Raw genomic sequence first — 57671 nt, forward strand, 5'->3', positions numbered from 1 at the left:
ATGGCCTCGCTCCCGCTAATCAGAGGCCCTGGCAAGGGCCTTCGAAGCGCCGTTCGCACCTATCCCGCGAACCGTTTCGTGTCTGTACCGCCCACAAGGTGTGTTTGACGAGGTTGCCGACTGGAACGAAGTTGTCCCGAGGGACGGAAGCGTATTTAGGTAACCCGGCTTCACGCTGCAGACCGTATAAAGGCCCACGACGCCGGAATGCGCCCGCACCGCGCCACTACCTGCTCACTTCCCCTCGAGCCCATCGTTCATCCCGTCGCCTACCCCGCCGAATTCGACTTGACCACCTAAGCTTCTGGTCAGCGAGCGCAGGAATTTTCCACCGCAGAACAACTTTTCATAAAAGACGCGACGAGGTTTATCTCCATGGCACTGACACGCGAACAGCAAATTGCAGCCCTCGAAAAAGACTGGGCCGAGAACCCGCGCTGGAAAGGCGTGACTCGCACTTACTCCGCTGCTGACGTGGTCCGCCTGCGTGGCTCGGTTCAGCCTGAGCACACCTTCGCGAAGATGGGCGCCGAGAAGCTGTGGAACCTGGTCACCCAGGGTGCCAAGCCGTCCTTCCGTCCAGAGAAAGATTTCGTCAACTGCATGGGCGCCCTGACCGGCGGCCAGGCTGTTCAGCAGGTCAAGGCCGGTATCCAGGCGATCTACCTGTCCGGCTGGCAGGTGGCTGCGGACAACAACTCCGCCGAATCGATGTACCCGGATCAGTCGCTGTACCCGGTTGACTCGGTACCGACCGTGGTCAAGCGCATCAACAACTCGTTCCGTCGTGCTGACCAGATCCAGTGGAAAGCCGGCAAGAACCCGGGCGATGACGGCTACATCGACTACTTCGCGCCAATCGTGGCCGACGCTGAAGCAGGCTTCGGCGGCGTACTCAACGCCTACGAGCTGATGAAGAGCATGATCGAAGCAGGCGCCGCCGGCGTTCACTTCGAAGACCAACTGGCTTCGGTGAAGAAATGCGGCCACATGGGCGGCAAGGTTCTGGTGCCAACCCAGGAAGCCGTACAGAAGCTGACCGCTGCCCGTCTGGCAGCTGACGTTGCCGGCACGCCGACCATCATTCTGGCCCGCACCGACGCCAACGCGGCTGACCTGCTGACTTCCGACTGCGACCCGTACGATCAGCCATTCGTGACCGGCGAGCGTACTCAGGAAGGTTTCTACAAGGTACGTGCCGGCCTGGATCAAGCGATCGCCCGTGGCCTGGCTTACGCACCGTACGCCGACCTGATCTGGTGCGAAACCGCCAAGCCGGATCTGGAAGAAGCCCGTCGCTTCGCTGAAGCGATCAAAAAGGAATACCCGGACCAGCTGCTGTCGTACAACTGCTCGCCTTCCTTCAACTGGAAGAAGAACCTGGACGACGCGACCATCGCCAAGTTCCAGCGCGAACTGTCCGCCATGGGCTACAAGCACCAGTTCATCACCCTGGCCGGCATTCACAACATGTGGCACAGCATGTTCAACCTGGCGCACGACTACGCCCGCAACGACATGACCGCCTACGTGAAGCTGCAAGAGCAGGAATTCGCTGACGCCGCCAAGGGTTACACCTTCGTTGCGCACCAGCAGGAAGTGGGCACTGGCTACTTCGACGACATGACCACCGTGATCCAGGGCGGCTCGTCCTCGGTGACCGCGCTGACCGGTTCGACCGAAGAAGAACAGTTCCACTGATTCGGCTTCACCTGAGCAAACGGCCTTTGCGGATCGAATAAAAAGCTAACCGCAGAGCCGCAAGACTGACGCCCCGACTGGATCGGGGCGTTTTTTTGCCTGTTGGAATCTCAAAGACACTACAAATCCCCTGTGGGAGCGAGCCTGCTCGCGAAGGCGATAAGTCAGCTTGCACATCTGGAGGCTGATCCACCGCTTTCGCGAGCAGGCTCGCTCCCACAGGGCTACCGTCAGCCGCGAGACGAAACATTGATCTGAACCGGTACAAGCGTCAGAAATTTCCGCTAAAACGGTAGGCTTCGCTACTTGCAGTAACGCGCAAGTAAGACAACTTCCCAGCCACTCACTCGTTAAACAGTTACAAAACCACGCCAAACGATATCAATTATCATTTAGCAGCAACTATGTTCGTTACAAAGCCTACAAAACATAATTGACGGAAACCCGGCTAATGCCCGCAACGCATGGGCCGCAGCGCCTTCAGGAGACGCTATGTCCTTAATCCGGTAAATAATTTCGCCTTTGGAATTTTACTTGCCGGGTGTTTAGCCATAAAATCAGCCCGATTGATTGCTGCGACATATCGTCACTGCCTTATTTCTTATCAAGCTCAGAGACCTTTGCTCTCTGTTAAGGATTACCAGCATGCCCGAAGCGACAGGACTCATGGCCCACAACTGGGGCTTTGCCATTTTCCTTCTGGGTGTCGTCGGCCTGTGTGCCTTCATGCTTGGCGTCTCCAGCCTCCTCGGGTCAAAAGCCTGGGGTCGCAGCAAAAACGAACCGTTCGAGTCGGGCATGCTACCTACCGGTGGCGCCCGCTTGCGGCTCTCAGCCAAATTCTATCTGGTCGCGATGCTGTTCGTGATCTTCGATATCGAAGCCCTCTTTCTCTTTGCATGGTCTGTGTCCGTCCGCGAAAGCGGCTGGACCGGATTCGTCGAAGCTCTCGTTTTCATAGCAATTCTGTTGGCAGGTCTTGTCTACCTGTTCCGAGTGGGCGCCCTTGACTGGGCTCCGGAAGCTCGTCGCAAGCGGCAGGCGAAGCTGAAACAATGAGGCTTTGGCAATGCAATACAATCTCACCAGGATCGACCCCGATGCTCCTAACGAGCAGTATCCGATTGGCCAGCGGGAAACCGTTGCCGATCCGTTAGAAGATCAAGTCCACAAAAACATTTTCATGGGCAAGCTGGAAGACGTGCTGAGTGGCGCGGTCAACTGGGGACGTAAGAACTCCCTGTGGCCGTACAACTTCGGCCTGTCGTGCTGCTACGTGGAAATGACCACCGCCTTCACGGCGCCCCACGACATCGCGCGCTTTGGCGCCGAAGTCATCCGGGCCTCGCCGCGTCAGGCCGACTTCATGGTTATCGCCGGTACCTGCTTCATCAAGATGGCGCCGATCATTCAGCGTCTCTACGAGCAAATGCTCGAACCGAAATGGGTTATCTCCATGGGTTCGTGCGCCAACTCCGGCGGCATGTACGACATCTACTCCGTGGTTCAAGGGGTGGACAAGTTCTTGCCCGTGGACGTCTACGTACCTGGCTGCCCGCCCCGTCCGGAAGCATTTCTGCAAGGCTTGATGCTGTTGCAGGAATCGATTGGACAGGAGCGTCGTCCGCTTTCCTGGGTCGTTGGTGATCAAGGCGTGTATCGCGCCGACATGCCATCGCAGAAGGAACAGCGCCGCGAACAGCGAATCGCAGTCACCAATCTGCGCAGCCCTGACGAAGTCTGATCCAGTTCTGTTCCAAGTAACGAGAAGCTGGCTTCATTCTTTACGTTGACCGAAAGCGAAAAAATAACCATGACTACAGGCAGTGCTCTGTACATCCCGCCTTACAAGGCAGACGACCAGGATGTGGTCGTCGAACTGAACAACCGTTTTGGCGCCGAAGCGTTCACCGCGCAGGCAACCCGCACCGGCATGCCGGTGCTGTGGGTGGCCCGTGCCAGACTGGTTGAAGTCCTGACTTTCCTGCGCAACCTGCCCAAGCCGTACGTCATGCTCTATGACCTGCACGGCGTGGACGAGCGTCTGCGCACCAAGCGTCAAGGGCTGCCAACCGGCGCCGATTTCACCGTGTTCTATCACCTCATGTCGCTGGAGCGTAATAGTGACGTGATGATCAAGGTGGCCTTGTCCGAAGGCGACCTCAGCATGCCTTCCGTCACCAGCATCTGGCCCAACGCCAACTGGTACGAGCGCGAAGTCTGGGACATGTTCGGCATCGACTTCAAAGGCCACCCGCACCTGTCGCGCATCATGATGCCGCCGACCTGGGAAGGTCACCCGCTGCGCAAGGACTTCCCGGCGCGCGCCACCGAATTCGATCCGTTCAGCCTCAACCTCGCCAAGCAGCAGCTTGAGGAAGAAGCCGCGCGTTTCCGTCCGGAAGACTGGGGCATGAAGCGTTCCGGAGCCAACGAGGACTACATGTTCCTCAACCTCGGCCCGAACCACCCTTCGGCGCACGGTGCGTTCCGCATCATCCTGCAGCTGGACGGTGAAGAGATCGTCGACTGCGTCCCGGACATCGGATACCACCACCGTGGCGCCGAGAAGATGGGCGAGCGTCAGTCCTGGCACAGCTACATTCCGTACACCGACCGTATCGACTACCTCGGCGGCGTGATGAACAACCTGCCGTACGTGCTTTCGGTCGAGAAGCTCGCCGGCATCAAAGTGCCGCAGAAGGTCGATGTCATCCGCATCATGATGGCCGAATTCTTCCGGATCACCAGCCACCTGCTGTTCCTCGGTACCTACATCCAGGACGTCGGCGCCATGACCCCGGTGTTCTTCACTTTCACCGACCGCCAGAAGGCGTACACGGTGATCGAGGCGATCACCGGTTTCCGTCTGCACCCGGCCTGGTACCGCATCGGTGGCGTCGCCCACGACCTGCCGCGCGGCTGGGAAAAACTGGTCAAGGATTTCGTCGAGTGGATGCCCAAGCGTCTGGACGAATACACCAAGGCCGCCCTGCAGAACAGCATCCTCAAGGGGCGTACTGTCGGCGTCGCTGCCTACAACACCAAAGAGGCCCTGGAATGGGGCGTCACCGGTGCCGGCCTGCGTTCGACCGGTTGCGATTTCGACCTGCGCAAAGCGCGTCCGTACTCGGGCTACGAGAACTTCGAATTCGAAGTGCCACTGGCCGTCAACGGCGATGCCTATGACCGCTGCATGGTCCGCGTCGAAGAGATGCGCCAGAGCATCAAGATCATCGATCAATGCATGCGCAACATGCCGGAAGGCCCGTACAAGGCGGATCACCCGCTGACCACGCCGCCGCCGAAAGAGCGCACGCTGCAGCACATCGAAACCCTGATCACGCACTTCCTGCAGGTTTCGTGGGGCCCGGTCATGCCGGCCAACGAATCCTTCCAGATGATCGAAGCGACCAAGGGCATCAACAGTTATTACCTGACGAGCGACGGCGGCACCATGAGCTACCGTACCCGGATCCGTACTCCGAGCTTCCCGCACCTGCAACAGATCCCTTCGGTGATCAAAGGCAGCATGGTCGCGGACTTGATTGCGTACCTGGGTAGTATCGACTTCGTTATGGCCGACGTGGACCGCTAAGCATGAACAGCACGCTTATCCAGACAGACCGTTTCACCTTGAGTGAAACCGAGCGCTCGGCCATCGAGCACGAGCTGCATCACTACGAAGACCCGCGCGCGGCGTCGATCGAAGCCCTGAAGATCGTCCAGAAAGAACGCGGCTGGGTGCCGGATGGCGCCCTCTACGCGATCGGCGAGATCCTCGGCATCCCGGCCAGCGACGTTGAAGGCGTGGCGACGTTCTACAGCCAGATCTTCCGTCAGCCGGTCGGCCGTCACATCATTCGCGTCTGCGACAGCATGGTCTGCTACATCGGCGGCCACGAGTCGGTGGTCAGCGAAATCCAGAACAATCTGGGCATCGGCCTGGGTCAGACCACCGCCGACGGTCGTTTCACCCTGCTGCCTGTCTGCTGCCTCGGCAACTGCGACAAGGCACCGGCGCTGATGATCGACGACGACACCTTTGGCGACGTGCAGCCTGCTGGCGTGGCCAAACTGCTCGAGGGCTACGTATGACCCTGACATCTTTTGGTCCAGCCAACCGCATCCAGCGCTCGGCCGAGACTCACCCGCTGACCTGGCGTCTGCGCGATGACGGCGAAGCCGTGTGGCTCGACGAGTACCAGGCCAAGAACGGTTACGCCGCTGCACGCAAAGCCTTCGCCGAGATGGATCAGGACGCCATCGTCCAGACCGTCAAAGACGCTGGCCTCAAGGGTCGCGGCGGCGCCGGCTTCCCCACTGGCGTGAAGTGGGGCCTGATGCCCAAGGACGAATCCATCAACATCCGCTACCTGCTGTGCAACGCGGATGAAATGGAGCCGAACACCTGGAAAGACCGCATGCTGATGGAGCAACTGCCCCATCTGCTGATCGAAGGCATGCTGATCAGTGCCCGCGCGCTGAAAACCTACCGTGGCTACATCTTCCTGCGCGGCGAATACACTACCGCCGCCAAGCACCTCAACCGTGCCGTGGAAGAAGCCAAGGCGGCCGGCCTGCTGGGCAAGAACATTCTCGGTTCGGGTTTCGATTTCGAGCTGTTCGTCCACACCGGCGCCGGGCGTTACATCTGCGGTGAAGAAACCGCGCTGATCAACTCCCTCGAAGGCCGCCGCGCCAACCCGCGCTCCAAGCCGCCCTTCCCTGCCGCCGTCGGCGTGTGGGGCAAGCCGACCTGTGTGAACAACGTCGAAACCCTGTGCAACGTGCCGGCGATCATTGCCGACGGCGTTGACTGGTACAAATCGTTGGCCCGCGAAGGTTCCGAAGACATGGGCACCAAGCTCATGGGCTTCTCCGGCAAGGTCAAGAACCCGGGCCTGTGGGAACTGCCATTCGGCGTCACCGGTCGTGAACTGTTCGAAGACTACGCCGGCGGCATGCGCGACGGCTTCAAGCTCAAGGCCTGGCAGCCAGGCGGCGCCGGTACCGGTTTCCTCCTGCCGGAGCACCTCGACGCACAAATGTATGCCGGCGGTATCGCCAAGGTCGGCACCCGGATGGGTACCGGTCTGGCGATGGCGGTGGATGACAGCGTCAACATGGTCTCGCTGCTGCGCAACATGGAGCAGTTCTTCGCTCGCGAATCCTGCGGTTTCTGCACCCCGTGCCGCGATGGTCTGCCATGGAGCGTCAAGCTCCTGATGGCCATCGAACAGGGCAAGGGCCAGCCGGGCGACATCGAGACCCTGCTGGGTCTGGTCGGTTTCCTCGGCCCGGGCAAGACCTTCTGTGCTCACGCACCGGGAGCCGTGGAGCCGCTGGGCAGCGCGATCAAATACTTCCGTCCAGAGTTCGAAGCCGGTATCGCGCCTGTCAGCGCCGCCGTCCCGCCTCTGGCAAGGCCGATCGTAGTCGGCGCTTAAACGCTTAAAAAGGCGAAGGGTCCGTGCCCTTCGCCTTTCGTCCGATGACGCCCTCCGGGGCTGTTTGGATTCGGACGCATAACAAGATTCCATTAGCCACGCCCGCTGACACCGGGCCAACGAAGACCTTTGAACCATGGCCACTATCCACGTAGACGGCAAAGCGCTCGAAGTCGACGGGGCAGACAACCTGTTACAGGCATGTCTGTCGCTGGGCCTCGACATTCCATATTTCTGCTGGCATCCCGCGCTTGGTAGCGTCGGGGCCTGCCGCCAGTGCGCGGTCAAGCAGTACACCGACGAGAACGACACCCGTGGTCGCATCGTCATGTCCTGCATGACGCCCGCCACCGACAACACCTGGATCTCCATCGACGATGAAGAATCCAAGGCGTTCCGCGCCAGCGTTGTCGAATGGCTGATGACCAACCACCCGCACGACTGCCCGGTGTGCGAGGAAGGCGGTCACTGCCACCTGCAAGACATGACAGTGATGACCGGCCACAACGAGCGCCGTTATCGCTTCAGCAAACGCACCCACCAGAACCAGCAACTCGGCCCGTTCATTTCCCACGAAATGAACCGCTGCATCGCCTGCTACCGCTGCGTGCGTTTCTACAAGGACTACGCCGGCGGTACCGACCTCGGTGTATTCGGCGCCCACGACAACGTGTACTTCGGTCGCGTTGAAGACGGCACCCTCGAAAGTGAGTTCTCCGGCAACCTCACCGAGGTCTGCCCGACCGGCGTGTTCACCGACAAGACTCACTCCGAGCGCTACAACCGCAAGTGGGACATGCAGTTCGCCCCGAGCATCTGCCATGGCTGCTCGAGCGGTTGCAACATTTCCCCGGGCGAGCGTTACGGTGAACTGCGTCGCATCGAAAACCGTTTCAACGGTTCGGTGAACCAGTATTTCCTCTGCGACCGTGGCCGTTTCGGTTATGGCTACGTGAACCGCACTGACCGTCCACGTCAGCCGCTGCTGGCCGATGGCACCAAGCTCAGCCTAGACGCTGCGCTGGACAAAGCCGCCGACCTGCTGCGCGGACGCAACATCGTCGGCATCGGTTCGCCACGCGCCAGCCTCGAGAGCAACTACGCGTTGCGCGAACTGGTAGGCGCCGAGCACTTCTATTCGGGTATCGAAGCCTCCGAGCTGGAGCGCATTCGTCTGGTCCTTCAGGTGCTGAACGACAGCCCGCTGCCAGTGCCGAACATGCGCGATATCGAAGACCACGACGCGATTTTCGTCCTCGGTGAAGACCTGACCCAGACCGCTGCGCGCATGGCGCTGGCTCTGCGTCAGTCGGTCAAGGGCAAGGCTGAAGACATGGCCGAAGCCATGCGCGTCCAGCCTTGGCTCGACGCGGCGGTGAAGAACATCGGTCAGCACGCGCTGAACCCGCTGTTTATCGCCAGCCTCGCCGAAACCAAGCTCGACGACGTTGCCGAAGAATGCGTACACGCAGCTCCCGACGACCTGGCACGCATCGGTTTCGCCGTGGCTCACGCGCTGGATGCCAGCGCGCCGGCCGTTGAAGGTCTGGACACCGAAGCCCTGGAACTGGCGCAGCGTATCGCCGATGCCCTGCTCGCCGCCAAGCGTCCGCTGATCATCGCCGGTACTTCGCTGGGCTCCAAAGCCTTGATCGAAGCCGCCGCGAACATCGCCAAAGCCCTGAAGCTGCGCGAGAAGAACGGTTCGATCAGCCTGATCGTGCCGGAGGCCAACAGCCTCGGTCTGGCCATGCTCGGTGGCGAGTCGGTCGACGACGCGCTGCAAGCGGTCATCGATGGCAAGGCCGACGCGATCGTCGTGCTGGAAAACGATCTGTACACCCGCACTGCCAACGCCAAGGTCGATGCCGCATTGAACGCCGCGAAAGTGGTGATCGTCGCCGACCATCAGAAAACCGCCACCACCGATCGCGCGCACCTGGTTCTGCCAGCGGCGAGCTTCGCCGAGGGCGACGGTACGCTGGTCAGCCAGGAAGGTCGCGCCCAGCGTTTCTTCCAGGTTTTCGATCCGCAATACCTGGACGCGAGCATCCTGGTTCACGAAGGCTGGCGCTGGCTGCACGCCCTGCGCGCGACCCTGCTGAACCAGCCGATCGACTGGACGCAACTCGACCACGTCACCGCTGCCGTTGCCTCGAGCACCGCGCAACTGGCACGTATCGTCGATGCTGCACCTTCCGCTGCGTTCCGCATCAAGGGTCTGAAACTGGCCCGTGAGCCGCTGCGTTACTCCGGTCGCACCGCGATGCGCGCCGACATCAGCGTTCACGAACCACGCACCCCGCAAGACCAGGACACCGCGTTCGCCTTCTCCATGGAAGGTTACTCGGGCTCCGCCGAACCGCGTCAACAAGTGCCATTCGCATGGTCGCCGGGCTGGAACTCGCCACAAGCCTGGAACAAGTTCCAGGACGAAGTCGGTGGTCATCTGCGCGCTGGCGATCCGGGCACGCGCCTGATCGAAAGCACTGGCGACTCGCTGAACTGGTTCGCTGCTGCTCCGCGCGCATTCAATCCGGCGCCGGGCACTTGGCAGGCCGTGCCGTTCTACCACCTGTTCGGCAGCGAAGAAAATTCTTCGAAAGCCGCGCCGGTGCAAGAGCGCATTCCGGCTCCGTACGTGGCTCTGGCGAAATCCGAAGCGGATCGCCTCGGCGTCAACGACGGTGCTCTGCTGAGCCTGAACGTTGCCGGCCAGACCCTGCGTCTGCCGCTGCGCATCAATGAAGAACTGGGCGCCGGTCTGGTGGCATTGCCTGCGGGCATCGCCGGCATTCCACCGGCATTCGCCGGCGTATCCGTCGACGGTCTGCAGGAGGCAGCGCAATGACCTGGTTCACCCCTGAAGTGATCGATGTGATCCTGACGGTCATCAAAGCCATCGTGATCCTGCTGGCCGTGGTGGTCGCGGGCGCCTTGCTCAGCTTTGTCGAACGTCGCCTGCTGGGCTGGTGGCAGGACCGTTACGGTCCGAACCGCGTTGGCCCGTTCGGCATGTTCCAGATCGCCGCCGACATGCTGAAGATGTTCTTCAAGGAAGACTGGACCCCGCCGTTTGCCGACAAGGTGATCTTCACTTTGGCGCCGGTGGTGGCCATGTCCGCCCTGCTGATCGCCTTCGCGATCATCCCGATCACCCCGACCTGGGGCGTGGCGGATCTGAACATCGGCCTGCTGTTCTTCTTCGCCATGGCCGGTCTGTCGGTGTACGCGGTGCTGTTCGCCGGCTGGTCGAGCAACAACAAGTTCGCCCTGCTCGGCAGCTTGCGTGCCTCGGCGCAGACCGTGTCCTACGAAGTGTTCATGGGCCTGGCCCTGATGGGCATCGTGGTGCAGGTCGGCTCGTTCAACATGCGCGACATCGTCGAGTACCAGGCGCAGAACCTGTGGTTCATCATTCCGCAGTTCTTCGGCTTCTGTACCTTCTTCATCGCTGGCGTCGCCGTGACTCACCGTCACCCGTTCGACCAGCCGGAAGCGGAACAGGAACTGGCCGACGGTTACCACATTGAATACGCCGGTATGAAATGGGGCATGTTCTTCGTCGGTGAATACATCGGCATCATCCTGATCTCGGCGCTGCTGGTCACCCTGTTCTTCGGTGGCTGGCACGGTCCGTTCGGCATCCTGCCGCAACTGTCCTTCGTCTGGTTCGCACTGAAGACCGCGTTCTTCATCATGCTGTTCATCCTGCTGCGCGCTTCCATCCCGCGTCCGCGTTATGACCAGGTGATGGATTTCAGCTGGAAATTCTGCCTGCCACTGACCCTGATCAATTTGCTGGTGACCGCTGCGGTTGTGTTGTTGAACACGCCTGCGGTTGCGGTTCAGTGAGGATTTGACCCATGTTCAAATATATTGGCGACATCGTTAAGGGTACCGGTACCCAGTTGCGCAGCCTGGTCATGGTCTTCGGCCATGGCTTTCGCAAACGCGACACCCTGCAATACCCCGAAGAGCAGGTCTATCTGCCGCCGCGCTACCGTGGCCGCATCGTCCTGACCCGCGACCCCGATGGCGAAGAACGCTGCGTAGCCTGCAACCTGTGCGCCGTGGCCTGCCCGGTGGGTTGCATCTCGCTGCAGAAAGCTGAAACCGAAGACGGTCGCTGGTACCCGGACTTCTTCCGGATCAACTTCTCGCGCTGCATTTTCTGCGGTCTCTGCGAGGAAGCCTGCCCGACCACCGCGATCCAGCTGACCCCGGATTTCGAGATGGCCGAGTTCAAACGTCAGGACCTGGTGTACGAGAAAGAAGATTTGCTGATCTCCGGCCCCGGCAAAAACCCTGATTACAACTTCTATCGTGTTGCAGGTATGGCAATCGCTGGCAAGCCGAAAGGCGCTGCGCAGAACGAAGCCGAACCGATCAACGTGAAGAGCTTGCTGCCTTAAGGAAGAACGATGGAATTCGCTTTCTATTTCGCATCGGGTATTGCTGTGGTGTCCACGCTGCGTGTGGTCACCAACACCAACCCTGTGCACGCCCTGCTCTACCTGATCATCTCGTTGATTGCCGTGGCCATGACCTTCTTCGCCCTCGGCGCGCCGTTCGCCGGTGTGCTGGAAGTGATCGCCTACGCCGGTGCCATCATGGTGCTGTTCGTGTTCGTGGTGATGATGCTCAACCTCGGTCCCGCCTCGGTGCAGCAGGAACGCACCTGGCTCAAGCCCGGCATCTGGGCAGGACCGGTGATCCTCGCCGCGCTGCTGCTGGCCGAACTGCTGTATGTGCTGTTCGCTCACCAGAGCGGCCAGGCCATCGGCCACACCACCGTAGACGCGAAAGCCGTGGGCATCAGCCTGTTCGGCCCGTACCTGCTGGTGGTCGAACTCGCCTCGATGCTGCTGCTCGCCGCAGCCGTCACGGCGTTCCATTTGGGCCGTAACGAGGCGAAGGAGTAAGACATGCCTGCTATCCCTCTCGAACATGGTTTAGCCGTTGCCGGCATCCTGTTCTGCCTTGGTCTGGTCGGCCTGATGGTCCGCCGCAACATTTTGTTCGTGTTGATGAGTCTGGAAGTGATGATGAACGCCTCTGCCCTGGCCTTCATCGTTGCGGGCGCCCGCTGGGCGCAGCCGGATGGACAGATCATGTTCATCCTGGTGATCAGCCTTGCCGCAGCCGAGGCCAGTATTGGCCTGGCGATCCTGCTGCAACTGTATCGCCGCTTCCACACGCTCGATATCGACGCTGCCAGTGAGATGCGCGGATGAACCTACTCTTTCTGACTTTCGTATTCCCTCTGATCGGGTTCCTGTTGCTGTCGTTCTCGCGCGGCCGCTTCTCGGAAAACCTCTCGGCGCTGATCGGTGTCGGTTCGATCGGCCTGTCGGCCATCGTCACCGCTTACGTGATCTGGCAATTCAACGTCGCGCCGCCGGAAGGTGGCGTGTACACCCAGGTGCTGTGGCGCTGGATGTCGGTGGAAGGTTTCCAGCCGAACTTCGCGCTGTACCTGGATGGCCTGTCGGTGACCATGCTCGGCGTGGTCGTCGGCGTCGGCTTCCTGATCCACCTGTTCGCGTCCTGGTACATGCGTGGTGAAGACGGTTACTCGCGCTTCTTCTCGTACACCAACCTGTTCATCGCCAGCATGCTGTTCCTGATCCTCGGCGATAACCTGCTGTTCATCTACTTCGGCTGGGAAGGCGTGGGCCTGTGCTCGTACCTGTTGATCGGTTTCTACTACAGCAACCGCAACAACGGTAACGCGGCACTCAAGGCATTCATCGTCACCCGCATCGGCGACGTGTTCATGGCCATCGGCCTGTTCATCCTGTTCCAGCAACTGGGCACGTTGAACGTCCAGGAACTGCTGGTGCGTGCGCCTGAGCACTTCAAGGTCGGCGATTTCTGGATCGTTCTGGCAACCCTGATGCTGCTCGGCGGTGCTGTCGGCAAATCGGCGCAACTGCCGCTGCAAACCTGGCTCGCGGATGCGATGGCCGGCCCAACCCCGGTTTCGGCACTGATCCACGCCGCGACCATGGTCACCGCCGGTGTCTACCTGATTGCCCGTACCCACGGTCTGTTTGCGCTGGCGCCGGACATCCTGCACCTCGTCGGCATCGTCGGTGGCGTGACCCTGGTACTGGCCGGTTTCGCCGCGCTGGTGCAGACCGACATCAAACGTATCCTCGCCTACTCGACCATGAGCCAGATCGGCTACATGTTCCTGGCGCTGGGCGTTGGTGCCTGGGAAGGCGCGATCTTCCACCTGATGACTCACGCCTTCTTCAAGGCCCTGCTGTTCCTTGCTTCCGGTGCGGTGATCGTTGCCTGCCACCACGAGCAGAACATCTTCAAGATGGGCGGTCTGTGGAAGAAACTGCCACTGGCCTACGCCAGCTTCATCGTCGGTGGTGCCGCGCTGGCCGCTCTGCCACTGGTTACCGCAGGCTTCTACTCCAAGGACGAAATCCTCTGGGAAGCGTTCGCCAGCGGTAACCAGGGTCTGCTTTACGCAGGTCTGGTCGGTGCGTTCATGACGTCGCTGTATACCTTCCGCCTGATCTTCATCGCGTTCCACGGTGAAGCCAAGACCGAAGCCCACGCCGGCCACGGCATTGCCCACTGGCTGCCATTGTCGGTGCTGATCGTGCTGTCGACTTTCGTCGGCGCGATGATCGTGCCACCGCTGCACGGCGTACTGCCGCAAAGCGTTGGCCATGCCGGTGGCGAAGCCAAGCACAGTCTGGAAATCGCCTCGGGCGCCATCGCCCTGGCCGGTATCCTGCTGGCAGCGCTGCTGTTCCTCGGCAAGCGTCGCTTCGTCACGGCAATTGCCAACAGCGGCATCGGCCGTTTCCTTTCGGCCTGGTGGTTCGCTGCCTGGGGCTTCGACTGGATCTACGACAAACTGTTCGTCAAGCCGTACCTTGCGATCAGCCATGTACTGCGCAAAGACCCGCTCGACCAGACCATCGGTCTGATCCCGCGTATGGCCAAGGGTGGTCACACTGCCCTGAGCCGCACCGAGACCGGTCAACTGCGTTGGTACGCCGCCTCGATGGCTGCTGGTGCCGTGCTGGTGATCGGCGCCATCGTGCTGGTAGCGGTCTGATATGAACCTTGCGAATTTGCGAAAGGAAACGAGCCCGTCATGATTCTGCCTTGGCTAATCCTGATCCCCTTCATCGGCGGCCTGCTGTGCTGGATGGGTGAGCGCTTCGGCGCCACCCTCCCGCGCTGGATTGCGCTGTTGACCATGACCCTGGAACTCGCGCTCGGCCTCTGGCTGTGGGCCCACGGTGACTATTCATTCGCACCGGCGCCGGGCGCCGATCCGACCTGGGCGCTTGAGTTCAAGCATGTCTGGATCCAGCGTTTCGGCATCAACGTGCACCTGGCCCTCGACGGCCTGTCGCTGTTGATGATCCTGCTGACCGGTCTGCTGGGTATCCTCTCCGTACTCTGCTCGTGGAAAGAGATTCAACGTCACGTTGGCTTCTTCCACCTGAACCTGATGTGGATCCTGGGCGGTGTGGTCGGCGTGTTCCTCGCCCTCGACCTGTTCATGTTCTTCTTCTTCTGGGAAATGATGCTGGTGCCGATGTACTTCCTCATCGCGCTCTGGGGTCACAGTTCTTCGGACGGCAAGAAAACCCGTATCTACGCAGCGACCAAGTTCTTCATCTTCACTCAGGCGTCCGGCCTGATCATGCTGGTGGCGATCCTCGGTCTGGTGCTGGTCAACTTCAACAATACCGGCGTGATTACCTTCAACTACGCCGACCTGTTGAAAACCAAGATGTCGATGACCACCGAGTACATTCTGATGCTCGGCTTCTTCATCGCTTTCGCGGTCAAGCTGCCCGTCGTACCGTTCCACTCCTGGCTGCCTGATGCTCACGCCCAGGCACCGACAGCCGGTTCCGTCGACCTCGCCGGTATCCTGCTGAAAACTGCGGCCTACGGTCTGCTGCGTTTCGCCCTGCCGCTGTTCCCGAACGCTTCGGCGGAGTTCGCGCCGATCGCCATGACCCTCGGTCTGATCGGGATCTTCTACGGCGCGTTCCTCGCGTTCGCACAAACCGACATCAAGCGTCTGATTGCCTTCTCTTCCGTTTCCCACATGGGCTTCGTGTTGATCGGTATCTACTCCGGCAGCCAACTGGCGCTGCAAGGCGCAGTGATCCAGATGCTGGCGCACGGTCTGTCGGCAGCTGCGCTGTTTATCCTCAGCGGTCAGTTGTACGAGCGTCTGCATACGCGTGACATGCGTGAGATGGGCGGTCTGTGGTCGCGTATCGCTTACCTGCCGGCGATCAGCCTGTTCTTCGCGGCGGCGTCGCTGGGCTTGCCGGGCACCGGTAACTTTGTCGGCGAGTTCCTGATCCTGATCGGCTCCTTCGCCAGCGCTCCATGGGTCACGGCGATTGCCACTTCCGGTCTGGTGTTCGGTTCGGTCTACTCGCTGATCATGATTCACCGTGCCTACTTCGGCCCGTCGAAATCCGACGCGGTGCTGCACGGCATGGACGCGCGCGAACTGATCATGGTGCTCGGTCTGGCGGTGTTGCTGATTTACCTCGGCGTCTACCCGCAACCGTTCCTCGACACCTCTGCCGCCACCATGCATGGCGTGCAGCAGTGGCTCGGCACCGCCTTCTCTCAACTCGCTTCGGCCCGGTAAGAGCGCTATGGAATTCACGATTCAACACTTTATTGCGCTTGCGCCACTGTTGATCACCAGCCTCACCATTATCGTGGTGATGCTGGCAATCGCCTGGCGCCGCAACCACTCGCAGACCTTCCTGATTTCGGTGGCGGGTCTGAACCTGGCCCTGCTGTCGATCCTGCCTGCGTTGAAAGTCGCGCCTCTGGCCGTGACCCCGTTGCTGCAGATCGACGCGTTTGCCTGTCTGTACATGGCGATGATCCTGGTCGCCACGCTCGCCTGCGTCACCCTCGCCCACGCTTATCTGGGTGATGGCGGTTCGGGCTACCCGGGCAACCGCGAAGAACTGTACCTGCTGATCCTGATGGCCGCCGCCGGTGGTCTGGTTTTGGTCAGCGCGCAGCACCTGGCCGGGTTGTTCATCGGTCTGGAACTGCTCTCGGTACCGGTCTACGGTCTGGTGGCTTACGCCTTCTTCAACAAGCGTTCGCTGGAAGCCGGCATCAAGTACATGGTGCTGTCGGCCGCCGGTTCCGCGTTCCTGCTGTTCGGTATGGCGCTGCTCTACGCAGACGCTGGTTCGCTGAGCTTCGTCGGCATCGGTCAGGCCCTGGCTGCAACCGGCCTGCCAAGCCCGCTGGCGCAACTGGGCCTGGGCATGATGCTGATCGGTCTGGCGTTCAAGCTGTCGCTGGTACCGTTCCACCTGTGGACGCCCGACGTCTACGAAGGTGCTCCGGCACCGGTGGCGGCGTTCCTCGCCACCGCTTCGAAGGTCGCGGTGTTTGCGGTGATGGTGCGTCTGTTCCAGCTCTCCCCTGCTGCCAGCAGTGGTGTGCTGAGCGATGTGCTCAGCGTTATCGCGGTCGCCTCGATCCTGTTCGGTAACCTGCTGGCCCTGACCCAGAGCAACCTCAAGCGTCTGCTCGGTTACTCGTCGATTGCGCACTTCGGCTATCTGCTGATCGCGCTGGTGGCGAGCAAGGGTCTGGCGGTGGAAGCCATCGGCGTCTATCTGGTGACTTATGTCATCACCAGCCTCGGCGCGTTCGGCGTGATCACCCTGATGTCCTCGCCGTACAACGGCCGCGACGCCGACGCGCTGTACGAGTACCGCGGCCTGTTCTGGCGCCGTCCGTACCTGACCGCCGTGCTGACCGTGATGATGCTGTCCCTGGCCGGCATCCCGCTGACCGCCGGCTTCATCGGCAAGTTCTACATCATCGCCAGCGGCGTCGAAACGCGTCAGTGGTGGCTGGTCGGCGCACTGGTACTGGGCAGCGCCATCGGCGTGTTCTACTACCTGCGCGTGATGGTCACCCTGTACCTGATCGAGCCAAACCTGCGTCGCCACGACGCCCAGCTGCACTGGGAACAGAAAGCAGGCGGCGTGATGCTGCTGGCCATCGCCCTGGTCGCATTCTTCCTGGGTGTGTACCCGCAGCCGTTGCTGGTGCTGGTACAACAGGCGGGTCTGGCGGGCTGATTGCTCGGCTGATCTGGCTATACATGAAAACGGCACCTTTGCAGGTGCCGTTTTTTTTGCTCCGGGATTTGTTGCGCAGCAAGCTATCCTCGACGAGTGGCGCGTCTCACTCCTCTTGCCGACGCTTGCTCAGCCATTACTTTCCATAGCGGTTACGAATGGTCAGTCTTGCAGACTCTCCGTCGTAGTAGCTGATAAATATCCAGCCATCGCGAGCAGTAACATTTTCCATGGTTGGCTTGCCAGTCACCGCGACGGTCACCGGCACTCCCCCCGCCGGCAGCCCCGTGAAAGTGGAAACCGCGCGAATGCCATATCTCCAGAACGAGGCCGAACCTCCCATTTGCTGAGGGCCGAATCTTTCAGATACCTCAGCACTGTTATGCGCCAGCGACATGGGCAACTCCAGCGAACTGAATTCCAGCGCCGGCACCTTCAACCAGACTGCGAAATCGCCGGCACTGGTACTGTCGACGCAGTTCAGCAACCAGCTCAACCCGTCCTCGCCGAGCGTTTGCGGGATGCTCGGACTCAAGGTCACGCCTAGATCGGCCGCTTGCGCACTCAACTCCAGAACCACGTCCTGGCCGAGCAAAAAACTGCTGTCCTGGGGTCGCAAAGTCAATGTATGCGTGGCCCCAAGGCAGGGGTACGCCGGGGCACCACCGAACACCTGGGGGAACCCATCCAGATCAAACCTCACGGCGTCAGCCAAATCCCCCGCTTCCACTCGCCCGGGCAGCTCCCAGTCGGGCAGTATCGAACTGGCCAGACTCAAACCATAAAAACCACTGTTCGCCTCTTCGGTAGAAATATACCAATGGATTGACGATCCTTTGTTTATTGTCAGCGGCGTGCCCAGATCAGGGTTGAAAGTCAGGCCTCGTTCCTTCGCGCCCCAGAAGTTCTGCAAAGTGACGGTAGAGCCAATCAAAACACTGTCGTCGGCAATCTTCAGCTCCAGCTTATAGGGCAGGTTTTTTCTCAACAGCACGAGTTCGCTTGCAGCGTCGACGCGCTCACCGTCCAGATAAAGCTCTGCTGCCTGCGCCCAGACATCGTCCAGTACGGCATTCACTTCATAGAGTTCGGTCAAAATCACACCGGCGTTATCCTGAGTGACGTCCGCCAGAATGTCATGCTTGCCGACTGTCTCAGGTGTATAGCGATAACTGGTCCAGCCGTTGACATCGGTCTGCGTTGTCGCCAGCAATTCCTCCTCGCCATTGACGCGCCACTTCACCTCCACGCCAGCCGCTACCTCCCCGCTGACACCGGAGATGACCTGGATTCGCAACAGCACGCTCTGCTCGGTGCCCACCACCGGTGTACCGATGGCGGGTGTAGCGTCGCCAATGGCATACCGCGATTCGCTGACCTTGAAGGAGCGAGCCTCAGTCCAGTCGGACCAGTCGCCGTCGAATGTCTGCCGGGCCTGCACGGCGTAGTCTCCGAGGGGCCACGCTTTTTCTGCGGTCCAATTCCACCGGGTTGAACCGTCGACGATGGCAAACTCTTCCTTGGGATCAAGCGCATGACGCAGGACAATCTCACCTCCCGTTGCTCCTGTGCCTCGAATCCTCGGATAGCGTGATGTTTCGGAGTTCGCCCGTGGCGCTTCGATCGATGGAGTTGACGGGGCAGCCTTGACCGTAAACCGATGCGGCGCGCTCCAATCCGAATCAGTCCCACCGCTGGCCTGTTTAGCCTCAAGGACAATGGTGCCTGGATCCAACGGTTCCACCACTGTGAATGTCAGGATCCCGTCTGCACCCGCTGTCTCTTCGTGCAACGTCGCGCCGTTCTCAAAACGAACGGTTTGCAGCGCGCCTGGCACGCCGGCGATCTTGAGGGAGGGATACCGTGAGGTTAAGCCCCCCGCCTGCGGTTGCTGGAATTGAGGGGCGTCGGGCCGGTCCTCCACCTCCACGGTGAAAGTGCACAAGTCACTGGGGTCAGAGTCCACGCCGTTTACTGTCTGGATGACGTAGACGGTGTTTTCGCCGGACGACCAATCCGCCGCCGGTGTGAAGTGGCGGTTGGCCCCACTGATGGTGAATTTGCCAGCCACCGGTCTGTTGGCCTCAGTGAGCATTTGCAAGCTGACGGCGCCTGACGCTACACCGGTGATTTTCAGAGATTGCTTCAGCGCGACCGGGTGGCTTGGCGGCTCGATAGCAGGCGTCGCCGGCTTGATGTAAAACTCAAGGACATCGGTTGCCTCAGACGTTGCTCCATTTACGCTCTGCCGCACCTTCATATCGTTGAAACCGGGCCGCCAAAGGTACTCGAAAAACCATGTGGTTCCACTGTAGGTCAGGTTGCCTTGCAGAAAGTTGCCAGCGGCATCTTGCACGGCGATCGTCGCTCCAGCCACGCAGGTGCCTTGCACCCTGAGATCGGCATGATGACTGGTGTGGGGTAAAGGCTGAGTGATTACGGGTGTGGGAGGCTTCTCTATTACCGAAACAGTGACCGGATCGCTTGGATGGGAAAGTACATCATCTACGATCTGTACCACATTGACTTTGGTGGTTCCTGTCCAGTCAATGGCCGGCGTGAAGGTGCGGAATTCGCCATCGCCGTTGAAATAACCCGGCACCGTTTCGCCGTCCTCGTAGAACATGTGCAGGGTCACGTCACCGGCATACACGCTGGAAATGCTCAGTTGGTGCTTCGAAGTGACAGGGTTGTATGGTGGTTGGATGAAGGGCTTTCGGGGAAGGATCTCTAATAAAACAGGATCGCTAAACTCGGAACCCACGCCGTTTATGTCCTGTTTTGTCATGACCTCGGTCCTCCCCGGTGGCCACCCGTATCTTGGCGTGAAGGTGGCGGGAGTACCGTAGCTGAATTCGCCATCCAGCCTGATGCCCGCTGCCGTGTACATTCGCAGGATGACGGGGCCGTATGAACGTCCCCTGTTGATGTTCAGCACTTGATCCAATGTTGCCGGGATGGGTGGTTGTTCTATTTCGGGCTTCGGGGGAGGCGCGTAAACAGTGACAACAATACTTGGCTGCGACGTGCCACCGTCGACAGTCTGCACGACCACGATTTTGCGCGTGCCTGCCCAGTCCTCAGCGGGTGTGAAGATACGAGACGTGTCGACTCCCGTGAAATCACCTTCAATCGCCGCCCCGTCCTCGGTAAGCATTTGCAAGGTAACGGCGCCGGGGTCGACCCCGATAATGTTCAGTCGCTGTCTCGGCAAGGCAGGTTTTGGTGGCGGCTCGATTTCCGGCTTGGCGGGTATGACCAAAAACCTGACAACGTTGCTTGGTGCGGATGGCACTCCGTCGACGAACTGCACGGCCATGACCGCATTGTAGCCCGCTGGCCACCGCGGCGAGGGTTTGAACTTGCGTGGGGTTCCAGTGGTGAATTCGCCCGTCACCGGTGCGCCTGCTTCGGTAAGCATCTGCAACACACTGCCCGACGAAGATGGAGGGGCCGACAAAAGCGTCAGTTGTAGGTCCGAGCTCACGGAGCCTGGCGGATTGGCAAGCGACAGTTCAGAGGGTTGTACCGCAAGGGTAACCAGATTGCTCCAATTGACGACGCCACCCACGACCTGGTGAACGCTGACCGTGGTTTTTCCCTGCTTCCACTCCTCCTTCGGGGTGAAGTACCGGACGGAGCCGCTTTCCAGGAAGGTGCCTTCAACCAATCCGCCGCCCTGTATGTACATTCGCAAGTGGTCATCGCTGGCCAGGAAAAAACTGATGGCCAGCTTTTCTTTCGCGGCTGCCGGATCAGATGGCGGAGCAATGAAGAGTTTCACCACTATAGGCACCAGCGCGCTTGGATTGGAGCGGACACCGCCTACGGTCTGTACGATTTTGACCTGGCTGGATACAGACCAGTCCTGCGCCGGGGTGAAGGTACGGGACGTACCACTACCGGTAAATTCACCCGCCACGCTTTCGCCAACTTCGTTGAACATTTCCAGCAAGGTAGCATCGGGTGAAACGAATTTGATACTCAGCGTCTGCCGGGCTGCAATCGGGACGGCGGGAGGCTCGATGACCGGTCTCGAGGGTCGAATCTTGACGGATACCGCACTGCTCGGGTCGGATGTCGCTCCGTCCACTGTCTGCACCGCCCTGAGGCTTGTGGTGCCTACCGCCCACTGTCCCGACGGTGTAAAAGTGCATGTGAAGCGGTCGAAAGTGCCAACGACAATTTCGTCTTTGTTAGTGAATATTTGCACGGATGCCCTTTCGGGCCAGACATTCATAATCTTCAGCGCCTGTTTTACCGAGCTGTATGCGGGTGGAACTTCAATCCGTGGAGTTGGCGGTTTTACGTTGACGACGTAGGTATCTGACCAGTAAGAGCTCTGTCCGCTGACCGATGCCACCTGTTTTGCAGTGAGCAGATGCTTGCCAGGAAGCCACGCTTCAACACTGAGCGCCAACCAGGTGCCGTCCTGCCAGACAGTCGTGGCTAACTGAATTCCCTTGCTCTTGTCTTCAAGCCAGAGCTCAAGTTTCGCGCCCGCCAAGCCACCGCCGCCGTGGACGCTGAGTTTACGTTCCGGAGTAACAGTTGTGCCAAGAATGTGGGGCGCAAAAAGAACCGCAAAAGAGGAATGGACTGCCCAGCGAGAGGGTACATTCTCATAGAGCTGCAAGGCTGTTATCGAAAAGCTCTCGGTCATGGACAAAGGCTTTGTCAGGGGAGTCGTCCATCTGCCATGGTTGTCTACAATTGCAGCTCCGATCACCAACTCAAGTTGATCAACCTCATACAGTTTAACCAAGGCGCCTGGATAGCCTGTTCCACTTATTTGCGGCAGCGGCGAATGTACAACATGAGGATGCACGAAAATGGGAGGACGAAAGTCAACTTCAAAACTCATGGTTACCGAGGTATCTTTCGACTTGTCAGCACTAAGCTCATGATCAAACACAAACTTGAAATTGATCTCGGCCGAATGTTTGTTACCTGTTACGGAACCTCCACCACTGATAGCATGCCATCGACCATCCTGAATCGCATCATCGTTCGTCAGTTCCGTCTCAGGCCACCTCCCTGACGAGCTGAAACTCAAGTAGACATTGCCCTTTCGCCTGCCATTATTGGTGGCCGCGTACTGCTTCGCGTGACAAGTAAACAAAGTACCTGAAGGATTCCAAAAACATTCAACTGTAAGAAATGCCTCCCACGGAAGGAATAAATCCGGATATTTCACATGCATTGTAATTGTTGAAATAAGCCTGACATATCTTCCTTCGGCAGCCTCTCTCTGAGTAATTGAACTGTCTTCTTTCTTAGTGACGTCATTTTCCATTATGGCTTCTCGGATGAATAGGTTCATATCAGACAAACGCACAACGCCAGACAACAATCAAAACAGAGCGAAGCGTGCCTTTATATGGAATGGAAACTTCAGTTCACAGTAATTCACTACAGAGCTCATTCACACTGTCATTCCTGACAGGCTTTTATAATAAATAGCGATTACCAGAACAAAACAAAATGACTTCTCATTATAAAAACAGAGATATCAAAGACAAAACGGACGAAACCGAAAACCAAGACAACCGAAGCCGCCAGCACATAAAGCCCTTAAATTATTCCGTCTTATTCGAATTAGTTCTAATCAATGCGGCAATACCTGTCAGGTCTGACAGGTTACGTCCCTGTTGTTTACCGTTAGTTTGCTCTAACCGCGCATTGCCTCAATGCCACTCTTGAAAGTAGGAGAATCACAGTCATGGCTGACAACAACTCGTTGCTGCAGAGACTGGTAAAGCCACACGTTTCGGTACAGAAAGACCGCAGCGACTTCCCCACCGCCATGCAGCAAATGGGCTTCACGTCAGTTTTCGACATCGTCCGTTTATCCAAAGCAGCGTTCGCTCGCCAGCTCGCCCTTCACAGCGACGCCAACGCCGATGTGGCTTATGACAATGCGATGAAGTATGCGGCGCTCATTTCGCGCCTGTATCGGGAATACCAGACCTCTTCCGGCACGTTGCAGCAAATGGCTCAACGCAGTGGTGTGAGCTCGCTGGTTTCGCTGGGCGCTACCTATCAACGCATGTTCAATGAAAACTGGGACGAGTTCACCAAGGTCGGAGCCATTGCCGCCAACGATAGTCCGGTGGCCTACCTGACTGAACTGCGGAGATTCTCCCTTCAACTGGAAGCCACCAGTGAGGATCCCAAGCGGCTGTTGATGGATCAACGCCGTCCTGACCTCAAGGACCTGTTGATCAGCCAGGAGAGCACCTTCACACCGAGGCCAATGCTGGAAATTGTCACGCAGGTATTGGAAAGTCATCTGCGCACCTATCTGGATGGCAATCTTCCCGACAAAAGCAAATCCACCTATCAGGTACTGGCCGAACGGAGCTACCCCTTCGAACTGCCCTACAACTTCTATCATCACCAATGCCAACTTGGGCTCGCTGATAATAAGCCGCGTCTGGGCGAGTTGAATTACCGGGCCAGTCTGTTGCTACCGATCAAACAGGTGGCAGTCAATGACTATGGGCAATTGCAGCAACCGGCGCTACAGGCACAACGGTTGCTGTGCGGGTTGAGCCCACAACAACAGCAATTGCTGCTCGCCCCCCCGGTGTTCAGCCATTTTTATCTGACCCGCAGCAATCTCATCAACGGCTGGCAAAACCCTCTCACTGCCTACCTGCGGCCACATACCACACCAAGCAGATGTTACTTGCTCCTGTCCGGGCAGCCCGACGACGTGGTCGCGACTCCGTTGGCGGACGCACCAACGAATCAAGGCGGCTCCAAAACCGTTGTCTCACTGACCTTTCGTAAAGACGACAAGACCGTGCCTGCCAGTATCGATCTGAGCTCTAACGTGCCGGACCTCACAGGGACTGGCTGGCTGATAAATCGTCTGCACGCTGCGATAGATAAACCCATCGTTGTGCATTTCCAGGCTGCCACCCTTCCCACGCCGACCGAGCAGGAATACACAGCCAGATTCGATCTGATCACCGCCACCGGGACGGTGGAGCAACCGGTCCGTCTGGCCAGACAGCGCTTCGCCTTTACGCTGGATGAGCAGTACCGCCTGACGACGACAGAAAAGAACTTTTTCAAAGGCGCCTACGGTGTCGAAGTCACCAGCGATGCGCCTGTGCAGCAATTGACCCTGTTGACCGACTTCATGCAGCACACTGGCCTCACCGCTGAACAGGTCGAGCAACTTGTGGCCCGCCGCAGCTTTGCAGTGCGATTGTCGCCCAATTGTCCATACCTGCAGCCGACCCCGAACAGGATTGACCTGCTGACCGGGTCTTTTCCAAATCACTACGGTGCCTGCTACGTCAATGGCATCGGTCCCGGTGCTGAACTGTCCGACAACGCGCCGGAAACGGCCCCGGAAACAGACCTGAGCGATGAGTCAGACCACGCCATAGGACTGGAGCGGATAGCGTCGGGTGACAACACACAATGGCGTCTGACCAAAACCTCACTTGATCGTCTCGATCGTCTTCAGCGGATGATCCGCCTGCAACGCTGGAGCGGCATTCCTTTCGCCGGGCTCGACACGTTGATCTGCAGTGCCATGCGCGCCGAGGGCGAATCAAACCTGGGCATGGAACTCAACGCAAACACCCTGCGTGCGCTGGGCGTCTATCGCTACCTGAACCAGCGCTACAGCATCGAACCTGAAGAGTTCGCGGCGCTGCTGCACGACCTCAGCCCCAATGCCAGCGGCAAGGACGCGGTGCCGTTGTTCGATCAAGTGTTCAACCATGTGCAACTGTTCGACACACCGCTGATTCTTGATCAAACACCCATCGATTTGACCACCCTCGATGCCGCGACGCAGAAAACCCTGCTGCAACTCTGTGCCGGGCTCGGTGTGCAACCCACCGAAGACTCTTTGCTGTTAATTGCCCGTCAGACCGAAAAGCACGTGGGCGCGCTCAAGCGTGACTTGCCTACCGTTTCCTCGTTGTACCGCCAGGCGCGGATAGCCCGGTTGTTCGGTCACTCGGTCGAAGAACTGCTGGCGTTGGCGGGACTTCTCGGAGGCTCGTCTTACAAAACCGCACTGGCCAGCGGCCGCTTGAGTGCAACGACTGCGGATGCGAATCCGGACATCCTCGATGTGCTGATGCAACTGGATTGGGCCTTCGCCTGGCTCAAAGACAGTCAGCAGACCGTGACGCAGGTATTGCAACGCCTGGGCATCGATGCCCCGCCAAATCCCGAAGAGCAGGAAAATGATCAGCAGATCAGATTGGCCGAGCAAGCTCCCCTGCCCGATGAGTTGCGGGCGCGTCTGACCACGCTGCAGAGCGATACGCGCCGCAGCCTGGCGACCGAGGCGCAAGTCAATGCGCTGGGTCTGCCACTGCAAGAGGATGGCAAACGCAAGCGAGGAGAAATCAACTGGTTTCAGTTGCTGATCGAACACCATCTGATCACTGCTGACGGCCTGCTGTCTGGCCTTGATCGCACACTGACCCTGACAGATGAACCCGTTGCCTGGTTACAGGCCGATGTCGCGCAAGCGCTCAAAGGTCTAGGGCTGGCCCAACCTGTCAAAGATGCTTGCGCAGACAGACTCGTCAAGTTCCTGCTCGATGTGCATGACCGTCAGGCCCAGTTGCTCGAAGGGCTTTTCCAGGAAACCGCGAAACTCGCGCCGGATTGCTGCCGGGCGGTCATTCACTGGGCGTGGGCCACGCCCTATAGCATTTTGCAGCAAGCACTCAAGACCCCGCTGCCCCAAGCGTTGATCGAGGATTATCAACGGGTGGCTCGCCACGCCGAGATCGTCAGAGAGCTGCGTTTGAGCAATAGCGCTCTGCGCCTGTTTGCAATCAATCCGACGTGGCTGGGTGGCGCGGCATACGAGGAAGGCAGTAACAGCATGCCTTCGCTTTCCGATCTCTATCTGCTTGAACGCTTCAGTCATTGGTTCCACAGCCAGAGCCAGTCCGAAGACCATGTCCTGAGTTATTTCAGCTGCGCCAATCCAGCCAAGGCCCAATTGAAAAACAAGGCCCTGCGCCAGCTCGCCAGCGAAACGGCCGATGCTGCCCTTGCTCGTTTGCTGAACTGGCCGCAGGCGCAAGTTGCCGAGCTGACCAGCTCGCTCCCCGATAAACGCGCCACCTCGATGGCTCAAGTCGACTGGGTCCGTCGTTGCCAGGCCGCTTGTCAGGCCAGCGGCTTGGCCGCCAAAACCCTATTGCAAGCCACCGCGCTGGGCGAACAAAGCGATCTGCTGGCCTGGAAAGCCGTCGGTGAGGGAGTCATGGCCGCCCACTCTAACGCCGCCCCATCACGTGACAATGGTTGAGGAACGATCATGACGACTGCCTTCGATGCGCCGCTTAACGAAGCACTGCGTGACGCGATGCTCGCCCTTTATCTGCACGAAGCCATACCCAGCGATCCCTACCTGATCGAGCAAGGGCTGGCTCAAACGATCAAGACCGCCAACGACCTTTATGAATTCTGGTTGCTGGATGTACTGGTCAGCCAGGATGTCCCGACCAGTCCGGTGGCCTGCGCCATTGCCAGCTACCAACAGCAAATCAACAGCATGATGTTGAACCTGGAGCCCGGTTACAGCGATGACAGCTTTACGCCTTTGCAAACCAGCACCTGGCGCGACGGCCTCAATCGCTACTCGATCTGGCCCGCCCTCCAGCAGTTGCGCACGTTCCCGGACATCTATCTGGACCCGACCCTGCGCCTGACCAAGAGCGCCAGTTTCGAGCAACTGGAGAATGACCTCAACCAGGCGCAGATTCAGCCCGAAACAGTACAAACCGCAGTGCTGGCTTACCTTGCCAGGTTCGAAGAAATTGCCAACCTGAAAATCTGCAATGGCTACATTGACGGGGAAGATTTTGCCAACAGTACTTATTATTTCATCGGCAAATCCCCTGCCGAGAATGCTTATTACTGGCGCTCACTGGACATGTCGCAGCGCGCGGTCAAAGCGCCCGCGAGTGCAGCAGGCGAAACCCCGGTCAAATATGACAAGCCGCTGCCCAATGCCTGGTCGGATTGGCAAAAAGCCAACGTGCCCATTTCGGAAAAGGCGCTGGAACACACCATTCGCCCGTGCTGGTTCAACAATCGTCTGTTCGTGATCTGGGCCGAGCTGGAGCTTCAGGATGCGGACGCCATGCAGGCCCCCGTTGACGGCAAGGCCGACCAGAGCGTCAAGGTCAATCCCAGGTTCCGCCTATATGCCAGCTACAAGAAATATGACGAGACCTGGAGTACGCCGCGGGTTTACATCGAGAGTTACTGCCAGACCAAAGCGCTGATCGAAAAACCGCTGGAAGAAATTGCGGAGCAAACCCAGACCATTGCGGTGTATGACCACTCGACGTCACCTGAGTCGATGGTGCTCATGCTGTATTCGAACTATCAGGGCGTCCCTTCCGAGATTCCGGGCGATGCAGATACCTATGATTTTCTGCGAACGGTACAGATAGACAAGAACTTCAATGTGACACCGCTGCCACCGTCATTCGGCATGGCGCCGGAGGTCAGACCGGCCTCACCTCCCTCCGTCGAGGTCCTCAAGAACGGCGAAGCCCACGTGAGGCTGATCGGCAATATTTTCGCCAATGGCAACGCTGGTCGTTTCCAATACTGGCTTCCCTCCGGCACGCCAATGTTTGGTGCAGTGGAGTACCAGACACCGGATAGCGAAAAGACCACCTGGGATTATCAGGGGTGGCAGTCGCGAATCGAGACCAGCGTGAAAGACGTCGACTTTGTCTATAACCGGGCGGCGTCCAATATCGAGTTGACCGCAAGGCTGGCGGCAGGATTCAACAACCTCCTGATTTTCAAACTTTCCGTCTTCGACAAACACGACGAAAACAAGGAGCTCATCAAAGTTACGCTGGTGTTCGATCCTTCGGAAAATCATCTTGAAGTTCCGCTACTTCCAGGCTCCATCATTGAACCTGTTGGTACCGACTTCATGGATGTCGCAGATACGGCATTCTGTTTCAAGGGCTACCCTGATCGGCTGCGTAGCTTGATCGCCGACCCTGTCGGGAATCCGACCGAATTTACGGTACCCGCCACCAAGCAAGGAGAAACGGCGTGCCTTGCAGGTAAACATGCAAATCGAAGGGTGCTCTATGAACTGATCGGCTCCAGCATGGTTTTGTTTACGTCCTTTTGGCGTTCTACCACCGATCACAATGAAATCGCTCTTCATCCTTCAGCAGGGCGCTATAACAGCAGCGTGGGCTACCAGTTTTTCATCGCACACCCGCTGAATGTTCTGTCAACAAAGCCGCCTGAAACATTCAGCGCAATGCGCAAGCTGGCGTCTACAGCCATCGTCAATAGCCTGTCGAAGGACTCCTCGCTGACTTATTCGTTTTCGGTCGATCAATCCACCCTCCAGCCCGACGGCTGGCCAGTGGAGTGGCCTGAGGATCCAAAGGAACTGAAAATCCCGCTGATCTATGGTGTTCTGGTTTATCACGCAGGCTCCTTGGCAACCACGCTGATTGGCGGAGCACTCAAGGCGCTGACCGTTGAATGGGCAGAAGTGCCTCCCTCAAACTTGCAAATAGCGCCCAGCATCAACAGCATGATCGACCCGTCTCTGGGGGACAGCCCTTCTTTGGGCAAGGCGCAATTCATTGACTTCAGCGGCTCCGGCATCGAGTTGAGCGACGGGCAGGAACCCGAAGGATCACGTCGGGCCGCTGTGCGCATGAACACCACCTTCGCCCGGCAACTGATCAACCTTGCCGAAAGCGGCATGGAACCCCTGCTGAGCTGGGAAACCCAGACCCAGCACACAGAACCACCTATCCCGGACGGTCAGGGGTCGCAAGCCATGGATTTCTCGGGCGCTTACTACCTGTATTTCCTGGAACTGTTCCTGTACCTGCCCTGGCTGGTGGCCTACCGCTTGAACGAAGAGCAGCAGTACGACGAAGCGAAACAGTGGCTTGCGTATCTGTTTGACCCGACACGACAAAGCGCGGACCCGGGACACCCCGGTTACTGGCAGGCCGTACCGTTGGAAGAGCCGGTATGGCCCGGTCCGGTCGACCCCAGCCTGGCCATTCTGTACCCGGACGATCCGCATCAGATTGCCTTGAGTTTTCCGGTGCACTTTCGCAAGGCGCTGTGGAAACTGTTTATCGAGATCGAAAGCCGCCAGGCTGATCTGGCGTATGCAGAGTTGACGCCGGACGGCCTGGCTGAAGCCAAGATGCGCTACGTCCACATCATGGATCTGCTGGGACCGCGCCCGGATGTACGCCAGATCGACGAATGGTTGCCGCTCACGCTCGACGAATTGAGTTCGTCGAAGAATGTGCAACTGCGTCAATTCGAACAGCGCCTGATCAGCGCGCACCAGCAGCTGCAACAACAGCCACCTTTGCGTATCGGCAGGGCCCCGGCTTCGCAGCCTGCACCACTATTGAGTCTGCGGCCTGACGGCCATGACCCGCTACTGGCGAGCGCGGACACTGAGTATTTCCGTCGGCCCTTCAACCCCGAACTGATCATGCACTGGGATCGAGCCGAAAGCCGCTTGTTTAACCTGCGACATAACCTCGATATGGCCGGCGCTCCGCTGAACCTGCCGTTATTCGCCACGCCGCTGGATCCGCGCGCACTGCTCGCCGCTTGGGGCCAAGGCTTGTCCGGGGCAGCACTCAGCCGCTTGTTGAACCCGCAGATTCCCCATTGTCGCTTCAGTTTCATGTTCGCACTCGCGCAGAACGCGGTGGACAGCGTGATCGCGTTCGGCGCCACGCTACTGTCGCTGATCGAACGCAAGGAGCAGGCGCAGTACCTGGAACTGCAACAGCAGCAGGCGTGGAACCTCGCGGAGATGGCGGTGCAAATACAGGTTCAGGCCGAGAAGATTGATGAAAAAAACAAGGAGGCGTTGCTGGCGAGTCAGGACACCATTCTGGACCGAGTGAGTTATTACGAGAAATTGCTGAAAGACGGTGTCAGCACCTTGGAAATCGGCGCGGGAGCTTCTTACCTGCTGGGAAGTCTCGGCCAGACCGGAGCGACGATTGCCCACGGAATCGGCCAGGCAATGACTGTAGCACCGAACATATTTGGCATGGCGGCCGGTGGCGCACGCCTGGAAGGTGCTGCCAACGGCTTCGCGGCCCATATGCAAGCGTTTTCACACGTTGCGTATGGCGCAAGCCAAACCATGGATCGCATCGAACAATACCGGCGCCGCGCCCAGGAATGGACCCAGGCCCGCGACCAGGCAAAACTCGAAGCCGAGCAAATCAAGGCCCAGCTTGCCGTCTCCGACGAACAACATAAAGCCACGCAACTGCAACTGCGCCAGGCGCGAGCAGCACTCAACCAGGCCAAGGCCACCCACGATTTCCTGCTGAGCAGCAATCGTTTCAGCCGATCGCAGACCTACGACTGGCTCAACAGCAAATTCGCCGGTTTCTACCATACCGCCTTCACCAACGCACAATCGCTATGCCAGGCCGCTGAGGCCTGCTGGCAATACGAAATGGGCGATTTCACCCGAACCTTTGTCCATCCCGGCGCGTGGAATGCCACGTACCGCGGCCTCGGTGCCGGGGAAGAGTTGAAGATGAGCCTGCAACAGATGTACAGCCAGTACGTGCAGCACAACCGCCGCGATCTGGAAATCAGGAAAACCGTGTCACTGAAGGATTTGACCGGCAAGGACCCGAGTTCAACCATCAATAAACCGTGGGCACAGATCAAGCAATCGCTGATGGACAACGGCACGTGTGAATTGGAACTGACTCAGCAAATGTTCGACGATGATTACGCCGGGCAAAATCATTACCTGCGCCGGATCAAGACTATAAGCGTGACGCTACCGGCCGTGCTCGGGCCTTATCAAGATATTCGGGCGGTGCTGAAACAGACCTACAGCAAAGTTGAAATGGCCCCCACGATCGGCAGCAGCGTCAAAGAAAACCTGCGATCCAGTCAACAGATCGCCCTGTCGAGTTCGCTGGAAGACAACGGCATGTTTCAGCTCAACTTCCAGGACGAACGCTATCTGCCATTCGAATACACCGGCGCGATTTCACGCTGGATCCTGACGTTTCCCAAGGGTCAGGAGCACATACTTCAGCGCTTGCCCGACATCATCCTGCATGTGTGCTACACCGCGAGATGCGAAGGCGGTTCGCTATGAACGAACAGCCGGCGCCGCAACAGTCGACAATGCAGATCAACACACCGAGCCTGCCCAAGGGCGGCGGCGCCATCCAGAGTATTGGCAAGGGATCGGCCGGCGTGGGTACCAAAGGCACTGCGTCGCTGGAACTGTCGTTGCCGATTTCCACCGGACGCGGTTTTGCCCCGCCATTGGGTCTGGGCTATAGCAGTGGCACGGGCAACAGTTCCTGCGGGATTGGCTGGCAGTTGACGGTTGACGCGGTGACCCTGCGCACGGTCAATGGCGTGCCGACTTATGACGGCACTGACCAGGTCGTGGGGCCCGACGGTGATGTATGGCTGCCCGAGCGCAATGAAAGCACCGGTGAATTGATCTTCCGCACCACTGAGCAATACAACGGCTTGCCCCTGACGACAGCGTATGACGTCGTTCGCCACTGGCCACGGGTCGAGGGTGCATTCGCCTTGATCGAACATTGGTCGAACGAGACCGACAAAGCCGGTTTCTGGCTGATTCACGGTGCCGACGGCAGCCTGCATATCTATGGCACCACCGCCAATTCACGCCGGGCCGACCCTGCCGACCCGCAGCGCGTCGGCGTCTGGATGATCGACGAAAGCCTCAATACCCGCGGCGAACACATCATCTACGAATACAAGGCGGAAACCGAGCTGCCAGTCGCTCCGCAGTATCGCGACTATCGCGCTCAGCGCTATCTCAAACGCGTGTGTTATGGCAACGAAAAAGCCTCCGCGCACCTGTATGCCTGGGACAGCGGTAGCCGGGAAAAACAGTTGTGGCACTTTCAACTGGTGTTCGACTATGGCGAACGCAGCAGCGATCTGGAACAAGTGCCAACGTTTGAAGAACAACAGCCATGGGCCGAGCGCAGCGACCCTTACTGGATCTACGCCTACGGTTTCGAGCTGGGCAACCGACGCCTGTGTCGACAAGTGCTGATGTTTCATCACTTCCCCGAAGAGTTGGGTGACCATCCGGTTCTGGTGCAGCGCCTGCTCCTGCAATATCGCCTCAGCCCACTGGGTTACAGCCATCTGAGCGCGGCGCATCAGCAGGCCTATGACGGCCTCGGCCAGATCGAAAGCCGACCGCCCATGGAGTTCAGCTACAACACGTTCGACCTCGCCCCGCAGCCGCAGGGCTGGAAAGAATTCACGGCCATGCCCGGCCTCGACGATAGTCATCAATATCAGTTGGTTGACCTGTACGGTGAGGGCCTGGCGGGTGTGCTCTGCCGTTATGACCACGGCTGGTATTACCGCGAGCCGATGCGCGCAGAGACCGGCAGCGATCAGGTCGAGTACAGCGAGTGGAAACTTCTTGAAGGCGTGCCGATGTCCGACGCCGGCAAACCCGTGCATCAGTCGCTTACCGATCTGACCGGCGACGGCAAGCTCGACTGGGTGCTCGCCGCGCCGGGCATGTGCGGATTTTTCACCCTCGACCCAGATCGCAACTGGTCAGGGTTCGTGCCCTTCGATGCATTTCCCGGCGAATTTTCCCACCCGATGGCGCAGATCGCCGACTTGCTGGGTGACGGCCTGAGCGACCTGACGCTGGTCGGCCCGCGCAGCGTGCGTTTGTATGCCAATCGTCGCGCGGCTGGCTTCGCCGAGGCCGTCGACGTGCCGCATGCGGAAAAAACCGCCGCAGGCGATGATGATGAGCTGCCTGTGCTGAGCAATACACCGAGCGAAATCGTTGCATTCGCCGATCTCATCGGCAGCGGTCAGCAACATCTGGTGCGGATCCGTCATAACGAAGTCAAGTGCTGGCCGAATTTGGGACATGGTCGTTTCGGCAAAGGCTTTGTGCTGTGCACCCTGCCCTTCGCCTACGATGAATTCAACGCCTCACGGGCCTTGCTGGCGGATCTCGACGGCTCGGGTGCGGCTGACCTGATCTACATGGAAGCCGAGCGCCTGCGTATTTTCATGAACCATGCCGGCAGCGGTTTCGCCCAGACATCCATTGATCTTCCCTGGCCTGAGGGCCTCGCCCATGACGCGCTCTGGCAGGTCACCAGCGCAGATCTGCAAGGCCTGGGCTGCTCGAGCCTGGTGGTGACATTGCCGCACATGTCGCCCAGGCACTGGCGTTACGATTTCGTCGACGCCAAACCCTATCTGCTCAACAGAAGCTGCAACAACATGGGTTGCAGCGCCAGCGTGAATTACCGCAGTTCGGCGCAGGAATGGCTGGATGAAAAACGTGAGCAACAGGCAGCCGGTGTTGAAAATCCAGTGTCCGGTCTACCCATGGCCATGCACCTGGTACACGAGCAAATCCAACATGATGAGATCACCGGCAACACACTGACACAGCTCTTCAGCTATCGCGGCGGTTATTACGACCGTTTCGAGCGCGAATTCCGTGGTTTTCGCCTGCTGCTGCAAAGCGACACCGAAGCGTCAGCAACCGAGTTCACCGCGCCGATTCTCAGCAAGACCTGGTTTCACACAGGCGAAACCATCGACCCGTCAAGAACCGGTTATTACAGCCGTGACGGTGATGCGGTCGATCTCAAATCCACACTGCTGCAGCTCTATCACTTCAATGATCGCATCGCGCAACCTTTCACCGAAGCCGATGAGGAGACTGCGCGAGAGATCGCCCGCACCCTGAGCGGCCGAGTGATGCGCTCGGAAGTGTTCGCCGCCGGTGACGACGCGGCGACCGCAGTCCCCTATGTGGTCCAGGAACATCGCTATGGCGCACGGGTGCTGCGCCCCAAAGGCAAGTACCAGCCTTATGCAGTGATCTTGCCCCTGGACGCGGAATCCATCAGTTATCAGTACGAACCGGCAATTGCCGACGATCCGATGTGCCAGCACCAGTTGAATCTGGAATGGGACCCCTACGGCCGTGTGGTGCATGCTTTCACGGTGAACTACGCGCGACGCAAAACCAGCAGCGATGCGCCGCCGTTCACTGAAGAGCATCAGCAGAACTGGTGGAAGGATGCTCATGACGATGCGCAACAAAAATGGTACCTGACGCAGCTCCGGTCAGAATCGATTCATTTGCCCAATGACGAGGCCTGGCGCCTTGGATTGCCCTGCCGCTTGCGCAGCAATTCGCTGGTGCTGGAAAAAGCGGCGCTGAGTGCCGCAACGATCCACCATGAACATATTTTGCTAATGGCCCGCGAGGATGGCGAATGGGCGCAGCAAGCAGTGTTGTCTGCATTGACGCTGCAGCGCTACATCGACCCTCGCAGCGGTGCAACGCTGGATCCGGGCGCCGCGACTTTCGAGGGTTTGCCCGCCTACATGGAGACGGCCGAACTGGACGCCGTCGCCCTCAGCGCATATGACAAACTCGAGGTCGATGGCCAATTACCCTTCAACCTGAAAGAGAAACTCGAATCGCAGGAGGTCGGTTACCACATCATGCCGCTGTTTCTGCCCGAGCAAGACCACGGTCCGATCGATGATCCTGACGATGCGAAGAACTATCTGTGGTCAGTGCACAGAGGTTTTCCCACCTACCACACGCTAGACGGCTTTCATAACGTGCAGAAATACCGTGAAACCCGCAGTCACGGCGAAACCCTGATTACCTATGACGCGTATTGGTGTGTGACAACCGCCGTGACCTTACCGGACGGCTGCACTACCCGCAGCCTCGACGTGGATTACCGCACCTTCCTCCCTGCGGCCATTGAAGATGCCAACCGCAACCTGCAGGAAGCGCGCTACAACGCTTTCGGCGAGCCGCTGGTGAGCAGTTTCCACGGCACCGAACTTGGAGAACCGGTGGGTTTTGACCCGCTGCAAACCTACGTCCCGCCGGCAGACCGCGACCCGGCCATTGCCATCGCCGATCCGAAACAAGCCATTGGCAACTTCGCCCGTGCCGCTTTCTGGGATACGTTCAGTTGGATGGGTTGCATCTCCCGCACGTCCTCACGCTCCCAAGAGTGGTGGGACTGGGCGAAAAGCCAAGGCTACATTCTGCCCGAAGGACACATTTGCGATCGCGCCCGACAGTACCTTGCCGCTATGGAAAATCCCGATCTGAATGAAACCGAACTCCAGCAGCAAATCGATAATGCACAGCGTGAGCCCGTGTATGCCGTCTCTCTGGTGGCCGACCGCTATCCGCTTGATCCCGATCTGCAAGTGCGAGTCAGCATTGCTTGCCTGGACGGTTTCGGCCGCACTCTGCAAACCAAACATGAGGTCCCCCCGGGCGTGGCCTGGCAGGTCGATGACAACGGTGAGTTGGTCCTCGACGACAATGGCAAACCAATAGACGCCCAGGCCCAGCGACGCTGGCGTGTCAGCGAGCCAGTGGAATACAACAACAAAGGCCAGACTGTGCGGATTTACCGGCCCTACTTCGCCGATCAACCGCGCTACATCAATGATCGCTCGATGCGCAAGCATGCTTTTCACGACCAGCAGTTCTACGACGCGGTGCGCCGACCGACCGCAACCGTGCTGGCGAAGCAAATGCTGCAAGGCAATCCACCGACGCTCAAACCCCTGCGCCGGGAAGTCTGGTACTGGATCTGGTGTAACGTCGCCTTCGACGAAAATGACCTGTTCGACCCGCCACCGGAACAACGGCGACGCAACTGGTGGACAGGAAGGTGAGCAAGCATGCGCAGACACCGCATCTTAGCGTCACTGATGCCCGAGGCTTGCCGGTGCGGCAGGTTGCCTACTGGCGCGAAGATGGCAGCGAATCTGAAGCGCGCATTACCGCGGTTCAGCATGACGTTGCCGGGCGACGGGTGGCGCAGCGCGATCCACGATTGTTCGCCGACGCATCAGCCCCCGCCAATCTCAGGACGGTTTACTCACTGACCGGTCAGGTGCTGATCACGCTCAGCGTCGATGCCGGATGGCACGTCAGTCTGTGGGGCGAGGCGCGTCAACCGCTGCACGGTTGGGATGGCCGGGGTAGCGTGCGCAGCATCGAGTATGACGAACAGCTGCGACCACTGGCTGTGTTCGAACACGCCGATGACGGAAAACCTTTGTGCACGGAGCGATATGGTTATGCCGGCAGCAATCCGACATTTGCCACGCGGAATCAGTGCGGACAGATCATCCGCCTCGATGATCCGGCCGGCACGCAGTTGTTCGAACAGTTCGGATTGACCGGTGGAATCATCGCTCAGTCTCGACGCTTTCTGCGCTCACTCGACCCTCCTGACTGGCCGGTATCGCTCAGCGAGCGTGACAAATTGCTCGAAGACGCGCCTGCCGCCACGAGCTACTCGCGTTTCAACCCGCTCTCGGAAACCATCGAACAAATCGACGCCAGAGGACACCGACAGCTTTTCAGCCAGACCCTGGACGGCCAGTTGCGAGACGTTCGACTGCAATTGATGGGTTCCGCGCCGAAAACCCTGGTCGGCGCCATCCAGTACGATGCCCAAGGACATACCCTTCGGGAAACCGCTGACAACGGAGTGATCACCACATTGGACTACGCCGCCGAGGATGGCAGGCTGATCAGCCTGCAAAGCCAGCGCGGCAATGACATCCTGCAAGACCTGCGTTATGTCTACGACCCGGTAGGCAACGTGCTGAGTATTGAAGACGCCGCCCTCCCGATTCGATACTTTGCCAACCAGCGCATCGAACCGGTCAACCGCTACCGTTATGACAGTCTCGATCAGTTGATCGAGGCCACGGGTTGGGAGGCCGGTCAGACATCGAAGTTTTCACTGGCAGATCCTGCAGCGATCGCCAATTACACCCAGACCTACCACTATGACTGCGGTGGCAATTTGCTCAAATTGATCCACGACGGCCCACAAGGCCACGGTCACCGCCTGGTCGCCGCCAAGCACAGTAACCGCTGCTTGCCGGTGCGCGATGGCATGGACCCGGGCGAGGAAGATTTGCGCAACGGCTTCGATGCCAATGGCAATCTGCTTGGCCTGCAACCAGGACAGACTTTCAACTGGGACTTGCGTAACCGATTGCGTGAAGTCCGGCTGGTTTTGCGTGAAGACCGTTCGGCTGATAACGAGCAATACCGATACGCCTCAGACGGCATGCGCGTGCGCAAAGTGCGGCTGATGCAGACCAACGCTAAAACGCTGATGAACGAAGTGCGTTATCTGCCGAATCTGCAAATCCGTACCCACAGTGGTACGGGAGAAATACTGCAGGTGATCAGTGTCCAGGCCGGGCGCAGCAGCGTGCAGGTGTTGCACTGGGAATCCGAACCGCCCCAAGGCATCGACAACGATCAAGCGCGTTACAGCCTCAACGACCATTTGGGTTCCTGCACCCTGGAACTCGACGCCACGGGCAAGCTCATCAGTCAGGAGCGATACCACCCTTTCGGCACCACCGCGTGTTTTGCCGGGCGTAGCGAAATCGAGACAAGCTATAAAACGCTGCGCTATTCGGGCAAAGAGCGGGATGCGACCGGGCTTTATTATTACGGGTTCAGGTATTACGTGGCGGGTTGGCAGCGATGGTTGAATCCGGATCCGTCCGGGGCGATTGATGGTCTGAATCTGTTCAGCATGGTGAAAGGCAATCCGTTGGCCTACTTCGATACTGATGGGCGAATTCGTGAAGGCGTCAATGAGGAGTACCCGACTCAAGCGACCATCGGATCTTCGCCTTCGCCGCAATCATCAACGCCATTTTCAGCAAACTCTGTAAATAACGAAAGCACGAGATTCGGATTTCCTGATACACCACCATTGTCTCCAGAAGTAGCGAGCGCAAGCCACTCCATCGAAGTGTTGATGGAGAAAGTGCAATTGACCGATTCTTCGCTGAAGAACAAGCCAACGTCGATTGCCGATGATATTGGTGGTCGCCCTGCTATAGGCGGCGGGGGCGAAGGAGAAATATACGAAAGCGCCGACGGGAAACATGTCTATAAAAAGTTCAGAGGAGCCGACAAGCGAAACAGTATTCCGGGGTATGTAAAAACCGAAGCCGAGGGTTTCAATGCTTACTATGGAGCAGGCTCGGCGACGGCACTTATTGAAGACAATCAGAGTTACCTCAAGATGATAAAACTCGATGGCATCCCCCTCGGCGACATCAAGAAAGGTTCCATTCCGGCAAGCGGCGCCAATGCACTTTTGGAGATGTTTAATGAAATGGAAGCAAAGGACCTATATCACCAGGATGTACAGGACCATAATTTCCTCTGGTCGGAGAGAGATACTAAAGTTTACCCCGTCGACATGCAGCCGTTCCCCTTCGAGCTTGCCCAGTACACGATAGACTCATACGAGCGAAGTAAAAAACAGTTGCTGACTCAATTTGCTCGCAACGTGAAACGCTGACTTCCATCCCCCCTCAAGCCCTTGAAGGGACATCGAGGTGTATGCGAAATGCGTGCATTACAGTACATATGGGAGCCAGGCCGCTGTCGATTCGAGTAAAGGGGGGAGAAAAGCAAACGGCACCTTCCGGTGCCGTTCGCTTCTTACACTTTCAACATCATTTACGCGCATCCGCCCAGGATTTCAGCAGTTCGCTATAGCTCACCGTTTCACCCTTCGGCTTCTCGTTAGCCAGTTTCGGCTTCGGTGCGCCCGGTTGATCGAACCAGTATTGCGCATCGCGTTCCGGGTTCATCTTCGGCGCGCAAGTGGCCTGGGCCTTGGAGCGTTCGAGGCGTTCCATGATGCGGTCCTGATCCTTGGCCAGGCCATCAAGCGCCTGTTGTGGGGTCTTCTCGCCGCTGGCGGCTTCGGCGATATGGCTCCACCACAGTTGCGCCAGACGCGGGTAGTCCGGCACGTTGGTGCCGGTCGGCGACCATTGCACGCGGGCCGGGCTGCGATAGAACTCGACCAGACCACCGAGTTTCGGCGCCAGATCGGTCATCGCCTGCGAGTTGATGTCCGACTCGCGAATAGGTGTCAGACCGACGATGGTTTTCTTCAGCGAAACAGTTTTCGAGGTCACGAACTGCGCGTACAGCCACGCCGCGAGTTTCTGTTTTTCAGGCGTGGATTTCATGAACGTCCACGACCCCACATCCTGGTAGCCGAGCTTCATACCCTCTTCCCAATAGGGGCCTTTGGGCGATGGCGCCATGCGCCATTTCGGCGTGCCGTCGGCGTTGACCACCGGCAGGCCGGGTTTGGTCATGTCGGCGGTGAACGCGGTGTACCAGAAGATCTGCTGGGCGATGTTGCCCTGCGAGGGCACCGGGCCAGACTCGGAGAAGGTCATGCCGGCCGCTTCCGGTGGTGCGTATTTCTTCAGCCAGTCGACGTATTTGGTGGTGGCAAACACCGCCGCCGGGCCGTTGGTGTCGCCGCCGCGGGTCACACTGGAGCCAACCGGGTGGCAGTCCTCGACGCGGATCCCCCACTCGTCCACCGGCAAGCCGTTGGGCAGTCCCTTGTCGCCGCCACCGGCCATGGAGAACCAGGCATCGGTGAAACGCCAGCCCAGCGACGGGTCTTTCTTGCCGTAATCCATGTGGCCGTAGACGCGTTTGCCGTCGATTTCCTTGACGTCTTCGCTGAAGAATTTGGCGATGTCTTCATAGGCCGACCAGTTCACTGGCACGCCCAGCTCGTAACCGTACTTCTCCTTGAACTTGGCTTTCAGATCGGCGCGCTCGAACCAGTCGGCGCGGAACCAGTACAGGTTGGCGAATTGCTGGTCGGGCAGTTGATAGATCTTGCCGTCCGGTGCGGTGGTGAAGGAGATGCCGATGAAGTCCTTGATGTCGAGGGTCGGCGAAGTGAAGTTCTTGCCTTCGTTGGCCATCAGGTCGGTGATCGATTCGGTCTTGCCGTAGCGAAAGTGCGTGCCGATCAGGTCGGAGTCGTTGACCCAGCCGTCGTAGATGTTCTTGTCCGACTGCATCACCGTCTGCATTTTCTCGACCACGTCGCCTTCCTGCAGCAGGTCGTGGGTGAGTTTGATCCCGGTGATTTCGCTGAAGGCCTTGGCCAGCACCTTGGACTCGTATTCGTGGGTGGTCAGGGTTTCGGAAACGACCTTGATGTCCATGCCACGAAACGGCTCGGCGGCCTTGATGAACCACTTCAATTCTTCAAGCTGCTGTTCGGCCGTCAGGGTCGAGGGCTTGAACTCGCTGCCGATCCATTTTTTCGCAGCATCTTCGTAGGCGTCGGCCCAGGCAGATGCGCTCAGACCGCTGAGTGCCAGCATGGCTGCCAATGAAATGCTATGTCGCAGCTTATTGTTTTTATCGAACATAGAGACCTCCTGTTTAAGTTGTGGAGCCGCGTTGCCGAACGATTCGACTAGCCCCAACGCATCACAGCCAACAGCCACACCAGGGACAACGCGGACGCCACCCAGATGCTCCAGTCGGTGACGCCGATTACCAGCAAATGCAGGTAGGCGCTGCCGAGAAGACCGATAAACAAGCGATCGCCACGGGTGGTGGCAATCGGCAGAAACCCGCGCCGCAGAATGCTCGGCGAGCGCAATTCCCAGGTGGTCATGCCCACCAGAATCAGACCGATGCCGATGAAGAACGCGGCGGTCGGTGTCGTCCAGCTCATCCATTCCATCATCAGCTCCTCAGACTCGACCGAGGGCAAAGCCCTTGGCCACGTGGTTGCGCACAAACCAGATCACCAGCATGCCCGGCAGGATGGTCAACACCCCCGCTGCTGCCAGCACGCCCCAATCGATCCCCGATGCCGACACCGTGCGCGTCATCACTGCCGCAATCGGCTTGGCGTTGACCGAGGTCAGCGTGCGCGCCAGCAGCAGTTCGACCCAGGAAAACATGAAGCAGAAAAACGCCGTGACGCCGATGCCGGAGCCGATTAACGGGATGAAAATCTTCACGAAGAACTTAGGGAAACTGTAGCCGTCGATGTAGGCCGTTTCGTCGATCTCCTTGGGCACGCCAGACATGAAACCTTCCAGAATCCACACCGCCAGCGGCACGTTGAACAAGCAGTGCGCCAAGGCTACGGCGATGTGCGTGTCGAACAGGCCGATCGACGAATACAACTGAAAGAACGGCAGCAAAAACACCGCCGGCGGCGCCATGCGATTGGTCAGCAGCCAGAAGAACAGGTGTTTGTCGCCGAGGAAACGATAGCGTGAAAACGCGTAAGCCGCCGGTAACGCCACGCTCAGGGAAATCACCGTGTTGAGGCTGACGTAATACAGCGAGTTCAGATAACCGGTGTACCAACTCGGATCAGTGAAGATCACCTTGTAGTTCGCCAGCGTGAATTCCTGTGGGAAAAGCGTCAGGCCGCCGAGGATTTCGGTGTTGCTCTTGAACGACATGTTCAACAGCCAGTAGATCGGCACCAGCAGGAACAGGATGTACACCAGCAATGGAATAAGCTTTCTCTTGCTCATGGCCGGGCCTCAGCGGTTGGCGTCGGAGTGCGTCATGGCGGTATAGAACAGCCACGACACCAACAGGATGATCAGGAAGTACACCAGCGAAAACGCCGCTGCCGGACCGAGGTCGAATTGCCCTACCGCCATCTGCGTCAACGTCTGACTGAGGAAGGTTGTGGCATTGCCCGGCCCGCCGCCGGTGAGCACGAACGGCTCGGTGTAGATCATGAAACTGTCCATGAAGCGCAGCATCACCGCGATCAGCAGCACGCTCTTAAGCTTGGGCAACTGAATGTGGCGGAACACCGCCCAGGCCGAGGCGCGGTCGATCCGCGCCGCCTGGTAATAGACGTCGGGAATCGCCCGCAGGCCGGAGAAACACAACAGCGCGACCAGCGAAGTCCAGTGCCAGACGTCCATCACCAGCACCGTCACCCAGGCGTCCATGGTGTTGGCCGCGTAGTTGTAGCTGATGCCCATCGCGTTGAGGCTGGAACCGAGCAGGCCGATGTCCGCGCGGCCGAAAATCTGCCAGATGGTGCCGACCACGTTCCACGGAATCAGCAGCGGTATCGCCAGAATGATCAGCACCACCGAGGACCAGCGACCCTTGGTCGGCATGGTCAGCGCGACGGCGATGCCCAGCGGGATTTCAATCAGCAGCACGCAGGCTGAATAGATGAACTGGCGCAGCAACGAGTCGTGCAAACGCGGGTCGAGCAGCACTTGCTTGTACCAGTCAGCGCCAACGAAGTAGCGGCTGGACTGGTCAAAGATGTCCTGCACCGAATAGTTGACCACGGTCATCATCGGGATCACCGCACTGAACGCCACCAGCAGGAACACTGGCAACACCAGCCACCAGGCCTTGTTGTTCTGCACTTTGTTCATGGCTGCGCCTCCTCGTCGCTGACTTCCAGGAGAAATTCATCGGCATAGACCATCAGCCATTGCGCCGGGAAACTGATGTAAGCCGTGCCCTGCGGCACCGGTTTGTCTTCGGCCAGACGCACCTTCAACGGCGCGCCGTCGAGGTTGAGAGTCATGATCTTGTAGGTGCCGAGGTCTTCGACGTGTACGACTTTGGCTTGCATCGCGTCGTCAAACGGCTCGTCCCACACATGAATGAACTCCGGGCGGATGCCGACCTTGAGATTTTTCCACTGGCCGTGCTCGATATGGCGCTGCAAGGCGTCGGACAACGGCAGGTGCGTCGAGGCGAAACCGACGCCCCCGGGCTGCGGCTGCACCTCAATCAGATTCATCCCCGGGCTGCCGATGAAATAGCCGACAAAGGTGTGGCTCGGCCGCTCGAACAATTCCCGTGGCGTGCCGAACTGAACGATCTGACCGCCGTACATGACCGCGATCTTGTCAGCGAAGGTCGAGGCTTCAAGTTGGTCGTGGGTGACGTAGACCATGGTGATGTTGAACTGCTCGTGGATCTGCTTGAGCTTGCGCCGCAGCTTCCACTTCAGGTGCGGGTCGATCACCGTCAGCGGCTCATCGAAGAGGATTGCCGAGACGTCATCGCGCACCAGTCCACGGCCCATGGAGACTTTCTGCTTTTCGTCGGCGGTGAGATTGCGCGCCTTCTTGCTCAGCAGATTCTGCAGGTCGAGCACTTCGGCAATTTCCTGCACCTTGCTGTGCACTTTCGCCTCGGCCATGCCCTGGTTTCGCAGCGGGAAAGCGAGGTTGTCGAACACGGTCATGGTGTCGTAGACCACCGGAAACTGGAAAACCTGGGCGATGTTGCGCTTCTCCGGCGTGAGGTCGTTGACCGCTTTGCCGTCAAATAACACGTGGCCCTGGGACGGGCTGAGCAGGCCGGAAATGATGTTGAGCAAGGTCGACTTGCCGCAACCGGACGGGCCGAGCAAAGCATAGGCGCCACCCTGCTCCCAGACGTGATCCATCTCGCGGATCGCATAATCCTCCGCGCCGCTCGGGGTTTTGCTGTAGCTGTGGGCGAGGTGCTGCAAACGGATTTCGGCCATCAGGCAACCCTCGCGACACGCCGGCCCGGTGCTTGCACCAGACGGCCCTGCGCATCGAAAACGAACAGTTTGTGGGTCGGGATATAGATGCGGATCGGCGCATCGACGTCGTATTCATGAACACCCGGCAAGTGCAGCACCAGCAGAAAATGCTCGTTGCGCACATGCAGGAAGGTTTCCGAACCGCTGATTTCGGCGACCTCGACGGTCACGGCCAATTCGAGATCGTCATCGTTGCTCGGCACCAGCGAGATATGACTCGGGCGTACGCCGAAGCGGAACTCACCCTCGCCCACCGGGCGCAGATCGACGTTCAACGGAAAGTGTACGAAGTTGGCGAAGCTGACTTCGTTGCCGGCAATGCGTCCCGGCATCAGGTTGATCGGCGGTTCGGAGAACAATTCAGCGGCGAGCACCGACTGCGGCTGGTGATAGACCTCGGTCGACGGGCCGCTCTGAATCACCCGGCCTTCGTGCAGGATGGTCGTGGTGCCGCCGAGGGCCAGCGCTTCGTTGGGTTCGGTGGTGGCGTAAATGGCGATGGTGTGGCGCGCCTTGAACAGCTCGCGCATTTCCTGACGCAGCTCTTCGCGCAGCTTGTAGTCGAGGTTGACCAACGGCTCGTCGAAGAGGATCAGTTCAGCATCCTTGACCAGGGCGCGGGCCATGGCCGTGCGCTGTTGCTGCCCACCGGAGAGCTCCAGCGGATAGCGCTGCAAGAACTTCTCGATGCGCAGCATGCGTGCGGTTTCCTGCACCTTGCTGTGGATGATCTCTTTCGAGATGCCGGCCTGACGCAGTGGCGAGGCGATGTTCTCGAACACCGTCATGGTCGGGTAATTGATGAACTGCTGATAGACCATCGACACGTTGCGCAGCCGCACCGGGCGCTGGGTGACGTCGACACCGTTCATCAGCACGCGGCCGCTGTCGGGCTTGTCGAGGCCGGCCATCAGGCGCATGAGGCTGGTCTTGCCGGACAGGGTGCGCCCGAGCAGTACGTTGAAGGATCCGGGTTCGAATTTCAGGCACGCATCGTCGATCCAGATCTGGCCCTCGACGGTACGGCTGACGTGCTCCAGGGTGAGTGACATGGCTCGGCCTTTTTTATTTTTGGAGTCAAGCGACCGGAGCAACAGAGCGACATTCGTGCCAGAAATGGCAAGTGGTTGATTTGCCGTGAAAATCGTTGATTACGCGAGGAAATGGCGTTCACAGCTGAACACTTTTGAACAGTCGGGGTGATTGACAATGAACAATAGTGAACAACACTCTATGCACGCTTTTGCCCAATCCTGAATGCAAAATGGATCCCCTGTGGGAGCGAGCCTGCTCGCGAAATCGGTGTGTCATTCAATGAATCCATTGACTGAACCGACGCTTTCGCGAGCAGGCTCGCTCCCACATGGGGATTTGTGTAGTTTTGAAGATCGGGCTCATAACAATAATAAAATCGCTGCACTCAGAGGCTCGCCCCATGGCCGCACCTGCTTCGCCGCTGTCCCACGACGCGATCGTCCAGACCTCCTGGCAACGTTGCCGCGCGTTCGGCCTCGACCACCAGAGCGCGCCGGCCTTCGATCAATTACCCGCCGCCGGCATTGCACGATTGCTCGACAGCCATCATTCGCTGGTGCAGACCACGCATCAGGAAGTCCTGCCCTACTACGAAAACATCCTCAGCAATTCCAACTGCCTGATCATGCTCGCCGACAATCAGGGCCAAGTGCTGACCTCATGGGGCACACAGCGCTTTATCGAACCGAATCTGGCCCGGGGCTTTCAGGCCGGGGCGAGCTGGATGGAGCGCAGCAGCGGCACCAATGCAATCGGCACCGCACTGGCCTGTGAGCAGGCTGTGCACATCGAACACGATGAACACTTCCTCAAGGCCAACCGCTTCATGACCGGCTCCGCCGCGCCGATTTTCGACGCCGAGCGCAAGGTCATCGCCGTGCTCGATGTCTCCAGCGACAGCTATCTGCCACCCTCGCACACCCTCGGCATGGTCAAGATGATGAGCCAGACCGTGGAAAACCGGCTGATCCTCAACCTGTTCCATGGCCAGCACTTTCAACTGACATTCAACACCGGGTTGAACAACCTCGACAGCCAGTGGGCCGGGTTGCTGATCTTCGATGAAAGCGGTCAAGTGCTGTCGGCCAATCGCCGCGCCGACAATTTGCTCGGTGTGCGTTTGTCGCGCGTCAGCGTTGAAAGCCTGTTCAAGGTGTCGCTGCTGGAGTTGATCAATCAGCCCGAGGGTCTGCCGTTTGCCCTGCAGACCTCTGGACGCAACCGTTTCCAGTGTTTGCTGAAACGGCCGAAACAGGCACCGGTGCAGGCGCGAGTGTTTGTCGCCGAGGACAAGCCTGCGCCAGCCAGCGTGATCAGCCTCAACACGCTGCATTTCGGCGACAGCCGTGTGGAAAAAGCCGTGCGCCAGGCCGAGCGTTTGCTGGAGAAAGACATTCCGCTACTGATTCACGGTGAAACCGGCGTCGGCAAGGAAGTGTTCGTCAAAGCCTTGCATCAGGCCAGCTCCCGGCAAAAACAGGCATTCATCGCGGTGAACTGCGCGGCGATCCCCGCTGAACTGGTCGAGTCCGAGTTGTTCGGTTACGAGAAAGGCGCGTTTACCGGGGCCAACCAGAAAGGCAGCATCGGCCTGATCCGCAAGGCCGACAAAGGCACGCTGTTTCTCGATGAGATCGGTGACATGCCGCTGCCAACTCAGGCGCGCTTGTTGCGGGTGTTGCAGGAGCGTTGCGTGCAGCCGGTGGGCAGCAGCGAGTTGTTCCCGGTTGATTTGCGGATCATTTCCGCGACCAACCGTTCGTTGCGCGAGCAGGTGCAACTGGGCCGATTCCGCGAAGACTTGTACTACCGCATCGGCGGCCTGACCCTGGAGCTGCCGCCGTTACGTGAGCGCAGTGACAAGCAGGCGCTGTTCAAACGACTGTGGGAGCAGCATCGCGAGCCGACGCAATGGGCGGGGCTGAGCCCTGAAGTTCTGGAGTTGTTTGACAAGCATCCGTGGCCGGGGAATTTGCGTCAGGTCAGCAGCGTGATGCAGGTGGCGTTGGCCATGGCCGAGGAACAACCAGTGCGACCGGAGCATTTGCCGGATGATTTTTTTGTCGACCTGGAGATGGAACCGGTGGAAACAGCGGCGCCGCTGGGGCTGGATCTCAACGATGTGGAGGCGTTGAACAGGGAGTTGAAGGCGGCTGGAGGGAATATTTCGCATCTAGCGCGGCGGCTGGGGGTTAGCCGCAATACGCTGTACAAGCGGTTGCGGCAGGCTGAATGACAAGTTGTCTGGACGGGCCTCTTCGCGAGCAGGCTCGCTCCCACAGGGGATTGGTGCCGTGCATTGAAAGTCGATCGTTCCCACGCTCTGCGTGGGAATGCAGCCCGGGACGCTCTGCGTCCCTACAGAGCCGAACGCGGAGCGTCCGTTGAGGCATTCCCACGCAGAGCGTAGGAACGATCATGGTAGGGGCTTTGGGCCTCAGTCAGCCAGACGCCAGGTAGTCCCACCCTTGCCGTCTTCCAGCACGACACCCATCGCCGTAAGCTGATCACGGATACGATCGGACTCAGCCCAATCCTTACTCGCCCGAGCCGCCAGACGCGCCGCAATCAGCGCATCAACCTCAGCCGCATCGACACGCCCTTCAGCGCCCGCCTGCAGGAAGTCATCGGCCTCAAGTTGCAACACACCCAGCACACTCGCCAGTTCTTTCAGACGTGCCGCCAGCCCCGCCGCTGCATCAAGATCGCTCTCGCGCAGACGGTTGATCTCGCGCACCATCTCGAACAGCACGGCGCAGGCTTCCGGCGTGCCGAAGTCGTCGTTCATCACCGTGGTGAAACGCTCGACGAACGCCTCGCCACCGGCCGGCGCCACGCTCGGCAGGCCTTTCAACGCATGGTAGAAACGCTCCAGTGCGCCCTTGGCGTCCTTGAGGTTGTCTTCCGAATAGTTGATCGCGCTGCGGTAGTGGCTCGAGACCAACAGGTAACGCACCACTTCCGGGTGGTACTTGTCGAGCACGTCGCGGATGGTGAAGAAGTTGTTCAAGGACTTGGACATCTTCTCGCCATTGATGCGAATCATCCCGCAATGCATCCACGCGTTGGCGTAGGTCTTGCCGGTGGCCGCTTCGCTCTGGGCGATTTCGTTTTCGTGGTGCGGGAACTCCAGGTCGCTGCCGCCGCCATGAATATCGAAAGTCTCACCGAGGCAGCACGTCGACATCACCGAGCACTCGATGTGCCAGCCCGGACGTCCGGCGCCCCATGGCGATTCCCAGCTCGGCTCGCCCGGCTTGGCGGCTTTCCACAAAACGAAATCGAGCGGGTCTTGTTTCGACTCGTCGACCTCGATGCGCGCACCGATGCGCAAATCTTCGATCTTCTTGCGCGACAGCTTGCCGTAGCCCATGAACTTGGCGACGCGATAGTACACGTCGCCATTGCCCGGCGCGTAGGCGTAGCCCTTGTCGATCAGGGTCTGGATCATCGCGTGCATGCCGGCGATGTGATCGGTGGCGCGCGGTTCCATGTCCGGCTTCTGGATGTTCAGGCGCGCTTCGTCTTCGTGCATCGCGGCGATCATGCGCTCGGTCAGCGCTTCGAACGATTCACCGTTCTCGCGGGCGCGATTGATGATCTTGTCGTCGATGTCGGTGATGTTGCGCACGTAGGTCAGGTCATAACCGCTGAAGCGCAGCCAGCGCGTCACCAGGTCGAACGCGACCATGCTGCGGCCGTGGCCGAGGTGGCAGTAGTCGTACACGGTCATCCCGCAGACGTACATGCGCACCTTGTTGCCATCAAGCGGCTTGAAGACTTCTTTGCTCTTGGTGAGCGTGTTGTAGATCGTTAGCACGTTAGTTCCTTGACTCACTCACTGGCCCCACGAATCACGCAGGGTCACGGTACGGTTGAATACCGGCTGACCGGGTTTCGAGTCCTTGAGGTCCGCGACGAAGTAGCCTTCGCGCTCGAACTGGAAACGGTCTTCCGGCTGTGCGTTGCCGAGCGATGGCTCGGCGCGACAACCGGTCAGCACTTGCAGCGAGTCAGGGTTGATGTTGTCGAGGAAGCTGGCGCTGTCTTCGGCCTTCTCCGGGTTCGGCGAACGGAACAGGCGATCGTACAGACGTACTTCGCACTCGACGCTGGCGGCGGCCGGCACCCAGTGGATCACGCCTTTGACCTTGCGCCCTTCCGGGTTCTTGCCCAGGGTATCCGGGTCGTACGAGCAACGCAGTTCGACGATGTTGCCGTCGGCGTCCTTGATCGCTTCGTCGGCGCGGATCACGTAGCTGCCGCGCAGACGCACTTCACCGGCCGGTTCCAGGCGCTTGTAGCCCTTCGGCGGTTCTTCCATGAAGTCTTCACGGTCGATGTAGATTTCCCGGGCGAACGGCAGCGCGCGCACGCCCATGTCTTCTTTCGGGTGGCGTGGCAGTTCGAGTTTTTCGACCTGGCCTTCCGGGTAGTTGGTGATGACCACTTTCAGCGGACGCAGCACGCACATGGCGCGCGGGGCGCTGTGGTCGAGGTCGTCACGGATGCTGAATTCGAGCATGCCGAAATCGACCACGCCGTCGGACCGGTTGGTGCCGATCATTTCGCAGAAGTTGCGGATCGATTTCGGCGTGTAGCCACGGCGGCGGAAGCCCGACAGCGTGGACATGCGCGGATCGTCCCAGCCGTTGACGTGCTTCTCGTCAACCAGTTGCTTGAGCTTGCGCTTGCTGGTGATCGTGTAGTTCAGGTTCAGACGGCTGAACTCGTACTGGCGCGGGTTCGCCGGCACCGGCAGGTTCTCCAGGAACCACTCGTACAGCGGACGATGGCTTTCGAACTCAAGGGTGCAGATCGAATGCGTGATGCCTTCGATGGCGTCCGACTGACCGTGGGTGAAGTCGTAGTTCGGGTAGATGCACCACTTGTCGCCGGTCTGGTGGTGATGGGCGTGGCGAATGCGATACATGATCGGGTCGCGCAGGTTCATGTTCGGCGAGGCCATGTCGATCTTCGCCCGCAGCACGCGCGCGCCGTCAGGGAATTCACCGGCCTTCATGCGCGCGAAAAGGTCGAGGTTTTCCTCAACCGAACGGTCACGGAACGGGCTGTTCTTGCCCGGCTCGGTCAGGCTGCCACGGTATTCCTTGGCCTGTTCCGGGGTCAGGTCGTCGACGTAGGCCTTGCCGGCCTTGATCAGCTCGACGGCCCAGTCGTGCAACTGGTCGAAATACTGCGAGGCGTAGCGCACTTCACCGGACCATTCGAAGCCCAGCCATTTGACGTCGCTTTCGATGGCGTCGATGTATTCCTGATCTTCCTTGGCCGGGTTGGTGTCGTCGAAACGCAGGTGCGTGACGCCACCGAACTCCTGGGCCAGGCCGAAGTTGACGCAGATCGACTTGGCGTGGCCGATGTGCAGGTAGCCGTTGGGCTCCGGCGGAAAGCGAGTCACGATCTGGGTGTGCTTGCCCGAGTCCAGGTCTGCCTGGATGATCGGCCGCAGGAAGTTGACCGGCACGGCAGGGCCGGACTTGGCATTCGAGGTAGGGTCGACAGTGGGCTTGCTCATAGGATCCTTGACGTACAGGTGCGCGGCCGCAAAGAGGGGCCAGACAAAACAAAGCCGCTATCATAGCCGATGCTGTCAAGGGCCTGACAGAGCAGCTCTTATAAAGGCACGCATTTAATCGCCGGGAAATGAAAAACCGCCTCGAAATTCGCGCCTGTCACGCTAAACTGCGCACCTTGGCCGAAGCAGGCTGAACCGGTTGTGGGGCTAAAGGTCCCAGAACCACGAATTCCCTATGAAGAGTAATGACCATGACTCAAGTCAAACTGACCACCAACCATGGCGACATCGTCATCGAACTGAACGCTGAAAAGGCGCCGATCACCGTTGCCAACTTCATCGAGTACGTCAACGCCGGTCACTACACCAACACCGTATTCCACCGCGTCATCGGTAACTTCATGATCCAGGGCGGCGGTTTCGAGCCTGGCATGAAAGAAAAGAAAGACAAGCGCCCAAGCATCCAGAACGAAGCGGACAACGGTCTCTCCAACGACAAATACACCGTCGCCATGGCCCGCACCATGGAGCCGCATTCGGCTTCGGCGCAGTTCTTCATCAACGTCGCCGACAACACCTTCCTCAACCACAGCGGCAAGACCACTCAGGGCTGGGGCTACGCGGTATTCGGTAAAGTGACCGCCGGCACCGACGTTGTCGACAAGATCAAAGGCGTGTCGACCACTTCCAAGTCCGGCCACCAGGACGTACCCGCAGACGACGTGATCATCGAGAAAGCCGAGATCATCGCAGCGTGATATTGCTGATTTCAGACTTGCATCTGGAAGAGGAGCGCCCGGACATTACCCGGGCGTTTCTGGATTTGCTCGCCGGACGCGCCCGCTCGGCGAGTGCGTTGTACATCCTCGGCGACTTCTTCGAGGCGTGGATTGGCGACGACGCCATGACGCCCTTTCAGCGTTCCATCTGCCAAGCCCTGCGCGATTTGAGCGACAGCGGCACGGCCATATTCCTGATGCACGGCAATCGCGACTTCATGCTCGGCAAGGCCTTCTGCAAACAGGCCGGCTGCACATTGCTGAAGGACCCGAGTGTCGTGCAGTTCTACGGCGAGCCGGTGCTGCTGATGCACGGCGACAGCCTGTGCACCCGCGACGTTGGCTACATGAAGCTGCGCCGCTACCTGCGCAACCCGATTACCCTGTTCATCCTCCGTCACCTGCCACTGCGCAGCCGCCATAAACTGGCGCGCAAGCTACGCAGCGAAAGCCGCGCACAGACGCGGATGAAGGCCAATGACATCGTCGATGTCACCCCGGAAGAGATTCCGCGAGTGATGCACGAATTCGGCGTGAAAACCCTGATCCACGGCCATACCCATCGCCCGGCAATTCACAAGTTGCAGCTGGGTGAACAAGCGGCGAAGCGGATTGTGCTGGGGGATTGGGATCGTCAGGGTTGGGCGTTGCAGGTGGATGAGAGCGGGTATGCCTTGGCGCCGTTCGATTTCGCCCCGCCGCTGGCATTGCCGCACGGCTGAAGAGCTTTACCCCCTCACCCCAGCCCTCTCCCCCAGGGGGGCGAGGGGGAAAGGGAGCTGATCGCATGCAGTTCAAAACCTGAGTTCGACTCGGTATCGCAAGTCGATGTACCTCGAACATGCACCGCGGTCAGTCCCCTCTCCCTCCGGGAGAGGGTTAGGGTGAGGGGCTCTTGATTCTAGTGCCCCGAAGCTGCCGGCCCGGCCTTGGCGGCAAACGGCGGTTTCGCCAGCCATACAATCAAAATCAGCCCCATGAATCCCCACCCTAGCAACGTGAAGTAATCCACGGTCGAAAGCATGTACGCCTGGCTGGTGAGGATCTGGTCCATCTGCGCATACGCCGACTGGCTCGCCCCACCCAACTGATTCAGGGTCTCGCGGGTGGCCGGCTCAAACGTGCTGATGCTTTCGCTCATATACGCATGATGCTGATCGGCCCGGCGAATCCAGATCCAGGTGGTCAGCGACGCCGCAAAGCTGCCGCCCAATGTCCGCAGGAACGTCGCCAGGCCTGCGCCGTCAGCAATCTGGCTCGGCGGCAAGTCCGACATCAGAATACTCAGGGTCGGCATGAAGAACAGCGCCACACCGATACCCATGAACAACTGCACCAGAGCGATGTGCTGGAAGTCGACCTCGTTGGTGAACTCGGCGCGCATGAAACAGCTCAGGCCAATCGCCAGAAACGCAATGCCGGCGAGCAGACGCAGGTCGAACTTGTGCGCGTATTTGCCGACAAATGGCGACAGCAACACCGGCAGAATCCCGATCGGCGCCACGGCAAGTCCCGCCCAGGTCGCGGTGTAACCCATTTGCGTTTGCAGCCACTGCGGCAGGATCAGGTTGATGCCGAAGAACCCGGCGTAACCCAAGACCAGCACCAGCGTGCCGATGCGGAAGTTGCGATAGGCGAACAGGCGCAGGTTGACCACCGGATGGCGGTCGGTCATTTCCCAGATCACGAACACCGCCAGCGCGACCACGGAAATCGCCGCGCCGATGATGATGAAGTTCGATTCGAACCAGTCCAGATCATTGCCCTTGTCGAGGATCACCTGCAACGCGCCGACGCCAATGATCAGGGTGATCAGGCCGACGTAATCCATCGGCTGGCGACTGGTCACCACCGGCCGTTTCGCCAGTTGCGAACGCACCACCATCACCGCAAAGATGCCGATCGGCACGTTGATAAAGAAGATCCACGGCCAGCTGTAACTGTCGGTAATCCAGCCGCCGAGAATCGGCCCGGCAATCGGCGCGACCACCGTGACCATCGCCAGCAATGCCAGGGCCATCCCGCGTTTGGCCGGCGGATACACCGCGATCAACAGCGTCTGCGTCATCGGATACAGCGGCCCGGCCACGAGGCCTTGCAGCACACGAAAGCCGATCAGCTCAGGCATCGAAGTGGAGATACCGCAGAGAAACGACGCCAGTACAAACAGCATCGTCGCCCACAGAAACAGCTTCACCTCGCCGAAGCGGCGGCTGAGCCAACCGGTCAGCGGCAGCGCAATCGCGTTGCTCACGGCGAACGAAGTGATGACCCAGGTGCCCTGCTCCGAACTCACCCCGAGGTTGCCGGAAATCGTCGGCAGCGCCACGTTGGCGATGGTCGTGTCGAGCACTTGCATGAACGTCGCCAGCGACAGGCCGATGGTGCTGAGCAACAGGCTGGGCGGCGTGAAAGAAGCGTTATTGCTCATTGTGAATCCTATGAAACCTGATGGTCGCTGCGGCCTGATGAACACAGCCGGCCCTGTGGTAACAGGCCCTTGTGGCGAGGGGATTTATCCCCGCTGGGTCGCGAAGCGGCCCCTCTTTTGGCTCAGGAAAAACGGGCCTGCTGCGCAGTCCAGCGGGGATAAATCCCCTCGCCACAGATAAATCCCCTCGCCACAGATAACCCCTCACCACAGAGCCTGCTTCTGATCCGGTGTGCTCTCAGCGCTGTGCGGTCTTGCCTGCTGCTGCGCTGTTGTCGTGAATCAACTGGGCAATCATCGCGTCCGCTTCGGCCAGTTGGCGCTCGTAGACGTTGGTGCTGAACGAGGCCTTTTGCGGCGGTTGCTGGGCCAGCACCGGGCCGCTCTGGTCGTGCAGATTGACCTCGACATTGGTCGACAGACCGACACGCAGCGGGTGCCTGGCCAGCTCTTCGGCGTTGATGTGGATACGCACCGGCACACGCTGAACAATCTTGATCCAGTTACCGGTGGCGTTCTGTGCCGGCAGCAGAGCAAACGCGCTACCCGTACCGGCACCGAGGCTGTCGACGGTGCCGCTGTATTTCACGTCGCTGCCATAAATATCGGCCTCGATATCGACAGGCTGGCCGATGCGCATGTCGCGCAGTTGGGTTTCCTTGAAGTTGGCGTCGATCCACAGCTGATCCAGCGGAATCACCGCCATCAGCGCGGTGCCCGGCTGTACGCGCTGACCGAGTTGCACGGTGCGCTTGGCGACGTAACCGGTGACCGGCGCAATCAAGGTGCTGCGCGCATTGGTCAGATAGGCCTGACGCAGATCGGCAGCTGCCGACATCACGTCTGGATGCGACGAGACCACGGTGTCGTCGACCAGTGCGCTAGTGGTTTTCAGTTGCTGTTTGGCGTTGGCCAGTGCGTTCTGCGCCGAGGTCAGGTCGTCGCGGGCGTGGGACAGTTCTTCCTGGGAAATCGCCCCGCCTTGGGCCAGATTTTTGCGGCGGTTGTAGTTGTCCTGGGCTTTCTGCACTTCGGCCTGCTGCGCGTTGACCTGCGCTTTCATGCCGTCGACGTTGCTGTACAAACCGCGCACCTGACGCACGGTGCGCGCCAGTTTGGCCTTGGCACTCTGCAGGCCGACTTCGGCATCGTTGGGGTCGAAGTCGACCAGCACCTGGCCTTCATGGACCAGATCACCGTCGTCGGCGCCGATGCTGACCACGGTGCCGGTGACCAGCGGCGTGATCTCCACGACGTTGCCGTTGACGTAGGCATCGTCGGTGCTTTCGTTAAAGCGCCCGATGAATTCGTGATAGGCCCAGACGCCGGCAATGGCGAGCAGGACGACCACGGCGAGGGCCAGCAGCATCACCTTGCGTTTGCGCGGGTTGCCGGTGTCCGGGGTGTTGTCTTGAGCTTGGGTGTTTTCGGCAGTGGCCATGACAAATACCTTGAATTAATGGTGCGACGAGGCGGGGCTGGCGTTGGCTGCGTTCAGGTTTTCACCCTGAAAGCCGCCGCCCAGCGCTTGCATCAGTTGAATCGACAGGTCGATCTGCTCGGCATTGAGGGTCGCCAGCTGACGCTGTGCCTGGAGCAATTGCTGCTCGATGCTGAGCACGTCCAGGTAGTTGCCGATGCCGGAACCGTAACGCTGGACGACGGTGTTGTAAGAATCCTGAGCGATGTCGGTGGCATGTTGCTGCGCGCCGATCTGCCGGCCGATATCGCGTAACTGATTGATCGTATCGCCGACATCGCCCAGGGCTTTGACCAGACTCTTGTTGTACTGCGCCACCGCCAGATCGTAATCGGCGTCGCGCGCATCGAGGTTGGCGCGCAAGCGTCCGCCATCGAAAATCGGCAGCGATACGGTCGGCGCGATGTTGAAGAAACGGCTGGCCGAACCGAACATCGCATCACCCAGCAACGACTCGGCGCCGGCCGAGGCCGACAGGTTGAGGTTGGGATAGAAGCGGGTTTTCGCCGCATCGATGTCTTTGCTCGCCGCCTCGACCCGCCAGCGCGCCGCGACCAGATCCGGGCGGCGGCCGAGCAGTTCCGCCGGCAACACCGACGGCACCGCCACGGCGCTGGCTTGCAGAACTTTCGGTCGAGCGATTTCGTTGCCACGATCCGGGCCTTTGCCGAGCAATACCGCCAAGGCGATTTTCGCGCTGTTCAGGCGTTTTTCCGCGTCGATCAGGCTCGCTTGAGAACTGGCTTCCAGACTCTGGGTTTGCTGGAACTGGTACTGGCTATCGATCCCCGAACTCAAGCGGCGCTGACTGAGGTCGAGCATTTGCCGGGTGCGCTTGAGGTCTTCGCTGGCAAGGTCATAAACGATGTGCGCCTGACCGAGATCGCTATACGCACGGGCGACGTCAGCGGCAAGTGTCAGCTGCGCGGCCTGACGGTCGACTTCAGCAGCGCGAGCCTCGCCGAGGGCGGCTTCCCAGGCATCGCGCTGGCCGCCCCACAAATCGAAGTTGTAATTGAAACCGGCGCTGACATTGCGCACCGTCGCATAGGCACCGCCCTGCCCCAGCGGATCCTGATCACGAGCCAGCCGCGAACGGCTGATGCCGGCGCTGGCGTCGAGGGTCGGATAACGCTCGGCATCGGCGGCATAGGCGGCGGCACTGGCCTGATGAGCGCGGGCTGCGGCGATCTGCATGTCCGGGCTGTCTTGCAGGGCTTCGCGGATCAGGCCGTCGAGCTGCGGATCACCGAGGCTGCTCCACCAATCGCTTTTCGGCCACGCCGCCGGCGACAGGCTGACGCCGTCCAGAGACTGCGCTGTCTTCAGGCTCTTCGCGTCGAGGCGCTGGCCTTCAGTGTCGAGGCCGCTGTAATTGGCGCAACCGGCGAGGATCATCGCCGACAACAGCAGCGTCAGACTGCTGCGCAAAGTGTTAGCGCTCATTGTGATCACCTAGACGCTGTATGGTGATCGGGTCACCGGCGGCCAGCAGGATTTTCTTGAGGATGTATTCCAGGGTTTTCAACTCTTCGCGGGAGATCGCGCCGGCCAGCTCATTCATCGCATCGGCACCGATGTGCGGCAGACGATCAGCCAGTTGCTGGCCCTGCTCGGTCAGCTTCAACTGCACCTGACGCCGGTCGCCTTCGCTGCGCTGGCGAATCAGAAAAGCCTTCTGCTCGAGGCGATCGAGCATGCGCGTCATCGACCCGCTGTCAAGCGACAGATGGCGGCACAGCTCGGCCGGGGTGTCGACGCCGAACTGGGCCATGATGATCAACACCTTGAACTGCGCGGCGGTGATGCCGTGGGGTTCCATGTGGGTATCGATGATCCGGTCCTTGAGCAACGCGGCACGACCGAGCAACAGGCCGAGGTGGCAATGTTTGAATTCTTCCGGAGTGAAATGCTTCATGGGTCGACCTGATAACTGCCTAGGCAGTGAATGTATGTCGAGATGTTACTGCTTAGGCAGCGAATGTCAACGCAATAGTTAGGGGGCTTGGTAATTAGTTGACCAGTGGGCTGGGTTTTATCGCGTGAGCGACCGCATTCGCGAGCAGGCTCGCTCCCACAGGTAAAACACGTTCCAATGTGGGAGCGAGCCTGCTCGCGAAGGGTGCGACTCGGTTCAAATGAGCAGGTGCGCTCTAGAAATCCCGCTTGTAGAAAATATCCAGCGAACTCGCCACGCCGCTCGCCGCTTCGACGTAGACCTTCTTGCTCAGCTTGTAGCGCAAGGCGATGGTGCTGGCCGGTTCGAAGACGCCGACGCCGTAGCGCAGGCTGAGTTTTTCGGAGATGTTGCCGCTGGCGACGACGCTGGTGTCGTTGCCGCTGCCCTGGGTGTCGAGCTGGAAATCCTCGATGCCCAGATCCTTGGCCAGACCACTGGTGACCCCGGCGCTGCCCATCAGGCCCAGGCCCAGCGCGGCTTGCGCGAGCATGTTGTTGTCTTCGCCGCTGGTGCTCAGCGGACGGCCCAGCACCAGGTACGACAGCGCCTGTTCCTGACTCATCGCCGGTTCGGAGAAGATCTGCGTGGTCGGCTGTTCGGCGCTGCCGCTCAGGCGAATACCGGCGATGACGTCGTCGGTCTGGCGGATCGCTTCGATGTCCAGATAT

Annotated in this window: 35 protein-coding genes (1 of these 35 running past the window's edge); 21 read left to right on the forward strand and 14 right to left on the reverse strand. The window is 59.3% G+C overall.

Going from position 1 to position 57671, the window contains the following annotated elements:
• Positions 1 to 375 precede the first annotated feature (375 nt).
• The 14 genes from aceA (at position 376) to nuoN (ending at position 17281) form a co-directional block, all read left to right on the forward strand.
• Entirely contained in the window at positions 376 to 1701 is a 1326-nt protein-coding gene (gene aceA, locus AB9L16_RS16010; protein WP_016775277.1) for an isocitrate lyase, read from the forward strand.
• Between the two features lie 645 nt (positions 1702 to 2346).
• A complete protein-coding gene (locus tag AB9L16_RS16015) occupies positions 2347 to 2760 on the forward strand; it encodes an NADH-quinone oxidoreductase subunit A (RefSeq protein ID WP_003223812.1) in 414 nt (137 codons plus the stop codon).
• A 10-nt stretch (positions 2761 to 2770) separates the two neighbouring features.
• Positions 2771 to 3445, forward strand: a complete 675-nt coding sequence (locus AB9L16_RS16020; RefSeq protein WP_016775278.1) for an NADH-quinone oxidoreductase subunit B family protein — start codon at positions 2771 to 2773, stop codon at positions 3443 to 3445.
• 69 nt (positions 3446 to 3514) lie between these two features.
• Positions 3515 to 5299: an NADH-quinone oxidoreductase subunit C/D gene (gene nuoC / locus AB9L16_RS16025; RefSeq protein WP_056788887.1), complete on the forward strand. Its 1785-nt coding sequence runs from the start codon at positions 3515 to 3517 to the stop codon at positions 5297 to 5299.
• 2 nt (positions 5300 to 5301) lie between these two features.
• Positions 5302 to 5799: an NADH-quinone oxidoreductase subunit NuoE gene (gene nuoE, locus AB9L16_RS16030; protein WP_003223804.1), complete on the forward strand. Its 498-nt coding sequence runs from the start codon at positions 5302 to 5304 to the stop codon at positions 5797 to 5799.
• The gene (gene nuoF / locus AB9L16_RS16035; RefSeq protein WP_024013417.1) at positions 5796 to 7151 is read left to right on the forward strand and encodes an NADH-quinone oxidoreductase subunit NuoF; all 1356 of its coding nucleotides are present in this window, start codon (positions 5796 to 5798) and stop codon (positions 7149 to 7151) included. Before nuoE ends, nuoF begins: the two co-directional genes overlap by 4 nt.
• A 136-nt stretch (positions 7152 to 7287) precedes the next feature.
• Positions 7288 to 10002 carry an NADH-quinone oxidoreductase subunit NuoG gene (nuoG, locus tag AB9L16_RS16040; protein ID WP_252886425.1) on the forward strand — a complete coding sequence of 905 codons (2715 nt, stop codon included), beginning with the start codon at positions 7288 to 7290 and terminating at the stop codon, positions 10000 to 10002.
• On the forward strand, positions 9999 to 11006 hold the full coding sequence (gene nuoH / locus AB9L16_RS16045) for an NADH-quinone oxidoreductase subunit NuoH (protein ID WP_039763316.1): 1008 nt from the start codon (positions 9999 to 10001) through the stop codon (positions 11004 to 11006). Before nuoG ends, nuoH begins: the two co-directional genes overlap by 4 nt.
• Positions 11007 to 11017: 11 nt before the next feature.
• Positions 11018 to 11566, forward strand: a complete 549-nt coding sequence (nuoI, locus tag AB9L16_RS16050; RefSeq protein ID WP_016775283.1) for an NADH-quinone oxidoreductase subunit NuoI — start codon at positions 11018 to 11020, stop codon at positions 11564 to 11566.
• 9 nt (positions 11567 to 11575) lie between these two features.
• Entirely contained in the window at positions 11576 to 12076 is a 501-nt protein-coding gene (nuoJ, locus tag AB9L16_RS16055; protein ID WP_007951462.1) for an NADH-quinone oxidoreductase subunit J, read from the forward strand.
• Between the two features lie 3 nt (positions 12077 to 12079).
• A complete protein-coding gene (gene nuoK, locus AB9L16_RS16060) occupies positions 12080 to 12388 on the forward strand; it encodes an NADH-quinone oxidoreductase subunit NuoK (protein WP_003180046.1) in 309 nt (102 codons plus the stop codon).
• Positions 12385 to 14238 (forward strand): NADH-quinone oxidoreductase subunit L, encoded by a 1854-nt coding sequence (gene nuoL, locus AB9L16_RS16065; RefSeq protein ID WP_024013419.1) that lies wholly within the window; start codon positions 12385 to 12387, stop codon positions 14236 to 14238. Before nuoK ends, nuoL begins: the two co-directional genes overlap by 4 nt.
• Before the next feature lie 39 nt (positions 14239 to 14277).
• Complete coding sequence (gene nuoM / locus AB9L16_RS16070; RefSeq protein ID WP_016775285.1) at positions 14278 to 15810, forward strand: NADH-quinone oxidoreductase subunit M; 1533 nt, start codon at positions 14278 to 14280, stop codon at positions 15808 to 15810.
• 7 nt (positions 15811 to 15817) lie between these two features.
• The gene (nuoN, locus tag AB9L16_RS16075; protein ID WP_024013420.1) at positions 15818 to 17281 is read left to right on the forward strand and encodes an NADH-quinone oxidoreductase subunit NuoN; all 1464 of its coding nucleotides are present in this window, start codon (positions 15818 to 15820) and stop codon (positions 17279 to 17281) included.
• 136 nt (positions 17282 to 17417) lie between these two features.
• On the opposite strand, the gene AB9L16_RS16080 is transcribed toward nuoN, so the two are convergent.
• On the reverse strand, positions 17418 to 22577 hold the full coding sequence (locus tag AB9L16_RS16080; RefSeq protein WP_375122378.1) for a hypothetical protein: 5160 nt from the start codon (positions 22575 to 22577) through the stop codon (positions 17418 to 17420).
• A gap of 426 nt (positions 22578 to 23003) precedes the next feature.
• Between AB9L16_RS16080 and AB9L16_RS16085 the strand changes: the two genes are divergently transcribed.
• Genes AB9L16_RS16085 through AB9L16_RS16100 form a run of 4 tightly spaced genes read left to right on the forward strand, consistent with a single transcriptional unit; the run spans position 23004 to position 38724 of the window.
• Complete coding sequence (locus AB9L16_RS16085; protein ID WP_375122379.1) at positions 23004 to 26582, forward strand: Tc toxin subunit A; 3579 nt, start codon at positions 23004 to 23006, stop codon at positions 26580 to 26582.
• A gap of 9 nt (positions 26583 to 26591) precedes the next feature.
• On the forward strand, positions 26592 to 31442 hold the full coding sequence (locus AB9L16_RS16090; RefSeq protein ID WP_375122380.1) for a neuraminidase-like domain-containing protein: 4851 nt from the start codon (positions 26592 to 26594) through the stop codon (positions 31440 to 31442).
• Positions 31439 to 36049 (forward strand): SpvB/TcaC N-terminal domain-containing protein, encoded by a 4611-nt coding sequence (locus AB9L16_RS16095; RefSeq protein ID WP_375122381.1) that lies wholly within the window; start codon positions 31439 to 31441, stop codon positions 36047 to 36049. The genes AB9L16_RS16090 and AB9L16_RS16095 overlap by 4 nt, the downstream gene beginning before the upstream one ends.
• The gene (locus AB9L16_RS16100; RefSeq protein ID WP_375122382.1) at positions 36046 to 38724 is read left to right on the forward strand and encodes an RHS repeat domain-containing protein; all 2679 of its coding nucleotides are present in this window, start codon (positions 36046 to 36048) and stop codon (positions 38722 to 38724) included. Before AB9L16_RS16095 ends, AB9L16_RS16100 begins: the two co-directional genes overlap by 4 nt.
• A 157-nt stretch (positions 38725 to 38881) precedes the next feature.
• On the opposite strand, the gene AB9L16_RS16105 is transcribed toward AB9L16_RS16100, so the two are convergent.
• From AB9L16_RS16105 to AB9L16_RS16130, 6 genes are read right to left on the reverse strand one after another with little or no spacing between them, the layout of a single operon-like run.
• Positions 38882 to 40624, reverse strand: a complete 1743-nt coding sequence (locus AB9L16_RS16105; protein WP_016775286.1) for an ABC transporter substrate-binding protein — start codon at positions 40622 to 40624, stop codon at positions 38882 to 38884.
• Positions 40625 to 40671: 47 nt separating this feature from the next.
• Entirely contained in the window at positions 40672 to 40944 is a 273-nt protein-coding gene (locus AB9L16_RS16110; RefSeq protein WP_038861868.1) for a DUF2160 domain-containing protein, read from the reverse strand.
• Between the two features lie 10 nt (positions 40945 to 40954).
• A complete protein-coding gene (locus AB9L16_RS16115) occupies positions 40955 to 41755 on the reverse strand; it encodes a carbohydrate ABC transporter permease (RefSeq protein ID WP_041477086.1) in 801 nt (266 codons plus the stop codon).
• A 9-nt stretch (positions 41756 to 41764) separates the two neighbouring features.
• Positions 41765 to 42631 (reverse strand): carbohydrate ABC transporter permease, encoded by an 867-nt coding sequence (locus tag AB9L16_RS16120; RefSeq protein ID WP_007912484.1) that lies wholly within the window; start codon positions 42629 to 42631, stop codon positions 41765 to 41767.
• The gene (locus AB9L16_RS16125; RefSeq protein ID WP_016775290.1) at positions 42628 to 43740 is read right to left on the reverse strand and encodes an ABC transporter ATP-binding protein; all 1113 of its coding nucleotides are present in this window, start codon (positions 43738 to 43740) and stop codon (positions 42628 to 42630) included. Before AB9L16_RS16125 ends, AB9L16_RS16120 begins: the two co-directional genes overlap by 4 nt.
• Positions 43740 to 44834: an ABC transporter ATP-binding protein gene (locus tag AB9L16_RS16130; RefSeq protein ID WP_016775291.1), complete on the reverse strand. Its 1095-nt coding sequence runs from the start codon at positions 44832 to 44834 to the stop codon at positions 43740 to 43742. Before AB9L16_RS16130 ends, AB9L16_RS16125 begins: the two co-directional genes overlap by 1 nt.
• A 383-nt stretch (positions 44835 to 45217) precedes the next feature.
• Between AB9L16_RS16130 and AB9L16_RS16135 the strand changes: the two genes are divergently transcribed.
• Complete coding sequence (locus AB9L16_RS16135) at positions 45218 to 47053, forward strand: sigma-54-dependent Fis family transcriptional regulator (RefSeq protein WP_375122383.1); 1836 nt, start codon at positions 45218 to 45220, stop codon at positions 47051 to 47053.
• A 201-nt stretch (positions 47054 to 47254) separates the two neighbouring features.
• Here the strand turns inward: AB9L16_RS16135 and cysS are convergent, their stop codons facing one another.
• Both cysS and AB9L16_RS16145 read right to left on the reverse strand, forming a co-directional pair.
• The gene (gene cysS / locus AB9L16_RS16140) at positions 47255 to 48637 is read right to left on the reverse strand and encodes a cysteine--tRNA ligase (RefSeq protein ID WP_095182076.1); all 1383 of its coding nucleotides are present in this window, start codon (positions 48635 to 48637) and stop codon (positions 47255 to 47257) included.
• 18 nt (positions 48638 to 48655) lie between these two features.
• Positions 48656 to 50353 carry a glutamine--tRNA ligase/YqeY domain fusion protein gene (locus AB9L16_RS16145; RefSeq protein ID WP_375122384.1) on the reverse strand — a complete coding sequence of 566 codons (1698 nt, stop codon included), beginning with the start codon at positions 50351 to 50353 and terminating at the stop codon, positions 48656 to 48658.
• 251 nt (positions 50354 to 50604) lie between these two features.
• Here AB9L16_RS16145 and AB9L16_RS16150 point away from each other — a divergent pair, with 251 nt between their 5' ends.
• Together AB9L16_RS16150 and lpxH are read left to right on the forward strand one after the other, a co-directional pair.
• Positions 50605 to 51111 carry a peptidylprolyl isomerase gene (locus AB9L16_RS16150; protein ID WP_150634928.1) on the forward strand — a complete coding sequence of 169 codons (507 nt, stop codon included), beginning with the start codon at positions 50605 to 50607 and terminating at the stop codon, positions 51109 to 51111.
• Entirely contained in the window at positions 51108 to 51854 is a 747-nt protein-coding gene (gene lpxH / locus AB9L16_RS16155; protein ID WP_252876571.1) for a UDP-2,3-diacylglucosamine diphosphatase, read from the forward strand. Before AB9L16_RS16150 ends, lpxH begins: the two co-directional genes overlap by 4 nt.
• Positions 51855 to 52033: 179 nt before the next feature.
• Here the strand turns inward: lpxH and AB9L16_RS16160 are convergent, their stop codons facing one another.
• From AB9L16_RS16160 to AB9L16_RS16180, 5 genes are all read right to left on the reverse strand, one after another.
• A complete protein-coding gene (locus AB9L16_RS16160; protein WP_206421885.1) occupies positions 52034 to 53563 on the reverse strand; it encodes a DHA2 family efflux MFS transporter permease subunit in 1530 nt (509 codons plus the stop codon).
• A gap of 238 nt (positions 53564 to 53801) precedes the next feature.
• The gene (locus tag AB9L16_RS16165) at positions 53802 to 55004 is read right to left on the reverse strand and encodes an efflux RND transporter periplasmic adaptor subunit (protein WP_375122385.1); all 1203 of its coding nucleotides are present in this window, start codon (positions 55002 to 55004) and stop codon (positions 53802 to 53804) included.
• Positions 55005 to 55019: 15 nt separating this feature from the next.
• Positions 55020 to 56489, reverse strand: coding sequence for an efflux transporter outer membrane subunit (locus AB9L16_RS16170; RefSeq protein WP_375122386.1), 1470 nt, complete (start codon positions 56487 to 56489; stop codon positions 55020 to 55022).
• Positions 56479 to 56961, reverse strand: a complete 483-nt coding sequence (locus AB9L16_RS16175; RefSeq protein ID WP_024013429.1) for a MarR family winged helix-turn-helix transcriptional regulator — start codon at positions 56959 to 56961, stop codon at positions 56479 to 56481. Before AB9L16_RS16175 ends, AB9L16_RS16170 begins: the two co-directional genes overlap by 11 nt.
• A gap of 235 nt (positions 56962 to 57196) precedes the next feature.
• Positions 57197 to 57671, reverse strand: the 3' end of a protein-coding gene (locus tag AB9L16_RS16180) for a translocation/assembly module TamB domain-containing protein (RefSeq protein ID WP_375122387.1). The gene runs 3200 nt beyond the window's last position; only the last 475 of its 3675 coding nucleotides appear in the window; the start codon falls outside the window, past its right edge; it ends in the stop codon at positions 57197 to 57199.

Origin of the sequence: Pseudomonas sp. LW8 (genome assembly GCF_041956865.1) — a bacterium.
GTDB classification, from domain to species: Bacteria; Pseudomonadota; Gammaproteobacteria; order Pseudomonadales; family Pseudomonadaceae; genus Aquipseudomonas; species Aquipseudomonas siliginis.

What these genes read in the sequence shown, in the direction of transcription:
- aceA (WP_016775277.1), top strand. Translation starts at nt 376, where the DNA reads ATGGCACTGACACGCGAACAGCAAATTGCAGCCCTCGAAAAAGACTGG.
- AB9L16_RS16015 (WP_003223812.1), top strand. Translation starts at nt 2,347, where the DNA reads ATGCCCGAAGCGACAGGACTCATGGCCCACAACTGGGGCTTTGCCATT.
- AB9L16_RS16020 (WP_016775278.1), top strand. Translation starts at nt 2,771, where the DNA reads ATGCAATACAATCTCACCAGGATCGACCCCGATGCTCCTAACGAGCAG.
- nuoC (WP_056788887.1), top strand. Translation starts at nt 3,515, where the DNA reads ATGACTACAGGCAGTGCTCTGTACATCCCGCCTTACAAGGCAGACGAC.
- nuoE (WP_003223804.1), top strand. Translation starts at nt 5,302, where the DNA reads ATGAACAGCACGCTTATCCAGACAGACCGTTTCACCTTGAGTGAAACC.
- nuoF (WP_024013417.1), top strand. Translation starts at nt 5,796, where the DNA reads ATGACCCTGACATCTTTTGGTCCAGCCAACCGCATCCAGCGCTCGGCC.
- nuoG (WP_252886425.1), top strand. Translation starts at nt 7,288, where the DNA reads ATGGCCACTATCCACGTAGACGGCAAAGCGCTCGAAGTCGACGGGGCA.
- nuoH (WP_039763316.1), top strand. Translation starts at nt 9,999, where the DNA reads ATGACCTGGTTCACCCCTGAAGTGATCGATGTGATCCTGACGGTCATC.
- nuoI (WP_016775283.1), top strand. Translation starts at nt 11,018, where the DNA reads ATGTTCAAATATATTGGCGACATCGTTAAGGGTACCGGTACCCAGTTG.
- nuoJ (WP_007951462.1), top strand. Translation starts at nt 11,576, where the DNA reads ATGGAATTCGCTTTCTATTTCGCATCGGGTATTGCTGTGGTGTCCACG.
- nuoK (WP_003180046.1), top strand. Translation starts at nt 12,080, where the DNA reads ATGCCTGCTATCCCTCTCGAACATGGTTTAGCCGTTGCCGGCATCCTG.
- nuoL (WP_024013419.1), top strand. Translation starts at nt 12,385, where the DNA reads ATGAACCTACTCTTTCTGACTTTCGTATTCCCTCTGATCGGGTTCCTG.
- nuoM (WP_016775285.1), top strand. Translation starts at nt 14,278, where the DNA reads ATGATTCTGCCTTGGCTAATCCTGATCCCCTTCATCGGCGGCCTGCTG.
- nuoN (WP_024013420.1), top strand. Translation starts at nt 15,818, where the DNA reads ATGGAATTCACGATTCAACACTTTATTGCGCTTGCGCCACTGTTGATC.
- AB9L16_RS16080 (WP_375122378.1), bottom strand. Translation starts at nt 22,577, where the DNA reads ATGGAAAATGACGTCACTAAGAAAGAAGACAGTTCAATTACTCAGAGA.
- AB9L16_RS16085 (WP_375122379.1), top strand. Translation starts at nt 23,004, where the DNA reads ATGGCTGACAACAACTCGTTGCTGCAGAGACTGGTAAAGCCACACGTT.
- AB9L16_RS16090 (WP_375122380.1), top strand. Translation starts at nt 26,592, where the DNA reads ATGACGACTGCCTTCGATGCGCCGCTTAACGAAGCACTGCGTGACGCG.
- AB9L16_RS16095 (WP_375122381.1), top strand. Translation starts at nt 31,439, where the DNA reads ATGAACGAACAGCCGGCGCCGCAACAGTCGACAATGCAGATCAACACA.
- AB9L16_RS16105 (WP_016775286.1), bottom strand. Translation starts at nt 40,624, where the DNA reads ATGTTCGATAAAAACAATAAGCTGCGACATAGCATTTCATTGGCAGCC.
- AB9L16_RS16110 (WP_038861868.1), bottom strand. Translation starts at nt 40,944, where the DNA reads ATGGAATGGATGAGCTGGACGACACCGACCGCCGCGTTCTTCATCGGC.
- AB9L16_RS16115 (WP_041477086.1), bottom strand. Translation starts at nt 41,755, where the DNA reads ATGAGCAAGAGAAAGCTTATTCCATTGCTGGTGTACATCCTGTTCCTG.
- AB9L16_RS16120 (WP_007912484.1), bottom strand. Translation starts at nt 42,631, where the DNA reads ATGAACAAAGTGCAGAACAACAAGGCCTGGTGGCTGGTGTTGCCAGTG.
- AB9L16_RS16125 (WP_016775290.1), bottom strand. Translation starts at nt 43,740, where the DNA reads ATGGCCGAAATCCGTTTGCAGCACCTCGCCCACAGCTACAGCAAAACC.
- AB9L16_RS16130 (WP_016775291.1), bottom strand. Translation starts at nt 44,834, where the DNA reads ATGTCACTCACCCTGGAGCACGTCAGCCGTACCGTCGAGGGCCAGATC.
- AB9L16_RS16135 (WP_375122383.1), top strand. Translation starts at nt 45,218, where the DNA reads ATGGCCGCACCTGCTTCGCCGCTGTCCCACGACGCGATCGTCCAGACC.
- AB9L16_RS16145 (WP_375122384.1), bottom strand. Translation starts at nt 50,353, where the DNA reads ATGAGCAAGCCCACTGTCGACCCTACCTCGAATGCCAAGTCCGGCCCT.
- AB9L16_RS16150 (WP_150634928.1), top strand. Translation starts at nt 50,605, where the DNA reads ATGACTCAAGTCAAACTGACCACCAACCATGGCGACATCGTCATCGAA.
- AB9L16_RS16160 (WP_206421885.1), bottom strand. Translation starts at nt 53,563, where the DNA reads ATGAGCAATAACGCTTCTTTCACGCCGCCCAGCCTGTTGCTCAGCACC.
- AB9L16_RS16165 (WP_375122385.1), bottom strand. Translation starts at nt 55,004, where the DNA reads ATGGCCACTGCCGAAAACACCCAAGCTCAAGACAACACCCCGGACACC.
- AB9L16_RS16170 (WP_375122386.1), bottom strand. Translation starts at nt 56,489, where the DNA reads ATGAGCGCTAACACTTTGCGCAGCAGTCTGACGCTGCTGTTGTCGGCG.
- AB9L16_RS16175 (WP_024013429.1), bottom strand. Translation starts at nt 56,961, where the DNA reads ATGAAGCATTTCACTCCGGAAGAATTCAAACATTGCCACCTCGGCCTG.